This window comes from Cnuella takakiae (assembly GCF_001953305.1).
Lineage (GTDB): Bacteria > Bacteroidota > Bacteroidia > Chitinophagales > Chitinophagaceae > Flavisolibacter > Flavisolibacter takakiae.
The window spans coordinates 3,214,471-3,263,570 of the sequence record NZ_MTFE01000010.1; the positions used below are offsets into that span (position 1 = coordinate 3,214,471).

Here is a 49,100-nt window from a genome sequence, read left to right on the forward strand (position 1 = left end):
CGATGGCAGGCGATTCAGGAGCTACCGGGTTATTGATCACCAACTCAGCTTCCGGTTTGAACGCTCTTTTGGGCATGATGACAACCGGCGCTGCAGGTTTGGACATTTCGGCCGTATCCATTGCCGCATGACCTGAAAAGTCTTCAAGCAGTTCAGCTCCCATAGCTGGTTGGATCACCGAAGTGGTGGGTGCTGCATATTCGGTTTCCTTTTCCACCAGTGCAAATGCGGAAGCTGCCTGCTCCTGCTGGGGCACATTCAGGGTAAGTGGAATATCGCCCTTCAAGGCATTGGCTTTGGGTTCAGGTGTTTGCATTTCAGGCATCACCATGGGCCTGGTTTCAGCCAACACCGCTTTGGGTGCTGTACCTGATTTTTGCGCAAGCGGTGCGGCGGCCCTGCTGTCCATTTCAGAAAAATGAAGGTCCTGTTCCTCCTCTTCCTCTTCCTCCTCTTCTTCTTCCACAACAACAGGTTTAGCTTTACGCTCAGGCATTTTAAAGGTGGGATTGAACTGCCAGATCAGGTAGCTGATGGCCACAACAAGCAGGATGACCGCCGTGCCTACACTTCCCATAAAAGCACTCATCCAATTGGAGATCATATCCCCTACCCTGCCGCCAAAAGGAAAGTCGGAACCGCCAAACAAAAAAGAAAAGCATACTGAGGCGATGACCAGGCCAAAAGTTACATAGCGCAGGTTGCGCCACAGTGAGTACACTTTGCGGTTGGTGAGCAGGTTGATGCCCAGTACGAAAAAGAAGGTGCAGAAAAGCAGGGATGCTGCGCCGAAGCCATTGTAAATGAACCCATGGGCGGTCCAGGCACCCAGGCGGCCCAACAGGTTGGCCACATGCAATTCATCGTTGAGGAGGAAAGAGTCCTCGCTCATGAGTTTATCCTGGTCTTCTTTCCAGGTAAAGAAGTATGATATAAAGGCAAGAAATAAAAATATAGCCACCAAAAGCGACACGGTACCCATAATTTTCCAGGTACGTTCATCTTTGGCCAGTTTTTTCAGGTCTACCTGCTCTTCCCGGTCCTGCTTCAGTTTTTCTGTTACAGGCCTGGGATTTTCTTTCTTCACGGGCTTTTCAGCCGGCTTAGGCGGAGCGGGCTTTTTCAGCTTATTTGCCATGTCGGCAAAGATAAGGTTCAGGGATGGTAGCAGGGGCCTTTCAAAGGGTAAAAAAAAGGCATAAGTGTATCGGGAAAGCTATAGCTAAGGAATTGTAACTCAAACACTAATCATGTGTAAGTAAAAAGTATTACCGGTTAAACTTTTTAGTCCTTACCGCCAACCTATTGGGGCCTAATCAGGAGCATGAAATTCAGATTAAAAATCAAAACCCTGGCTTTACCAGGGTTTTGATTGCAAATAGTTCAGGCCCTTTTCATCAGTGCCAGGGCGAGGAACACCCACCCGGCTATAAAGAACAAACCACCAATAGGCGTAATTATACCAATGCCGCCCAACCCAACTTTGTTGGTGGCTTTCAGCATCACCAGTGCATAGAGGGAACCTGAAAACAAGAGAATGCCGATGATAAAACTCCAGCCAGCCCAGCTGAGGCTGGAAGTTGCTGCAAGCCGCTCCCACAAAAGTCCCGCAACCAGCAGTGCAAAAGCATGGTACATCTGGTACTGAACCCCGGTCTGGAAAGTGCCCACTGTTTCAGGCGCTACCAGCTTTTTCAATCCATGTGCGCCAAAAGCACCCAGTACCACGCCCAAACCTGCCAGCAGGCTGCCCAGCACCATCATAAGTTTTCCGTTCATCAGTTCTTGTTTTCTGTATTTAAGATTTTATCCAAAAAATTATCCAGGCTTAACTGGTCCTCGTAAATGACCTCGCGTGCCTGCTGGTAGAAGATCTTCCGGTCGCCTACTTTTTTCACGATATAGGCCTTCAGTTGCTCATCATCCAAGGTGCTGATCAGGGGGCGTTTTTCCTTCTCCCCTTTCAGGCGTTCGGCAAGACACTCGGCCGAGCAGTTGATCCAGATGGTCTTTCCCATCCGGTTCATGTAATCAATATTGTTGAAAAAGCAGGGCGTGCCGCCACCGGTGGACATAACAAAGGCCGGCGTAGATTCAGTGAGGTGCATCAGCATTTCCTTTTCGCGCCTGCGGAAAAACTCCTCGCCATCCACGGCAAAGATTTCAGCTATTTTTTTACCAGCCATGTCCTCGATCTGTTCGTCGAGGTCGAGGAATGGAACCTGAAGTTTCTGGGCCAGTTGCCTGCCCCAATAGGATTTGCCACAACCCATGAAACCAATGAGATAAATGCCACCCCCTGTCCCCTTCAAAGGGGAACTTAGACCGGAATTGTCCTTGTTGTTCGTAATGTTTTCCATGCGATTATTTTATTGGCCAAAGACTTTGGAATATCTAGGGATGTTGTACCTAAGTTCCCCCTCAGGGGTACAGGGAGTTTACTTAAAAGCATTCAAACCCGTAACATCCATACCTGTTATCAGCAGGTGAATGTCGTGGGTGCCTTCGTATGTAATAACGCTTTCGAGGTTCATCATGTGGCGCATGATGGAGTACTCGCCGGTGATGCCCATACCCCCCAGCATCTGTCGGGCCTGCCGAGCAATATTGGCTGCTACCTCGCAGCTGTTGCGCTTGGCCATGGACACCTGCTGCGGGGTTGCCCTGCCTTCGTTCATCAGTACACCCAGGCGCCAGTTAAGCAGTTGTCCTTTGGTGATCTCTGTGATCATTTCAGCCAGCTTTTTCTGCTGTAATTGAAAACCACCTATGGGCCGATCAAACTGGCTGCGCTCCTTGCTGTATCGCAGGGCGGTATCGTAACAATCCATGGCTGCACCCAGTGCGCCCCAGGCAATGCCATATCGGGCCTTACTCAAACAACTCAGTGGTCCCTTTAGACCTTTTACATTGGGCAGGATGTTTTCCTTGGGCACTTTTACATTATCAAATACCAGTTCACCGGTCGCCGATGCGCGGAGGCTCCATTTACCATGGGTGGTGGGGGTACTAAATCCTTCCATACCTCTTTCTACGATGATACCACGTACATCGCCGCTTTCGTCCTTGGCCCAAACCACTGCTACCTGTGCAAAGGGTGCATTGGAAATCCAGAGCTTGGCGCCGTTTAAAATAACATGGTCGCCGGCATCCCGGATATTGGTGATCATCCCCGCCGGGTTGGATCCATGATCCGGCTCGGTGAGGCCAAAACAACCCAACCATTCACCCGAACCCAGCCTGGGCAGGTATTTCTGCTTTTGTTCTTCACTGCCGTATGCATATATCGGGAACATCACCAGGGATCCCTGAACCGAAGCGGTAGAGCGCACCCCACTGTCGCCCCGTTCCAGTTCCTGCATCATCAACCCATAAGCAATATAATCGAGTCCGCCACCGCCATATGCTACAGGTACCGTAGGCCCAAAGCAACCCAACTCACCCAATTGCCGAACAATCTGCGTGGGAAATTCGGCCCGCTGCGCATAGTCCTCTATGATGGGTGAGATTTCCTTTTTTACATAATTACGTACTGTCTCGCGAATCAGTTTTTGTTCGTCGGTAAGTAATTCATCTACCAGAAAATAATCGGGTGACTGAAATTGGTCGGTAGCCATATGGGTGATCGTTTGTGTTTATGTGAACAGGCGGTGCCCTGTTTTGCTAGGTGCCAGCCCGCTGCTACAAATGTAATACGCAATACCATGGAAAGCTGATAAAGGAAACAGAAGCATTGGCGCAATGGAAAGGGGGAAAATTATCGTTTAACGATGGAGATTAAAATGGAGAAGATCAAATAACAAAGAGAAGGGTTTAAAACTTTACTTGATCTATCCCCTGGGTCTTAAGGTCTGTAAAAGGCCACCTGACCTTCGGGGCATTCTGAAATAGCAAATACCCATGATCAGATGTATGGAGGATTACGAAAGAAAAGAAACTGACCTGCTACCAACCGCAACAAGTAAGGTGCAATTATCACATAAGCAAGGGAAGGCTACACGTCCACACGCTTTTTCTCGGAGATATAGAGGGGGACAACCAGTTAAGGAATATTCAATAACCAAATACAGGCTAAATTAAAAACCTGTGAGGTTGGTCCCAATCAGAATGAATCGTGATTTGGGAAATAGCAACAGGATTACTTTTTGCCAAATGTTTGCGTCCAGTACTGCCCGTTGCGGGCAACACCCATTTCCTTGAAGTTGGCATTCATCAGGTTTTTGCAATGGGAAGGACTGCCTTTCCAGGCATTTACCACTTCGGCCTCATCTCGGTACCCCATCCCAATGTTTTCGCCATAAGACATCCATTTGTATCCTGCCTGCTCTATGCGGAACCCCGCATTCTTACCTTCAGGTGAGCGGTGCGCAAAATACTTGCGGGTAAACATATCATCGCTATGGCTTTGCGCAGCAGCTTCCAGTTGGTCGTTCCAAAGCAGGGGCGCTGCAGGCCCATACCAGGTATCGCCGCACTGGCAGCCTTTGCTCCTGATCTCATTCACCAGGCGCAGCACGCCGGTTTTGTTAAGTGGTTCCGGACCTGAAGTTTTCGGTCCCGGACCAGGACCCGCAATTGTTTGCATGAATAAACTGGCTGCAAGTAAAACCTGTATCATAGGAGTAATAATAGAAGTATAACAAAAGAGCAGCTGTAAAATTGTGATCCGCTTTCTTAAAAAAATGTTGCTGCCACCAATAAGGATGGTCTTAGTAACCGTTTTAACAATTGCTGATTAGGGAACACCGTTTCATATAGGTGTTGCTGCCGGATTTTTTTCATAAGCAATAGGTGGATGAATCAGTAACACTTTGCACCTGCACCTAACTGACTTTCCTCATAATGTAAGGTTTGCAAAAACCTTCTATTTGCGCTCAAACCAATTGCTCGGCATGATTGCTCCTCACCAATTTCATATTCCCGTTATGGGATTGGCGTATACTGTTGATACGCCCCTAAAGGTTGCCCGCTATGGCATAGATTCCGTCCTGTCTATTGTAGAGGACCGGCTGATCGAACTGATGCGCCGCCATTATTATCCACAAAGTGGCCGCGAATACATTCCCATCAACAGCAATGAACCCGACTACCGGGCACGCCGCATCACCGATTACCTCAACCTGGTGCAAACACTGGTGCACGAACAGGTGGCTGCAATCAAAGCACAGGATTTTGCTCCCGGCTCCGAGCTCACCAAGTACTTTGAATTGTTGCCTTCCAGTAGTCCTTTACGCAAGGCCTACCTGGATATGCTTGCAGCAACAGATGCGGATAAAAAAGGAGCACAGGCACAGTGGCTCCGCCAACAGGTTGTACCAGGCTCCATTGATGTCAACATCATGACCAAGGTGGACAAAAACAATTTTGATGCGGCAGGGCAATTGATTGAAAATGGCTCAGATGCTCTGGCTTCGCTGCGCGGATATGTTGCCAGCAATCTTACCCATTCTTCCATAGTTTTTTCTGCCGGTCTCAACCCAAGGTTGTACAACTACCTGGAAAGCTTCCGCGAGCTGGATGCACAGGGATGGGGACAGTTTAATAAGAAAATAGTAATCAAGGTGAGCGACTACCGCTCAGCCCTCATTCAAGGCAAGTACTTGGCAAAAAAAGGCGTTTGGGTGAGTGAGTTCCGCATTGAATCGGGGCTTAACTGCGGTGGTCATGCTTTTGCTACCGATGGTTTCCTGCTGGGTCCCATTCTCCAGGACTTTGCTGCTAAAAAAGAGGAACTGGCATCGGCCCTTTGGTCCCTGTACCAACCCGCTGTACAGGCACGTGGCGGTATAGTTTACGACAAGCCCCATCCCATTCGGTATACCGTACAGGGTGGTATTGGCACTGCATCGGAGGCGGAATTCCTGCTTGCCCATTATGGCATGGAAAGCACCGGCTGGGGTACGCCCTTCCTGCTTTGCCCTGAGGCCACTACCGTAGATGCAGAAACCCTCGGTCAATTGTGCCAAGCCAAAGAAGAGGACGTAGTACTGAGTAACAACTCCCCTTTGGGTGTACGTTTCCATTACCTTAAGGGCACAAGTGGAGAACAGGAAAAGCAGGCCCGTGTGTTTACCGGTAAACCCGGCAGCCCTTGTACCGAAAAGCACCTTGTTTCCAACACGGAGTTTACCACCGAACCCATTTGCAGTGCCTCCCTAAAATACCAGCAGTTGAAACTGAAACAACTGGATGCAGCAGATATTGCAGCAGCAGAAAAAGAACAACAAAAAGAGGCTTTGTTCAGTAAGGAGTGCTTGTGTGTTGGCCTGATCAATGCAGCCATCAAATCGTACCAACTACCGGCACTCAAACGACAGGAAGGTGTTACGGTTTGTCCCGGACCAAACATCGCCTATTTCAACAGGAAGGTAACGCTACTGGAGATGGCTGACCATATCTATGGTCGCACCAATATTCTTCCTGATGGTAACAGGCCTCATATGTTTATTAAAGAGCTGCAACTATACCTTGCATTTCTCCGGGAACAACTGAATGGCAGCCCGCTTACCAAACAGCAACAAGCTTTTGTGCGCAACCTGCAGGAAGGCATTGCCTACTACAAAAACATACTTCCACAAATGAAGTTCTCCGAACAAGAATTTGAAGCTTTCAACAATGGTTTGAGCGAGGGCATCAATGAGATTGAAGAAATGGTGGGTTACAAAGAAGCCATAGCAACAACAGCCTAGTCCCCTCTTCCCGAAAGTTTGGTTTAGCACTATACATCAGAAAGGCGCAAGTACCACTTGCGCCTTTCTGATGTATAACTATGTTGAAGTTTATGCTTGATGGTTCCCAATACCACCAATTAGCAGGTCAAAATTTTGAACTATCAACTTCCAACTACTTTTTCCTTTCTACTTCCCTGTCCATTTCTTCAATGTTTACAGCAAATTCTTTTTTGCCCAACAGGTGTTCGCTGAAATAATCTGCCATCCGCCAGAAAAAATACTCGGTCATATCGCCATAACCATGACGCTGGCCGGGCAAAAGCACAAGGTCAAAACGCTTATTTGCTTTGATCAGTGCATTGGCAACACGGATGGTATTGGCCGGGTGTACATTGTTGTCAATGTCGCCGTGGGTAAGCATCAGGTGCCCTTTCAGGTTTTTAGCCAGTTCGGGGTTTTTGTCGATGGCATAAACAAAGGAAGTATCGCCCTTTTCGCCTACAACTTCTTTCACCCCATGGTGCTTTTCACTCCACCAACGGTTGTAGATGCTGTTGTCGTGGTTGCCGGCATTGGAAACCGCCACTTTAAAGAAATCGGGGTACACCAGCATGGCTGCGGTACTCATAAATCCTCCCCCTGAGTGGCCATGAATACCTACCCGGTCAATGTCGATGTACTTATAGCGGTCGGCCAGTTGCTCAACGGCCGCTTTCTTATCTGCCAGGCCGTAATCGCGCAGGTTGCCATAACCAAAGTTGTGGTACCATTTGCTGCGGCTGGGGTGTCCGCCGCGGTTGCCTACCGTCACCACAATAAAGCCTACCTGCGCCAAGCGGTCGATGCGGTCCATGCTGCGGCCAAAGGCTTTGTTCACCGACTCTGTTTGCGGGCCGGGATATACATACTCGATGATGGGGTATTTCTTGGTGCTATCAAAATCATAAGGCTTGTACAGTACTCCATAAAGGTCGGTGGTGCCATCATCAGCTTTAACCGAAAACACCTCGGGAAACTTGTAACCGGCAGCCAACAGCAGGCTCAGGTCGGCAGTCTCCAGGTCCATGATTTTACGGCCCTCGCTGTTGTACAACACAGAGCGGGGAACGGTATTTACCCTTGAAAAGTTGTCTACGAAAAAGCTGCGGCTGTCGTTCATGTTCATGTCGTGCTCAAACTCACCGGGGTTCAGCAAACGCAAGCCACTGCCATCAAAATTTACCCGGTATAAGTGCAGGTAATAAGGGTCTTCCTTTGGCTCGCGGCCATTGGCAGAGAAATAAAGCACCCTTGCTTTTTCATCTACACCCACGATGTCCTCACAATGGAAAGATCCGCTGGTGATCTGGTTCTTCAGTTTACCATTACCATCGTACAGGTAAAAATGCGCCCAGCCATCACGTTCGCTCCACTCGATGACTTCAGCACCTGCATTTACCAATGCAGGACGACGGGTTTCCACGTAGGTGTTCATATCCTCGCGCAACACCTGCTGTACCGCACCGGTATTGATGTCAACGGCACAAAGGTCCACACGCTTCAGGTCGCGGCTGGTACGGGTAAAGTAAAATTTGCTGGCAGTACCCATCCAGATATTGGGACGGAAATCATCATCCCGGCTGCTTGCTTTGGCAGGTGCATTCCAGATATTGATGGCCTGGTCCTTAAACTGTTTGATGTCCAGTTCGCGGCGTTGCTTTGTATCGCGGTTAAACAGCAACACCTGTGGAATGGGTGCATCCTTTTCGCCGGGCATGTGGTATTTGTAGGTTTCCAGGGTGGGGCGCGGATCGGCTACCGAGTTGATCACCCACAAATCTTTCACCTTGCGGCTATCGGTGCGGATAAGAGTAAATTGTTTTGAATCCGGGCTCCAGTATACAAAAACAGGTTTTCTTTTATCCTTGTTCTTTTCCCTTTCCACATTGGTTTCACTATAGCTTTCACCAAAGCCATTAAACTCCACGCCATCGTTTGTGAGCTGGGTTTCTGCAATGGTGCTATCGTCTTCGTTGCGCAAGGCCTTCTCGTAGTTGGCCTTGTCCATCATGTACAGGTTGTAGCGACGGGCAAACAGGATGGTTTGTCCGTCAGGAGAAATGGATGCCCAGGATGGTTTGCGTTTAGGCTTTTTGAACTCGGTCAGCTGTACCAACTGCCCGTTATTGATATTGTATTCAAAGAAGAAGGTCTTCTTGTCTTTTTTGCCATCTTTTTTTGCGGTGCTGTCTTTTTTCTCTTCTTCCAGCGAGCTCTTGATTTCAAACTGTACCCAGTTTTCATCTTTTACAAAACGCAGGCTATCGATGTTGAGGTGCTGTGCATCAAAAGGATCTTTTACAATAGCAGTAATGGCTGCTGCCAGTTTTTCAGTATCAAACAAGGGCCGCTTGGTAGCGGTCCTTGGATCAACAAGGTACCAGTTTTTGCCTTTGGAGGTGCTGTACTCATACCAGAACCGGTCAGACTGCTTCAGCCAATGTGGATCAACGTTGGTGGAGAAAATCAATTTCTCCAATTTTTTGGGCGAAAAGCGGGCTGCCTGGCGATAGTTTGGTGTTGGACTTTGTTGTGCAAGACCAAGCTGGAAAAGGGTTGCCAGCAGCAGGGAAAAAACAATTCTCATGTGAAGGATCAGAATAAATAAAAACCGCCGGACCATTCCGGCGGCGTCAAGTTAAGTGATTTGAAGCTTTCGCAATAAATGTAAAATGCACGTTTGTGGAAAAATATGGGTCCACAAAAATTATCAGTTGATGTACCTGGCGCTAAGCTTTTGCAGGCAAATAGCTGCGCATTTCTGCGGCATAGGTTTGGGCCGCTGCCCCTGCTTGCACTGCAAAGTCTTCTGCTGTGGATGCATAAATGACCGCACGGCTGGCATTCACCAGCAACCCGCAATCGCTGATCATTGCTTCCCGTGAAATATCTGCGAGGCTACCACCCTGGGCACCTACACCCGGCACCAGGTAAAAGTTTTGCGGCGCCAGCTTGCGGATATTTGCAAAAGCATCGGCCTGGGTGGCGCCAACCACAAACATCAGGTTATCGGGGTTACCCCAACTGCCCACCGTGGTCAGCACTTTTTCATACAAAAAGCCTTCACCAGCCTGCTGCAATTCAAAGTCCTTAGCCCCTGCGTTAGAAGTCAGGCCCAACACGATGGTCCATTTGTGCGCATATTCCAAAAAGGGCCGCACGCTGTCTTCACCCATATATGGCGCAACGGTGATGGCATCAAAATCCATGGCTTCAAAAAAGGCACGGGCATATTGTGTGGAGGTATTGCCAATATCTCCGCGCTTGGCATCGGCAATGGTAAAATGGGTTTTGGGAATATAGGCTACGGTACGTTCCATCGCTTCCCAACCCTTTACGCCATAGGCTTCGTAAAATGCCGTATTGATCTTATAGCTTACGCAATAGTTTTTTGTCGCATCGATGATCTGGCGGTTGAATTCAAACAGCGCATCCGGATGCTGGCGCAGGTGCACCGGTATTTTTGTGAGGTCGGTATCAAGACCAACACAGAGATAAGTACCCTTGGAAAAAATCTGCTCGGTGAGTTGCTGGCGGGTCATGTATTTAGTACTGAACGGTGAGGATAATGCGGGCAAATATCGGGGTTTGGGAAAAAAGGAATCACGGAACTAAGGTTTTCCTATTTTCCACCAAGCCATTATACCGATAAGGCTTCTTTGAGCACCTGGCAAAAATGCCATACTTCGGAATAGGTATTGTACAGGGGCACGGGTGCCACCCTGATCACATCAGGCTCACGCCAATCGGCAAAGATCCCGGCATCGGTAAGCTGCTGGAATACCGCCTTCCCGGTTGAAGGTATCAACAAGGAAACCTGGCAGCCTTTAGCATCCATGGGCGTTAGTACCTGTAGTTTTCCTGAAGCCAGTACACCAGTTACTTCCAGCAGGTACAACAAATAGTCGCTGAGCGATTTACCTTTTTCCAAGATGGCCTCCATACCCGCTTCCGCAAATAGGTCCAAAGCGGCCTGGTGGGCTGCATACAAAATGGGTGAAGGCGTACTCAGTTGCCAGCCCTCTGCAGCAGTAATGGGAACAAACCCTTTTTGCATGAGGAAGCGGGTTTCTTTCTGATAGCCCCACCAACCTGCAAAGCGTTGCAGGTTGGGATCATGGTGGTACCGTTCATGTACATAGGCACCGCCTATGGCACCGGGACCCGAGTTGAGGTATTTATACGAACACCAGGAAGCAAAGTCTACATTCCAGCGGTGCAGTTCGAGGGGCACGTTGCCGGCAGCATGTGCCAAATCAAAACCAACTAAGGAACCTGCAGCCTTTCCAGCCGCTGTTATAGCCCGCATGTCGAACAGCTGCCCGGTGTAATAGTTTACGCCACCCCAGAACACCAGGGCCAGTTCATCGCGGTGATTGTTTATTGCAGCAAGGATATCTGCGGTGCGGATATGGGTTTCACCGTTGCGGGGTTGCACTTCTATGATAATGTCTTCAGGGTTCAGCCCTCTTTGCCGCACATGGGTTTCCAGGAGGTATTGATCGGAAGGAAAGGCTTTGGCTTCGCAAAGAATCTTATTGCGTTTTCCTTTTGGCTGGTAAAAGCTAACAAGCAGGAGATGCAGGTTTACCGTCAGGCTGTTCATCACCACCAACTCCTGGGGCAATGCGCCAACAACGGCTGCCAACGGCTGTACCAGTTGATCGTGGTATTGCAACCAGGGCTCCGCTCCCATAAAAAAGCCTTCAACACCCCAGTGCTGCCATTGGTCCAGTACTTTTTGCATGGCCGCTTTGGTACGCCTTGGCTGCAGGCCAAGGGAGTTGCCCAGAAAGTACACCTGTTCCTTGCCTGCCCGTTCCGGAATCAGGAACTCCCTGCGGAACCTGTTCAAAGGATCACTTGCATCGAGGTGTTGTGCAAAATGGGCGTCGGCTTTTAATTGCATCCGGCAAAGAAAGAGCACTGGCTGCAAACTGGAAAAACATTCCCGTATTGGCGGCATACAAAAAGGTATCCCGATTGGAATACCTTTTTGCCTTTTCAGGAAAGGATGTGCTAAATGTTCCCGTTATCCATGCGTTCGTTCCGGTTGGGATGGTTGGTGCGGATCTTCTCCTTTACATCATTGTCATCCTCGGTGTACTTTTCTGTCATTTCCTCGTTCTGTTTCATATCCTCGGGGCCCAACTTGGTGGGTTTGCCCGTGTTGTGTTGCTCCTTATGTGCATCTCCTGGTGCGCCTACATGGTCTCTTGACATAGTTAAAGGTTTATAACCAGGCTGCAAGCAGGATGCCAAAGGAGGATTGAGGGTTGGGGGTTTAGGGTTTTTGGTTTTTTGTTTAGGGTGGCTTGAAAGCTAAAAGGTTATTGCATGAATGTTTAGTTTCAAGCTATTTTTCACACCTAAAGGCAACATCATCCCTACCCTGAACACCAAACTCCAAACCGCCAACTCAAATACTTCCCGTTCGGCCACCATCCACTGGGATGCTGGTGCCGTTTACATAGGCTGCAGCCGGGCTGGCAAGAAAGGCAGCCACCGCAGCAATTTCTGAGGCTTCCCCAAAACGTTGGGCGGGAACGCTGTCCTGCATGCCTTTACGCACCTCGGCCTCGCTCCTGCCCTGCATTTTTGCCGTATGAGCAATAAGGCTTTGCAGGCGTGCGGTATCAGTAAAGCCAGGGAGCACGTTATTTACTGTGATGCCAAACTGGCCCAGTTCGTTGGCCATGGTTTTGGCCCAGCCCGCAACAGCCGCACGGATGGTATTGGAAACACCCAGGTTGGGGAGGGGAATCTTTACTGAGGTAGATACAATATTGATGATCCGGCCAAACCCTTCCTGTTTCATCCCCGGCAAAACTGCCTGGGTGAGCAGTTGGTTTACCAAAATATGCTGCCGGAATGCCTGTTCAAAGGCAGTGGCTTCCGCATCAACGATAGCTCCCGCAGCAGGTCCGCCGGTATTGTTGACAAGAATATGAATAAGGCCATTGGAAATAAACGGCTGGATGGCGGACACCACAGCTTCTGGTTGGCTGAAGTCGGCCAGCGCATACTGGTGTTGCTGCCCCTGGGATGCATCCAGTGAAGCCATTGCCGACTGCAAAGCCGCTTCGTTGCGGGCAAGCAAAATACAATTGGCGCCAAGCAATGCCAGTTCCTGGGCTGTGGCCAGGCCAATGCCCTGCGTACTGCCGCAAACAAGGGCTGTTTTACCGGTTAAAGAAAGGTGCATATCAATCTGTGTTGAGCCACAAAGATGAAAGGTTTGCAACAATTACAAGGTGCTGTACCATGCCATTGCGTTTTTTAAACATTATAAATTCTTGAGCGTGCATGTTTAACGGTTCTGCATTACATGGTTTTGTAACTTTCGCACTTTAAGTTTCATATGCTGAAAAACATCATCGCTTCTGCCCTGCTGGCAACAGGTTTATCCTTTGCTGCCCAGGCCCAAACCGAACCTTCATGGATGCGCTATCCATCCATTTCTCCCGATGGCAGTACTGTTGTTTTTACCTACAAAGGCGACCTCTACAAGGTGGCAGCTACGGGGGGCACTGCGGTGCCGCTGACCCTCCACGAAGCCCATGATTTTATGCCGGTGTGGAGCCCCGATGGTAAAAGCATTGTATTTGCCTCCGATCGTTACGGCAATTTTGACCTCTACCGCATTCCTGCCACCGGTGGTGAAGCGGTAAGGCTTACTTTTCACAGTGCTAACGAGTATCCTTATTCCTTCTCGCCCGACAGCAAGCAGGTTTATTTTGGGGGTGCCCGGCAGGATGCTGCTGAAAACAGGCTTTACCCAGCGGGTTACCTTACCGAGTTGTACACCGTAAATGCCAATGGTGGTCAGGTGCAACAGGTGCTAACTACTCCTGCCGAAGACGTTAAGTGGAGCAAGGATGGCCGCTACATGCTTTATACCGATAAAAAGGGTGGCGAAAACAGCTGGCGCAAACACCATGTGTCGGCCGTGGCACGCGACATCTGGCAGTGGGACAGCCAAACCGGCAAGCACACGCAGCTTTCGGGTTTTGCCGGTGAAGACCGCAACCCTGTATTTGCCGATGGGGAAAAAACAATTTATTACCTCAGCGAAGCAAACGGCACTTTCAACGTACACAAGATGCCTGCCGGTGGCGGCAAAGGTGAAGCTGTGACCCAATTTAAAAAGCACCCCGTTCGCTTTTTAAGTGCCGCCAGCAATGGAACGCTTAGTTTTTCTTACGATGGGCATTTGTACACCCAAAAGCCGGGAGCACAGCCGCAAAAGCTGGCCGTACAGATACCATATGATGTTAAGTCAAACAACGAACGCATTCTTGCTATCAGCCGGGGCATTCGCGACCTTTCCGTTTCGCCCAGCGGCAAGGAACTGGCCTTTATCTACCGGGGTGAAGTGTTCGCCACTTCGGTAAATGGTGGTTCGGCAAAACGCATTACCAGCACATCCGAGCAGGAACGCGGGGTAAGCTTTGCACCCGATGGCAAGAGCCTGGTATATGCCTCCGAAAGAGGCCGAGGCTGGAAGATCATTCGTGCCACGCTGGAGCGTAAGGAAGACCCTTATTTCTTTGCTGCCGCCCTGGTGAAGGAAGAAACCCTCATCGATAATGGCAAGGAAGCTTACCAGCCCCAGTTTTCCCCCGACGGCAAGGAAATAGCATTTGTGGAGGACCGGATGACCCTGAAGGTGTACAACCTGGCATCGAAGCAAACACGTACCCTGCTCACCACCAACGAGTGGTTTTCCATGCGCGACAACGACCAGTATTTTACCTGGAGCCCCGATGGTAAATACATTTTGTTTGAATATACCGAGCCCGGCAGCGCGGTAAGCGAGGTGGGTGTAATTGCATCCGACGGTTCCGGTAAGAAAATCAACCTTACGGAAAGCGGCTTCCAGGACTATGCACCAAAATGGGTAGCCGGTGGCAAGATGATGATCTGGCAGTCTACCCGTGATGGCCTCCGTGCACAGGCAGCCAGCGGCGGAGCGCAGAGTGATGTGTATGGTATGTTCTTTACCCAGGCTGCCTACGATAAGTTTAAGCTGGACAAGGAAGAATATGCACTGGTGAAAGAACAGGAAGAAAAGGCCGCCAAGGCAGACAGCGCCAAAAAGGAAAAGAAGGAAGTGGCTGTCCCCATCGACTGGGAAGGACTGAAAACAAGAAAAGCCCGGCTGACCATCAACTCTGCCAACACTTCGGATATGGAAATATCTAAAGATGGCGAAACCTTGTACTACCTGGCGAAATTTGAAAAAGGCTTCAACTTGTGGAGCACCAACCTGCGCACCCGCGAAACCAAGATGCTGGTACCCATGGATGCGCAAAGCGCGGAAATGCATTGGGATAAAGACCAAAAACAACTGTTCATCCTTGCCGACAGCAAGATCATGAAGCTGGATCCTTCGGGTAGCAGTCCCAAGCCGGAAACCGTTGCGCTCAACGGCGACCTGATGCTGGATGTTGCCGCCGAGCGGGCCTTTATGCTGGAACATGTATGGCGCCGTACCCAGAAGACCTTCTACACCGCGGGTTACCACGGCATCAATTGGGAAGGCTTAAGAAAAGACTACGAAGCCTACCTGCCGCATATCAGCAATAACCACGAGTTTGCAGAAATGCTCAGCGAATTGCTGGGCGAGCTGAACGTGTCGCACTCAGGTGCTTCTTTTGTAAACACGGTAGCCAATGCCGATGCCACTGCATCGCTGGGGGCATTTTTCGATTACAACTATAAAGGCAAAGGGCTGAAGATCGCCGAAGTGCTGGCCGAGGGTCCCTTGAAAAAGGCCGGAATGAATATCCAGGCTGGTACCACCATTGAGGCCATCGACGGGGAGGCCATTCCTTCGGATAAGGACTGGGCTTACCTGCTAAACCGCAAAGCGGGCAAGAACATATTGCTTTCCCTCGTGGATGCCAATGGCAGCAAAAGAGAACTGATTGTAAAACCGATAACTCCAGCAGAAGAAAACCTGCTGTTGTACAAGCGTTGGGTGCGCCGCAATGCTGAAGAAGTGGATCGCCTGAGTAATGGACAACTGGGTTATGTGCACATTCCGGGTATGAATGATGGCGCTTACCGCAACTTTTATGAAGAGGTGATGGGTAAATACAGCGGCCGCAAAGCCCTAGTTGTTGACACCCGCAACAATGGGGGTGGCGACCTTGTTGCCGACCTGGCCATGTTTCTGAGTGGAAAGAAATTCCTGGATTATACTACCGACAGTCGCTCTGCTGGTTTTGAACCCAATTTCCGCTGGACCAAACCATCGATTGCGCTGGCGAACGAAAGCAACTACAGCGACGGGCACTGTTTTGCTTTTTCGTACCAGGATCTGAAGTTGGGTAAACTGGTAGGTATGCCTGTACCGGGCACCTGCACTTTTGCCGGTTGGGAAACCCTGCAGGATGAAAGCATCCGCTGGGGTGTGCCACCGCTCGGCGTTAAAGATGTACAGGGACGCTACCTGGAAAACCTGCAAACGGAACCTGATATCAAGGTGGCAAATGATAAGGAAGGGGTTGGAAAAGGCAAGGACCAGCAACTGGAAGTTGCCATCAAAGCCTTGCTGCAGGATTTGAAAGTACTCTGATTTAAAAGTCCCGGCACATAGCCGGGACTTTTCTTTGCAGCCTTTACTAACTTACAAGAGCAAGCAGCTTTTATGCGTAGATACAAATACATCTGGGTCCAGGTTTGTCTATCCGCTCTGATGGCTTTGTTGTGTACAACCAATTGCTCGCGGGAATATAGCCTTGAAGGAAGCGATACAACCCTCATCCTGCAGCCACCAGCACCGCTTCCTGATTCAGGTATTGGGGGGCCATTTTCAAACTTGGTAACCTGCACCGGTTGCGCAGCTGAACTGGAAACGAACCAATGGTCCTTTCAGCTAAGCAACACTTTGCTTTGCGGCATTATTGATACTGCTATCCTGTCGTCCACACGTGAAGCATTTACTTTTTTTGGTCCCTCCCTATGTTCGCTCGATTCAGGGCTGGTGATCACGGCAAGCCTGGCACCTGATAAATTAGACCGTAATATTACAGGCTATAACATACCTAAGGCTGGTATGTACTACTATGATCATGTGGGCAACCAGCATATGCTGGAAAGCCGGTCCTCACAACCTTTCCGTATGCATATCATCAGCTACAACCACCAAACAAAGGAGATTAGCGGCAGCTTCTCTGGCGTTGTTTACACGGCAGATGGGAAGGAAGTAATAATAAAAGGAGGGCTTTGGAAAACGCACTTGTACTGACGCATCGTATTACAGTAGCCGTACAAGAGGCACCGGCTCTTTTTAAAACTTATAAAATCGAAACAATCAAAGCTTAATGGATTAAGGTTTGCTTTTGGGTCATTATAAGAAATGATGGTTCAGGTTTACGATTGATTTGATGCTGTGTTGAAATAGCATGTTGACCAAATGAAAATGGCTCCCCTGCAGGAGCCATATCAAATTTTCTATGTAAACCTTTATGTTACCGGTTAAGTTTTACTCCACCACTTCAGCAATTTCCTCTCCACGCATCCTTGCATTGCGCATGGAAACGCTTCGGGCAACATTGCCAGCGAAGTCGTAGAAAGCCTGTTTGGTAAGCTCCTCGCTGGTCATGAGGATGGGTACCCCCTGGTCGCCACCTTCGCGAATGCTTTGCACCAGCGGAATCTGGCCCAGGAAAGGCAGGTCATATTCTTCTGCCAGTCGTTTGCCACCTTCTTTGCCAAAGATGTAGTACTTGTTATTGGGCAGTTCAGCAGGTGTGAAGTAACTCATGTTCTCCACCAATCCAATGATGGGGACATTCATTTGCGCCTGTCCAAACATAGCGATGCCCTTCTTTGCATCGGCAAGGGCCACATCCTGTGGCGTGGTTACCACTACTACACCCGTTACCGGCACAGTTTGCATCAGGGTCAGGTGGATATCTCCGGTGCCCGGAGGCATGTCCACCACCAGGTAATCGAGTTCGCCCCAATCCACATCGGTAACAAACTGACGGATGGCACTGCTGGCCATGGGGCCACGCCACACAACGGCGTTCTTTTCATCCACCAGCAAACCAATGCTCATCAGCTTCATGCCAAAACGTTCCAGCGGAACGATCACGCCTTTTCCTCCCATGTCTTTCATCATGGGGCGTTCGCCCCGAACACCAAACATAATGGGCACCGAAGGGCCGTAAATATCAGCATCCATCAAACCAACACGGGCACCACCTTGTGCAAGGGCCAGGGCCAGGTTGGCAGATACGGTGCTTTTGCCGACCCCACCTTTACCGCTCACTACGGCAATGATGTTGCGTACGCCGGGAAGGGCGCCGCTTCTATCGGCACGCAAAGTGGTTGTCTGCGAGGTAAAGTTGACCGTAACCTTTGCTTCCTTGTTCACCAGTATTTTGATGGCGTTTTCGGAAGCATTTTTCATGTGGTCTTTCATCGGACAGGCAGGGGTGGTAAGCACAATGGTAAAGCTTACGTTGTTGCCATCAATTTTCAGATCGCGTACCATGTTCAACGTAACGAGGTCCTTACCAAGGTCGGGCTCCTGTACGTTGCTGAGTGCTTTGAGAATATCTTGTTCGGTCATGTGCGTACTGTTAATGAAGTGGCAAAGTTAGCTGCAAACAATCAACGCCGGAGTTTGTATTTATGGGTGTTGGTTATTTTTGAGGAAACCTTAAAGACCGCATTCCCGGTGTAAGGTGCTATTTTGCAAAGGGATAAAATCCCTTTTCCAAAAACAATTGCGCATGAACAAACGGTTACTTTCTGTGCTCTTTTTTGTTTGCCTGTTTGCCGCCAAAGCACAGGCACAGTTTGAAACCGTTCGCGACTCGGTAGTGCAACTGTATGGTATTGTAATGACTGCTGATAGCCTGATGGGCATACCTGCAGTAAGTGTTACCGTAAAAGGATCCAACCGTGGTACCATGACCAATGGACAGGGTGTATTTTCGATTGTTGTTTTGAAAGGCGACCAGGTAGAATTTACCCACGTCAGCTATAAACCAAAGACAATTACCATTCCCACGACCCTTGATGGCAACCGGCAGAGCATCGTACAATTAATGGTGCAGGATACGGTTTATCTGCCTGCCACCATCATCAGGCCCAGGCCAACGCCGCAGCAATTTGAACGGGATTTTGTCAATACCGATATACAGGATGACGATCTTGAAATTGCCCGCCAGAACAACAGTGCAGCCAAAAGGCGTGCGTTGATGCAAACCCTTCCGGGTGATGGCGGTGGTGCTACGGCCATACAGTTCCGCAATATGGCCAACAGGGCCACTTATGCCGGACAGGTGCCTCCCATGAACATTTTTAATCCTGCCGCCTGGAGCGAATTCATAAAAAGTTGGAAGCGGGGCGATTATAAAAGAAAAAATTAATACTTTGCTGCCTGCACGCTAAAAACGTTCTCCCTACGTTTGATAATTGTTCTTGCCAATAAGGCTTCCTAAACCTCCTTGCTTGTTGCTGTTGGCAACTACCTGATTCTACCCTATATTAACCGTTATTGTTTTGCCTAACTTCTCGTGTAAAGTCATAAGGTCTATGAAAAACGATCCCCTGTTTTTTCGTCCGTAAACAGGGGATTCTTTTTTCCAAAAATTTGAAAATTGTTTGCGGATTGCAATTTTAATAGACAATGCTTTACTCCTAAAGAGATCTGCATAGGTTTGGGTTTACCTCAGCGCAACATGTACTGAAAAGAAAAGCTCCTTCATTGCGCCACTTCCTTTCTTTAAAAATTTCGAATCGGGCAATTAGCTACCTTTTCCCAAAAAAGATATGGCAACAATAAACTGGGGCATTATTGGATGTGGTGAGGTTTGCGAAGTAAAAAGCGGTCCTGCTTTCCAAAAGGTTCCCGGTTCACAGTTGGCAGCGGTTATGCGCCGCAACGGCGAAAAGGCAGCCGATTTTGCACGCCGGCATGGCGTACCCCGCTCCTACAATCAGGCCGATCAACTGATCAACGACCCGGAGGTCAATGCCGTTTATATTGCCACCCCGCCCGACACACATGAAGCTTATACCCTTGCGGCACTACACGCAGGCAAACCGGTTTACGTTGAAAAGCCCATGGCATTGTCTGCCGCTGCTGCCTTTCGAATGCAGGAAGCCTCCCGGGTTTTACAAGTGCCGCTCTGCGTGGCCCACTACCGCAGGCAACAGCCCCAGTATTTAAAAGTGCTGGAATTGCTCCGAACTGGCGCCATCGGACAGGTGCGCAATGTTGAACTGAAATTTGTGGCCCCAGCCAGCGCTTATGATACCACGGAAGCAAGAATCAGTTGGCGGGTAAACCCGGAGATTAGCGGCGGCGGTATTTTCCATGACCTGGCACCCCACCAGCTGGACCTGATGAATTATTTTTTTGGCCAACCCAAACTAGTAAAAGGTATGGCCACCAATACTGCCGGCCAATATGACCCACCAGACACCCTCGCTGCCATCCTGCAGTTTGAGGAAAATATACTGTTGGCAGCCAATTGGTTTTTTGCGGCCCCAGAGGGGGTGAAAGAAGATTATTGCCGGATCAATGGCTCAAATGGTTACCTGCAATTTTCCATATTCGGTGCGCCTGGAATTACATGGTTGCACGATGGAGCCGTGGAGCAAATTCCTTTTTACCCGCTGATGCATGTGCAGGAGCCGATGATTGCAGCAGTAACCCAGTTTTTCCTGGGAAATGGTGCAAATCCCTGTCCCCCGGCGGCGGGTGTGGTGGTAATGGAATGCATGGAAAAAATTGCAGGGGCAGGGGAATAAACCTGTAAAAGGCGCAAAAAGATCAACCCCTTTTTTACTGCTGAAAGCTGTTCAAAACACGGAAATTCCACCCGAACATCACCTAATTGATCAACTTGGCCCAGTGTTTGGATTTATGCTGAAAAATGCGTTTATGTTTCCTGTGTGGTTTTTTATGATAATGATTGGGATAATAGGTTACCTCTTGTACCTCACCCGGCCAAATGAAGACAGTTTTGTTGTGATCAGCCGCAATGGACTGCGCAAAATGCAAGGCTGGTTCAGGGGGCGTGTAAGTGGCCGTGGCTAATAGTACGGAGATGCTAATTCCAGTTAATCTTTCTTTTTGTTGTTATTACGGGTTTTTACAACCAGCAACAGCAAAGCCAGCGCCGATGCTATGATCCATACAATGGGCATATTGTACCACTGTTCCGTTATACTTTCCCCGGCCTCCTGACTGTGTACTACCAATGCGGTAAGCACCAGGATCAGCACCAAAAATCTTTTGCTTTTCATATCATCCTTATTGTCCGCGTTCAACCTGCGGTGGTACCATAATTACGCGCACCAAACAATAGGCTGCCAATGCGTACCATATTGCTGCCCTGCTCCAGCGCCAGGGGGTAATCGTTACTCATACCCATCGAACGAATCTCCATTTCCAACGCCGGCAAACCTGCATTTTGATATTGTTGAAATAAGTCTTGCACAACACCAAACTCCTGAATCACCTGTTCCTTATTTTCGGTAAAAGAAGCCATTCCCATCATCCCCCTGATGCGTACATGAGTAAGTTCGGATAAAACTTCTGGCTTACATAGCTGCTCCAGCTCCGCTGCATCAAAACCAAACTTTGTTTCCTCGCTGGCTATATGTACCTGCAACAGTACATCAATGACCCGGTTAATTTTCGCTCCCTGTTTGTTGATTTCCCGCAGCAGTTTGTAGCTGTCTACACCATGAATAAGGTACACAAAAGGAGCAATGTATTTTACCTTGTTTGTTTGCAGGTGACCAATGAAGTGCCACCGGATATCTCCAGGCAGCAGCGGCTGTTTTTCTACAAGTTCCTGCACATAGTTTTCACCGAAATCCCTTTGGCCCAATGCGTATAAGGCTTCAATGTCCGAAACAGGTTTTGTTTTGCTTACTGCAACCAGTGTGGCATTGAATTTTTCCAGTTCTTTCCGGATCGTTTCAAAATTTGTAGTGTTGATGGCCATGATGTCTATCTTGCTGCAAATGTAGGAGCGCTTTTTCAAACACATCTAAGATCACATGAAGCGTTATAGATTAGTTTTCGGATTGTTGGCTAGTACTGTTTTCCTTTCCTGTAAAACGCCGGCGCAAACAGTCAGTCCCAATTCATTGAAGGCGGTGGAAGGCCAACTCTTCCTGGATAATGGTGATACCGTCACGGGTAAAATTTCTATGAACCAGGAAGTGCTCATTGCGCCGGACATACAAGTTGCAGGCGAAAATGGCAGCCAGCAATTTCACCTGATGGATGTAAAAGGCTATGCTGCAAATGGCGAGGTGTATGAACTAAAGCATACCGAAAATCATATACACCCGCGCAGTGGTTTTTACTTTATGAAAAGGTTGACCCCTGATGGGGCGGCCATGCACCTGTACGAGCATCTTGAGCGCAAACAGAAAAGCAAATCACCTATGGATGTGGCATATCAGCCTGTTTATTATGTGCAGTTGCCGGGAGAAAAGCTGGACCGGGTTTATGCTTCGTTCAGTAAGGCCCTCGTCCCACATTTTCACCAGAAGATGGCCGGTTATATAAAGGATTGCCCTGCCTTGCAGCAACAGGTAAAGCAAAAGCAGAAAGGATTTTTTTACAGCAGGATGGACGCTACGGAGGCACAGAGAAAAGAAGTATTGCTTCGGATCATAGAATCGTACAATAATTGTAAATAAAAAAGGCTCCCTGTGGAGCCCTTTTTTATTTTAAGATCGTTCTGCTGATCACAATTCTTTGCACTTCACTTGTGCCTTCATATATCTGCGTGATCTTGGCATCGCGCATCAGGCGTTCTACGTGGTACTCTTTTACGTATCCATATCCTCCGTGTATTTGAACGGCCTCCGTGCTGGTCCACATAGCCGTTTCAGATGCAAACACTTTAGCCATGGAAGATGATAGGGTATAATCCTGGTGGTTGTCTTTATCCCAGGCTGCCTTAAGACACAACATCCTGGAAGCTTCTACACGGGTAGCCATATCCGCCAGTTTAAAGGCAATTGCCTGGTGGTTCATGATCTCCGTACCAAAAGCTTTTCTTGTCTTTGCATATTCTTTCGCCAGTTCATAGGCGCCGGAAGCAATCCCCAAAGCCTGAGAGGCAATACCAATGCGCCCACCGGCAAGTGTTTTCATGGCGAAGGTGAATCCAAAACCATGTGCACCGATCCGGTTTTCCTTGGGCACTTTTACATCGTTGAACAAGATGGTATGTGTGTCGGAAGCACGGATGCCCATTTTGTTTTCCTTGCCGCTAACCACCACGCCGGGCCATGATTTTTCTACAATAAAAACATCAATCCCTTTCGATCCCACGGCTGCATCGGTTTGCGCCATTACCAGGTATACAGAAGCGGAATTGCCATTGGTGATCCAGTTCTTGGTACCATTCAGCAGGTAGTAGTCGCCCACATCTTCGGCGATAGTGCGTTGGGAGGTGGCATCTGATCCTGCTTCGGGTTCGCTCAGCAGGAAGGCACCGATGTACAGTTCGCCGTCTTTTTTGCCTTGTGCTAGTGGAGTAAGGTATTTTCGCTTTTGCTCCTCGGTTCCATAAGCTTCTATACCATAGCAAACCAGGCTATTGTTTACACTCATACAAACGCTTACCGAGGCATCGATCTTGCTTATCTCTTCCATCGCCAAAACGTATGATGCAGTATCCAATCCGGCGCCGCCATATTCGGGGCTTACCATCATACCCATAAAACCCAGTTCGGCAAGCTTTTCAATCTGCTCGCGGGGAAACTGCATTTTTTCGTCGCGTTCAATAACGCCGGGCAGGCATTCGGTACGGGCAAAATCCCTTGCCGCATTCCGAATCATTAGTTGTTCCTCTGTAAATTGAAAATCCATAAACAAGCAATTATCTATCAAATATAAAGCCGTGCTTATTTGTTGCACCCGGATTTGAAGATGTTAACAATAGCGCTGCATAACTGTACAAACATTCGGAAAATGAAGCCTTAGATTGATAAACATGCAAGGACGGCTTGGTTGCAATGGAAAAGGCTGTACGCTGAAATTATTGGATTATTTGATTGCAACTAGCTTCGCTTGCAGGTATTCAGGGCAATCTGGTTTACTAATTGTTCATCCGCTGGCAGCGCCTTACCCGGCAGAAGGTGCAGTAAAGTATAAGCTTTACCGCCGGCTACTTTCTGGATGATGCTTTCGGCTGTCCATGATTGTTGGCCCATAGCAATACTTTTGCAGAAAAATAAGAGCCTCCCCATGATCTTCAAAACAATTGCGCACCTTTCTGATGCTTACAACGAAATGCTTGAACTAAGGGTGCGTGTATTGCTCTCCCCTATCGGCATTCCTGCATCGTATATAATTCCGGAAAAAGAAGCCAGGGATTTTCTTCTGGGTGCTTATGACAACGATAAACTGGTAGGTTGCTGCATCTTAACCGACCGGGGCAATGCACAGGTGCAACTGCGGCAGATGGCCGTTGATACTTCCGTGCAGGGAACAGGTGTTGGTGCCGAACTTATCCGCTATGCCGAAAAGGTGGCCAAGGAAAACGGATTCAGGACCTTGTTCATGCATGCCCGTAACCCAGTAATAGGATTTTATGAGAAGTGCGGGTACAAAATCGTTGGTGCGGAATTCTTCGAAGTAGACCTGGGACACCACAGGATGGAAAAAGAGATTGGAGCTTAGGGCTCATTGAAAAATGATCAGTGGATTGTAAGCATTTGAATTCCTGTTTGAATTCTATCTCTTTCTTTTAAGTTCTAACACATCTTCATTTGCGGCAGCAAGATCATAAATACCTATCTTTTTGCCATGCAACCATATGTTCTTGGAATTGATATAGGCACGGGCAGCACCAAAGCGGTGGCGGTGGATGAAGAGGGAAAGGTATTGCTGGCAAAACAGGCTTACTACCCAGCGGGATTCAGCCATACGGAACAAGATCCGCAGGTGATCTGGAAAGCCTTCCTCCAGGTGGTCCGGGAAGTATGCCAGGTACTGCCACCACCTAGGGCCCTTTCGTTTAGCAGTGCCATGCACAGTATCATGGCACTGGACCAACAGATGCAACCCATCACGTCCCTGCTTACCTGGGCAGACGACCGGGCTGCGGCCATTGCCACAGACCTGTTGCGGCAAACTTTTGGAGCAGACTTATATCGGGCTACAGGAACGCCCATACATGCTTTATCACCTTTAACCAAGATCAAATGGTGGCAGCAAAATGATCCTGCTTTATACGAAAGAGCCCACTTTTTTGTCGGCATCAAAGAGTATATCTGGTACCGCCTTTTTGGTGTTCTGGAAACAGATTACTCGCTGGCTTCAGCTACGGGCTTGATGAATATTCAAACTTTGGAATGGCATGAAAGTTCTTTAGATTTCGCAGGCATTAAAATAGAACAACTGCCAAAACTGGTACCCACCACTCACCTTCGAAACCAGCTTACTCATGAAGCAGCACAAGTTACCGGTTTGCCAGCTGCTACCATTGGGATTATTGGTGCTTCCGACGGATGCCTGGCCAACCTGGGCACATCAGCCCTCCAACCCGGCACAGCGGCTATTACCATTGGTACCAGCGGTGCTGTAAGAACGGCTGGTACCAAACCTACTCCAGTTTTCCCGGCACAATTGTTCAACTACTACCTCGATGAAGGTTGTTGGATTACTGGAGGTGCCATCAATAATGGCGGTGCGGCTATACAATGGTTAGCAAAAACGCTTGGTTACGACAGCATACCCGAGGCTCTTATTCAGGACGCAGGCGCATTAGCACCCGGCGCAGATGGTTTGTTGTTTCTTCCATTTTTGTTGGGCGAACGCGCACCCATATGGGACAGCCATAGTAGTGCAGCATTTATAGGATTGCAACAGAAGCATGGACCTGCACACCTGATGCGTGCTGTGCTAGAAGGCATCTGTTTTGCTTTACTATCCGTATTAGAACCTTTGGAACGGTCTGCTGGAAAAGTGGATACCCTGCACCTGAGTGGCGGCTTCACCCGTTCAGCGGCTGCGCTGCAAATATTGTCCGATTGTTTGGGTAAAAAGGTTGTGTTGTTGCAAACAGAAGATGCATCCGCTATCGGTGCTGCCATGCTGGGTTGGAAAGCACTTGGTGAAGTAAAAGGTTTTGCAACCATGCCCAAGCCAGAGCAGGTAAAAACATTTTATCCTTGTGCAACTTCCATTGAACGCTATCAACAGCTTTATGCTTTGTATCAGCCTTTATACAACCAGTTGAAAACAACCATGCACCGGTTACAGGACCTAGCTTAGTAAAAGATTGTTTTGAAGCTACATACTATGAGTACTCCTTAAAAGCAGTAGCTTTTCCACCCGATCAAGGTCAATCTTTTATCTGCAACACCGCTTTTGCTAGCGCTATGTATTCCGCACTGCCGGTATACTTACCTCTTTCATCAGACAATTTTACAACAGGAATCCAGCCCTCTCCTTCCGGGCAGGCTTCTGTCATTTTGATTACGATGTTCATGGGTTTGAGGCCTACATCATTGGTAAGGTTGGTGCCAATACCAAAGGACATTCCAATCCTGCCTTTGCAATGTGCCACAATGCGGGACACTTTCTCGGTATTCAGGCTGTCGGAGAAAATGATGGTTTTTGTTTTGGCATCAATGCCCAACTTTTCATAATGAGCGATGGTGCTATCAGCAAATTCCAGCGGATCACCGCTATCATGGCGAACGCCATCAAACAGCTTAGCAAACTTTTTATCAAATATTTCGAAGAACTCCGCTGTGGTATACGTATCCGACAGCGCAATACCCAAGTCGCCACGGTATACCTGGACCCAGTTTTCCAAAGCAATGGTATTGGCCATTTTAAATCCAAACTGTGCCCCATGAAACATAAACCACTCGTGGGCATGGGTGCCAATAGGTTTGGTTTGGTATTTCATTGCCAGGTGCACGTTGGAGCTGCCCACAAAAGTTTGACCTGCCTGCGCAGCAAGGGTGCGCACCACCAGGTCCTGCACCCGGTACGAATGCCGCCGCCGGGTGCCGAAATCTGCAATGGTCACACCCAAATGTTCAAAAGCATTGAGTTTTGCTGATGCTTTGGCAGCAATGGCCTCGGCATCTTCCCCTTCTTGTTGCTGAAGGAGGTAAAAGTTTTCAGAGATCAAACAAAGCAGGGGTACTTCCCACAAAATGGTACGGTACCATAGGCCTTCAACGTTTACCGTAAGTTCACCGGCTTCCTGCCTGATTACTACCTCCGATGGGTCGTAACAATAGCCCTGCAAAAAGTCGAAGTATACCGGGTCAAGGTAGGGGCAGGCTTTGGCAAAAAAGGCCTTTTCGGCTGCTGAAAGCCGGAGTTGGGCCATCGCATTTACGGAGGCCCTCAGTGCCTCGGCAAAACCCTCGGGAAAAACATGTTTGCCACGGTTGATGAACTGGTAGCGTGCACGGGCACGCGGAAACAATTTCAACACGCCTTGCTGCATGGTGAACTTGTAAAAATCGTTGTCCAGGATGGAGGGCAGTTGTGCAAACATGTACTGCGAATTTTGATGTTCGCCTTAAATGTAAAAAACTAAGGCCAGCCCTGCCGGGGTTCCCTGCACGCAACAAAAAAGGCCTTCCGAAGAAAGCCTTTTCCTGTTTTGATTCAATCTTATTTTCTGCCCATTTCCCTTAAGAATGCCACATGCGAGGCCACGGCATAACGCATTTTGGGATACTCGATGTAAGGAATGCCAAATTCCTGGCAGGTTTCCTTTACAATACGGCTGATATGCGGGTAGTGTACGTGTGATATCTTGGGAAACAGGTGGTGCTCTACCTGGAAGTTAAGTCCGCCTACCAACCAGCTGATCACGCGGTTGCGGGGAGCGAAATTGGCTGTTGTTTTCAACTGGTGAATGGCCCATTCGTCTTCCATCTTGCCTGTCATTTCGTTAGGCATAGGAAAATGTGTGTGCTCCACTGTATGCGCCAGCTGGAAAACAATGGATATGATAAGACCTGTAAATACACCAAAAACGAGGTAGCCCCCTAACCAGGGAAGGAAGCCAACCATATAGATAGGCAACACCACGAATAAGAACATATACAGCACTTTGAAGCTCCAGAAAACAATATGATCCCATGCTTTCATCTTCTTCAGGGGCATGGCGCCGATCTTGCGGTTGAAGTATTTCTGGAAGTCCATTACAAACACCCACAGGATGTACAGCAGGGCATAAAGAATCCAAAAATAGATATGCTGGTATTTATGCAGGCGGTATCGCGGCTGGGTGCTGCTCATGCGCATCCAGGGTTTAATATCAATATCATCGTCCACACCATCGATATTGGTATAGGCATGGTGAATCACGTTGTGTTTTACGTTCCACATAAAAGAAGATCCACCTACAACGTTGAGCGAAAATGCGGCCACTTCGTTCAACAATTTGCTTTGGCTAAAAGAACCATGGCCACCATCGTGCATGATGTTGAATCCTATGGCAGCAACTACGCCACCCAGCAAAATGCATTCACCAAGCGCCAGGATAGCTGGCGGGGTGAAGAATACAAGGTGGGTATAAATAGCTATAAAGGCTAAAGTGAGAATGATGGCTTTGGAGTACAGAACGGCATTCCCGGTAGGTGCCTTGCCTGTTTCAGCAAAATAGGTGTTGATGCGTTTTTTTAATTCCTGGTGAAAGGATTGCGAGGCAGTAGAAAACTTGGGAGTAGCCATGTACACAAATCTGTTAGGTAAATAAATCCGATGCCTGGGGGTTAGGTTTCCTGCAAAACCAGTGCATCCAGATTACTGATGCCGATGTTCTTCTTTGATAGGAACCCTTCTGCAAACCGCACGCCAATACGCTTACCCAACATGCGGGCACGGGCAGTTATGGCGTCCAGGAACTCGGGACTGGAAATATAGGTCTGTGGTTCGCTGCTGTTGGGGTCATGAAACTGGGTACGGTAAGCCAGTATCGATTGCAGGCGTTCTTCCCACACATCGGAGATGTCCACAATTACATCGGGTTCGTAAAAACGGTCCTGGATATAATGCAGCAGGTATTTGGGCCGCCATTTTTCCTGTTCGTTGCCCGCATCGTCATAGGTTTTCACCTGGCGCAAACCTGATAGAAAACAGGCGTCGTAAATGAGGTGGCCAGCACGGCCATGATCAGGATGGCGGTCTTCCAGGACATTGCCGATCACGATATCGGGTTGGTATTTTCGGAGAGCTGCAATAAGTTTCATCTGGTGCTCTTCGTCGTTGCGGAAAAATCCATCCCGCATCCGCAGGTTTTCCCGGGCCGAAACACCAATGATGCGGCCAGCTTCGGCAGCCTCTGCATAACGGGTTTCAACCGTGCCCCTTGTGCCCAGTTCTCCTTCGGTAAGATCGACAATGCCTACCTTCTTGCCGCGCATCCTTTCTTTGATCAAAACACCCGAACAACCCAGTTCAACATCATCCGGATGTACGCCAATTGCTAATAGGTCCAGTTTCATGCGTCCATTGTGCCCCGGCATATACCGGAAGCTGGTTGTGATTTAAAATAAGGGCTGCAAGATAGCCATTAAGCGCAAGAAGCCAGTGATTTTGGTCAGTACAGCAACCTGGCATTAGCCTTTGCTGCCGTTAATTATTTGCCATTGTTGGTAGCTATGGAGGAAAGTTGATAGGAAATATGGCTTGATGTGATAAGCTGGGAAAGCCTTAGGGATGTTTTGCGTCATTTTGAATAAATACCCGGACAACTATCTCCTGGCAGGTCTCACCGGGTTGTTGTACCAAACGCCATCGATTTCGCGGATAATGTTTTCTATTTGCCGGTCGGTGGCATCGGAAGTAAAATCGTAATCCTGTTTGAGGGAAGAGCCAAAGAAGAAAGCCACCGTTTGGTAGAACCGTGCGTTGAAGCCGCCCCGGTATTCTTTGATGATCTCGTAGCAATTGTTGCCAGTTTGCCGGTTGATCAGTTTCATCAGCACCTTGCCCTGGTAAACAGACAGGTTGGTGAGCGGGTCGGCAAACTGTTTGCGGAGTTCGGATTCCCTGCTTTTGATGATCTCCTTACGTTGACTTTTGCTTTTTACATGCTGGAGCCGGTCGGCCACTTCATTCAGGGTAACCGATGCTACCCGTGCATAAGGATAGGTAACATAAACGGCGTTGCGCAACCTGTTGTACTGCCTTATATATTGCGTCAAAGATTCGGGCGGCAATTTGGAAATATATACCATTCCCAGCTCGCGGTATGGCATGTACTCACCATTGTATTCAATAACATCCACCAGCAGGGTATCATTTGCACCCCAGTGGTTGCGGGCAGAATCGGCGCTTTGTCCATTAGCGCAAAGCCCTCCCAACAGCAGCAGAAATATGTACACGGTGCGGATCATAGCCATTTAAAAATACAAAGGTTCGTGTGCTTAAATGACACACGAACCCTGCAAATTGCTGTATACCCTATAATTATATTTTCTTTAGCTGAATACGATTGGTTTCAATCCGGCGCAGCGCAGCGATAAAGAATCCAATGACCATCAGGATGGTACCCAGCCACAGTACGTTGATAAAAGGAAACTTATATGCCTTCAGGGTTACGTACTGCATGATGCTTTCCGACTCCTTAAATCCAATGGTAGCCTGTTTTCCCTGAACCGATTGCAGTTGCAGCACCAGGTTTTCTGCCACCACGGTATCGGGTTCGGCGAAGGTAGCACCGCCCTTGCTGATGAGGATGGGCTTGGAGGTATACTGCGAACCGGTTTTGGCAAACACCTTAACGGTAGCAACCGATACGCTGTCCTTTTCGGTAAAGCCCGCACCCGGGATATTCCGATGGTTCTCCAGCCCTTCTACAATTACATAACCTTTGGAGTAAAACACCGTGTCGCCGGGGTTTACCGTTTTGGGCTGAAAAGTAGCCGTATCCTTATTTTTATTGGGATCCGGAAGGGACGTAATATAAGTAAACACGTCCTCGTTCCAGTAGTGCTTGGAGTCGGGGTTGGCCATCAGGCCTTCATTGCCCTTGTAGTTTACAAAAGCATTGGGCTGCAGCACAAAGTTTTCCGAACTGTCCTTGCTTTGGAAGCGCACCTGGTAAAACCATAGTGGCTTTTTGGGGTGGGCCGAGTCGCTTTCATAGGTAACAAAATATTTACCCATGTCGTTTCTTACTCCTTTTACCAGGGTCAGGTTTTCCCCGCTCTGCTCTTTGCTGCCTTCACCAAAATTGATAAAGATGCCACTGGTGTTGAGCGAAAGCACTTCTTTTTTAGAAGAAGAAATAAGGATGCCTACCAGCATCAGTGCAAAGCCGAGGTGGGCAATAGCGCCACCACTGCGTTTCATGCTGCCGTTCATGCCAATCCATATATAGGCGGCATTGGCAATAGCGGCATAAATGGCAGCGGCAACAGCCAGCCAAACGGCAGCCATATAACCAGCTCCCTTATCGCTGAAGTTGACCTTGCCCAGCCAGATCACCAGTACGCTCACCACCAGGGCAACAGCAGCAGGTGCCAAAATCTTCCGCATGGCAGCCTTGCCGGTGTTTTTATATTTCAGGTACATGCCAAACCCGGTTAGCAGGCCAATGATAATGGCCACGAAAACCTGGATGCGGTTGTAGGCAAATGCGGAGTCTTCGCCAAAGGCTAGCGGGGTAAATACTTTCGAATCCTTACCCACAAACAGCCCTGCGATTTTATTGATCACCGGCACCGAAGTCATCAGGATGATGCTGAGGGCAGAAAGAAAAAGCACCAGGGAGCCCACAAACATCCAGAACTCGCGGGAAGAAGCTTCCTCTTCTTTCTGGATGAAAGGAATATGCTTATAGCGTTTGAAAAAGATAAAGAAAGAAGGGATGACAAAGGCAAACAGGAAGAACTGCAGGTGTGCCCGGGTAATACCCTCACCGGTAAATGCATGTACGGAAGTATCCTGGAGGTCGCCACTGCGGGTAAGGTAAGTGGAATATAATACCAGCAGGAAAGACAGGATAAAGAACAGGATAGAAGTTCGGAGCGCATTGCCGGTATGACGGAAGATCAGCAAACCATGGATGGCAGCCACCAGGGTAAGCCAGGGAACCAGCGATGCATTTTCTACCGGGTCCCATGCCCAATAGCCACCAAAGGTGAGCGATTCATAGGCCCAGGCGGCACCCATCATAATACCCAATCCCAGCGAACCTGCGGAAAACAGGGCCCAGGGAAGTCCGGGTTTGGTCCATCCGGTATAGTCGCGGGTCCATAATCCCGAAAGGGCAAAAGCAAAAGGAATCAGTACAGAAGCAAAACCCAGGAAGAGCACAGGTGGGTGGATCACCATCCAGTAGTTTTGCAGCAGGGGGTTCAGGTCGTTGCCGTCCTGGATCATACTCAGGTATTCGGCATTCTGGAAGATGGGTGCATCCATGGTATTGCGCAGCAACACAAAAGGATTGGAACCTATTTTCCAGTCAAAGAAGTTAAGCCCCATAACCATGGTGGCCAGGATGATCTGTGCAAAAGAAACCACCGCCATTACAGGTGCTTCCCATTCTTTTTCACGGGCGATTACAACCAGACCCAGCACGCAATGCCAAATACTCCACAACAGGAAGCTACCCTCCTGTCCTTCCCAGATAGCAGCCAGGAGGTACTTGGGTTCCAGGGTGCGGCTGCTGTGCTGCCAGGCGTATTTGTATTCAAAAAGATGGGATTGTACGATATAGTACAGGATGCCGAAGACGGCAAACACCGAAAGGGCCTCGGCAATAAAAAAGTACCGGGCCAGCTTTTTCCAGTTGCGCGATTCATCGGCCAGCCGGTTGCCCTGGAGGCTCTTGATGTATCCAAAAGTGGCGGCAATCGACGCAATAAACGATAGGAGCAAAAAGAAATGCCCGAGCCTGCCGGGTAAGAGGTGTTCGCCTACAAAATCCATTCGTCGTTAGTATTTATATTCGGTGGTGCTTGATGCAGTGGAGGGCAGGGCCTTTTGCTGTGCTTCCATATTGTCCTTGTACTTGGAAGGACATTTCATTTGCAGCTTGGTACATTCAAAATACCCATTGCGCATATAGCCGTTCAGGTCAATGCCTTCGCTTTTTTCGATATCGGTGGGCTTGGCATTCTTATATACTACTTTGGAGCTGCGGCCATCCTGATCGAGGGCGTAAAACTCGGTGTAGTTGGGATCCTTTATCTGGTCGTAATGGATCGGCTTGGTTTTATCCAGTTTCACCTTTACCACTACAAATTGTTCTTTTTTCTCTCCTGCCGAATTGAAGGTTTCGTAGGTCGTCAGGTCTTTAATAAAGAAGGACATTCCGGAAATGCCGGCAACAATGAGAATGAGCAGAACGATGTGGATCTTTTTCATTTCGTTGAAATTCGGTGCGAAGTTATGCCAAAATGGGGAGCATGACGAATAGGTGACATAGGTTTTGGTACCGTTTGCACTCTTTTAGCAAATCCTTGCAGCCTGTACACACAACCAATGCATTTGCAGGTATAAAGCTTTAACAAACAGGCTTGTCTTTATTGCGCACAAGTGGCACAGATAACAAGTACTTTTTCCGTTTCCTTTGAAAATGGATGTTCTATTTCCAGGATTCTTATCTGGTTTTTCCAAGCCATCTGTGCGCAAATTTGCCCATCTATCCTGTTAATCCTTAAATCCGCAACGCCTGTTTCAACATTGAGGTGTAACTTGCACCGCCTTTAAAAAACATTTAAATGGATCTTTCGAAATTCGATCCCGATAGTGCCGGGAACCCCAACAATAATATTTTCGGCCTCCCCTTTACCGAAGAAGAAGCAAGACTGGTGATTATTCCTGTTCCCTGGGAAGTTACCGTAAGCTTTGGCTCGGGTACCGCCCGCTCTTCCGAGCAGATCTTTAAAGCCAGCCTCCAGGTTGATCTTTTTGACCCCGATTATCCCGATAACTGGCGCCAAGGTTTCTTTATGCGCGAGTCGGATAAGAAGATCCTGCTGAAGAGCGACTACCTGCGCAAAGAAGCCGAGCTCTACATAGACTATATTTCCAAAGGCGATGTGGTTGCGGAAAACAAGTTCATGTGCAAAACCCTGAAGGACGTGAACGAGGGTTCGCATTTCCTGAACCAATGGGTGTACCAGCAAACCAAGGCGCTTCTGGACCAGGGCAAACTGGTAGCCATGCTGGGTGGCGACCACAGCACACCACTTGGTTTCTTCAAGGCCATTGCCGACAAGCACGAAGAGTTTGGCATCCTGCAAATTGATGCACACCTCGACTTGCGGGAAGCTTACGAAGGTTTTACCTACTCGCATGCTTCCATCATGTATAATGCCCTCAACGAAATTCCACAGCTGAAAAAGCTGGTACAGGTGGGCATCCGCGACTACTCGGGTGGTGAAGTGGAATACGTTGCCGAGAACAGCGACCGCGTCAATGTGTATTACGACCGCGATATCCGTGTTCGCCAGTATGAAGGCGAAACCTTCCGCCAGATCGTGGAAGAGATCGTAAGCAAGCTGCCCCAAAAGGTCTTTATCTCTTTTGATATTGATGGCCTGGATCCAAAGCTTTGCCCCAATACCGGAACACCGGTGCAGGGTGGTTTTGAGACGGAGCAGGTGTTTTACATCTTTAAAAAACTGGTTGAATCTGGCCGCCAGATCATTGGTTTTGATCTCAACGAGGTAAGCACCAGTGAGAACGGCTGGGATGCAAACGTAGGTGCCCGGGTTTTGTTTAAATTGTGTAACCTCCTGGTTGCCAGCAATCCCCAGTAAGATGTTTGAAATTCCGATTAATATACCGGGACTGGAAAAACGCCGCCGCAGCATCGGGCTCCTGCACATTGTTGCCGGCTTTTTCCTGATTGCCAATGCAGAGAACGTGTTCCGGGCTTTGGCTCTTAGGAGCTATGCACCCCTGTTGCCGCTGTTCGGGGTTGCCCTGATTTCCCTGGTTTATGGATTTATCCGTAAAAAGTTAGACCCGCAATCCCGGTACAATTTCTGGTTGCGCCTTTTACAGGCGGTTACCTTCCTCAGCCTGGCATTTGCCATGGCGCAGGCGGGCAACACGGGTAAGAGCCTGGGGCTTTTTCTTTGGGTTGTCATTGCAGGGGGCCTGGCCTTCACGGAAAGGATTGCCCTGCAACAGCAAAAGCTCGACTTTTCGGAAAAAGGTTTTGCTTATCCCAATGGCTATACCCATAAAGAAGTACCCTGGGCTGCGGTTGCCGATGTAACCGTGCGCCCCGATTTTCTGACCATTCATTATCCTGATAACCGGTTCCTGCAATTTGAACTGAAGCAGCCCATTGATGCTGGTAAAGTAGCCGAAATGCAGGAATTTTGCCGCAGGCAGATAACCTCCGGTAAAGCTTAATACTATGAACGCATTACCTTCACAATCACCCTTCCTGCTCTACTCCGACGGTAAGGGCAATATTTTTGAAGACCACTCCCTCTACGTGGTAGGACGCAGCGGCTGGGATGCTATGCCCATACCGGAAGACGAATGGATTGAACTGCCCCAAGGCGGACAACTGTACGAACTGCCAGGCCGCAGGGGTATCGGTATTGATGTGCGTACCGGGGAAATGCGTTTGTGCGAGAAAGGTTGGGCAGTGGCTGCCTTTGTACCGCCTGCACATACCGGTTTTTATATTGCCGCCTACGAAACGGCACCTGATGCACCTACCCTGCCCCTCTTCTGCTACACGGCTGCGGGATGGATGGACGATAAGTTTTGGGTACCCGCCATCCGTATTGAAGAAGATATCCGGCAGGAATGTGGCGGCTTTGACGACAACAAGGTAAAATACGGCGTAGCGCACCTGATGGAAGCTTACCCGCACAACAGGCTGGTGGCACACCTGGCCAACAATTGTGCCCTCACCTACCAGTGTCCTGCCGCCCGCAACTATTTTATGGGGCGCTGGGAATGCCCGGTGCCTGCATCGCCGGCCTGTAATGCCAATTGTATTGGTTGCATTTCCTTCCAGCCTGAAGAAGAGACCATCATTTCCACACAGGATCGCCTTACTTTTAAACCCACCAAGGAAGAGATCGTCGAGTTTACCGTTCCGCACCTCGAATCGGCACCTTTCCCGCTCATTTCTTTTGGGCAGGGTTGCGAAGGCGAGCCCCTGCTGATGTGGGAAACCATCCGGGAAGCCATTATCGAAATACGCAAGCATACGCCCAAAGGCAGCATCAATATCAACACCAACGGCTCCAAGCCTGCAGCAGTCAAAGCACTGTGCGACGCGGGCCTGAATTCAATCCGGGTAAGTATGAACTCGGCACGGCCCGAAGTTTACCTGCCTTACTATCGCCCCAACAACTACCAGTTTGAAGACCTGATAGAAAGCCTGAAAGTAGTACGCAGCTATGGGGGCTGGACTTCCATCAACTATTTTGTATTCCCCGGCATGACCGATACCGTTGCCGAATACGAAGCACTCCGCCAACTGATCATCGATACTGATCTGTGCATGATCCAATGGCGCAATTTCAATATCGATCCTGATTGGTATTTAGGCAAAATTGGCGTGGTAGAAACAGGCGACATCCTCGGTGTTAAACAACTGATGGAACTGATCCGCGAAGAATTCCCCAACCTGAAGTTTGGCTATTATAACCCACCCATGGAGCGCATCCAGGGCAGTTATGATGTAGACTTTGCCCATTAAGCGAGGTCGGAAAAACCGGAAAGGTCAGTAGCGGCCGGAAAGATGGGTTTTGTGTTTTGAAGTGTTATAACCTTTGGTGGTTTGCATGGAAAAAACCGGACAGCCTTTCCCGTCTTTACTGTCTTTCCCGTTTTTTCAGACTACACTGCCTCCCCTATGCCCCGCCATTCCCTACCCCTTATTGTCTTTGCACAGTTTGCCGGCACCTCGCTCTGGTTTGCAGGAAATGCAGTGCTCGTTGGTCAGCAGGGTTTATCAGCTGCTGCACTGACAGCTTCGGTTCAATTGGGGTTTATAGCGGGCACACTCCTTTTCGCCTTAATGGCACTTGCCGACCGTTGGCCTGCCACCAGGCTTTTTCTTTTGTGTTCCTTATCAGGAGCTTTATCAAATGCCTTGATTCCCTTCTTCCTTTCTGCACCCTGGCTGGTGCTGGCCTTACGGGTGCTTACCGGTTTTTTCCTGGCGGGCATTTACCCGGTCGGGATGAAGATAGCAGCAGACCTGTTTCCGAAAGGTTTGGGTGTAGCCATGGGATGGCTGGTGGGCGCCCTGGTTCTGGGTACGGCATTTCCGCACCTGCTTAAAGGCCAATTGTCGCAATGGCCGGCAGAAACACTGCTGTGGACCATTTCGGGTCTGGCAACTTGTGGTGGTATTTTATTGTACCTGCTGATTCCATCCAACCTGCCTTTTTTAAAATCGAATGGCGGTTTCACTGGTAGCATCCGGAGCATCGTAAAGGAAAAACCATTTTTGAAACCTGCGTTTGGTTACCTGGGGCATATGTGGGAACTCTACACCTTTTGGGCCTTTGTACCCCTGTTGCTGCAAAGCCATCCTTCATTAAAGTCACAAAACGGTTCCATAGCCGTTTATGCTTTTTACATTATTGCCATTGGTGCCCTTGGCTGCATCCTTGGTGGATTGTATGCAAGGCGTACCAGCAGCCGCAAGGTTTCCCAACTGGCACTGGCTATTTCCGGATTTTGTTGTTTGGCCTTACCCTGGGCTGCAGCTTTACCTTTAAATGGGTACCTGTTCTATTTATTGACCTGGGGATTTGCTGTAGTTGCTGACTCCCCCCAGCTTTCGGCGCTGGCAGCCCAAACGGCACCACCGCAACTGAAAGGAACGGCGCTTTCCCTGCTTACCTGTGCCGGCTTTGGACTTACGGTTGTTTCCCTTCTGTTTATCCAATACCTTGCGGCGCGTTTGGCGCAGCCCCACCTGGCCATGGTAGCATTGGCGCCCGGTCCGTTGATGGGCTTGCTGGCTTTGCGCAAAGCCGCCGTTTAACACCAACCTTTGTTTATGAATTCTGTGCAGCAAGCTTCGGAGTACCGGAAAGGCGTACTATTTGCCGTTGCCGCCACGCTCCTGTGGTCGGGGAATTTTATCGTGGCCCGGGGTGTCATTCACCAGGTGCCGCCCATCACCCTTGCATTTTTCAGGTGGGGAACTGCCACCCTGCTGCTTTTACCCATAGCCTGGAACCAGTTGAAAAAAGACACCGGGTTGATCAGGCGGCATTTTCGTTACCTGGCATGGACTGCCCTCAGCGGCATTACCGTTTTCAATACCCTCGTCTATGTTGCCGGCCACCATTCCCCTGCCATCAACCTGGCCCTGATCGGCACCACATCTTCCCCGGTGTTTGCTACACTGATGGCGGCCGTTTTCCTGAAGGAGCGGCTGGGTATTGCCCGCATTGTGGGCATGCTGATCTGTTTTGCAGGGATTCTGTTGTTATTATCAGGAGGCAGCTGGTCTACCCTGCGCCTGTTTCATTTTGGCACCGGTGACCGTTGGGTGTTGGGTGGCGCCTTTTCCTTTGCTGTTTATACCATACAGGTTAGGCGCAAACCAAAAGACTTAGAAACGCTTCCTTTTTTGTGGCTGGTATTTGCCATGGGCACCGCATTCCTGCTGCCAGCCCTTGTTTGGGAACACAGTACCCAACCGCCTGTACAATGGACACCCGGTTTGTTGGGCGTTGTCCTGTACCTGGGACTTGGCACATCCGTTATTGCCTTCCTCATCTGGAACCTTGCTGTTGCTCGATTAGGAGCCGCACGCACCGCTCTTTTCGGCAACCTCATCCCCCTGTTCAGTACCATTGAAGCGGTGCTGATACTGGGCGAACCGGTCCAAACCATTCACCTGCTCAGTGGGGCTTTGATCCTTGCAGGTTTGTTCGTGGCCAACCGCCAACAAAAAACCCGGCAGGCTTCCATTACCGTAGAAGACCAGGCCGGGTCAGAATCATCATCACTTAAGTAATCAGGGCGCTACCACTACCTGCCCGCGGATCTCTCCCGGAGGGTTATTGGGTGTGTGGATATTGAAGTACCATTGGCCCGCCATCAGTTGTTGTTCCTGTGCATCGGTTAGGGTGATGGTTTGTGTGAGGCTAGCCGTAGGGTTTGCCGGAAAGTTGGTAATGCCTACAACGGGTGGCGCCGTTTGGTCGGCAGTAGCAGGTCCATGAAAGTGCATGGCAATAGGTGCAGCCGACAAGCCAACCCAATTTGCCGTAAAGGTTAGCTGGTTGGTGATGTTGAAATAGGTACCGGTAACGGTGCCTGTTGCAGCAGTAGCTACTGGGGTGGGCCTTTCGTTGGCACCCGTAAGTGCGGCGTTTACCTGCATGCTGTTGGTATCAACATCCCGCGTGGTACAGGACTGAATTAAACAGGACAAAAGAAAAACTCCGCTGAAGAAGCGCACGACCTTTCGGGGATAAAATACTTGCATATGGCTGATTTTTGGTTTTTTTATGTAATAGCGGTTTCCGGAATGAGGACAGTAAGTGCAATAGGGATTAAAACAAATATAAGCGCTACAGTATGCTTGGTACAAGCATCCTTGTGAATTCTTATCCTTGTTAAACAAACCATAACCTGTAATTACGCAAGCACAGGTGCATGGGTTGCCTTAACACATGGCTGCACTTTACATTAGACGGAAGCTTTTGCGAGGCTGGAAAAGTTTTAGCAATTTCTACCCAAACTTTGCGTTTAGCAAACGAAGCTTTGGGGCTTACATTTGTGTGCACAAAACCGATGGCATGACGGCAGATTTCGAACAGGTAAAAAACAGGAAAGCGGCAATGATCACGGCAACCGTGGCCCTGGTGCTCACGCTTTTGTTTTTTTGGGTAAAATGGTCGCTGCCCGTGGTGGACCCTCCGGTACTAACGGAAGAACTGGAAGTAAACCTTGGCAGTGGCGATGAAGGCTTTGGCTCCGACCAGCCCCTGTTACCTGGCGAACCCGCTCCGGCTGCCGAGCCAAGCTATACGCCACCCCAGGCAACACAAAAAGCTGCCGCTGAAGCAAAGGATGTAGAAACCGATGACCGTCCTACAAACGATGCCATTGCCCTGCCCAAACCGGCAACACCTACGCCTAAAGCAACGCAGATAGCAGAAAATAATAAGCCTGTTTCCAACCCCAACCCTGCCCCACAGCCGGTAGTAAACAATACGCCGCCCCGGCCAAAAGCCGTGCTGGGCCGCACCGTTGGTGGCAATGGCAATGGCGGCAACGGTGCGGAAACCTACAAACCCGGAGGCTCGGAAGGCATTGCAGGTGGCAATGGCGACCAGGGCCGGCCGGGCGGCGATCCCAACAGCCGCAACTATGACGGTCCCAGGAAAAATTTTGGTGTACGGGTGTTGCAGATCAGCGACCAGAGCTTTGAAGACGATTTCAACGAGAATGCGAAAATTGCCATGGATGTGGAAGCCGACCCCAATGGGAAAGTGACCAATGCTACCTTTCAGCCCCGGGGTTCCACTACCAGCAACCGCGGCATGATTGATATTGCCCGGCGGAGGGCTTTCCAGTTGAAACTGGGTACTTCGGATGGGGGACAAAAAGGAACCGTGATCTTTAATTTCAAAGTAAAAGGATAAACATAACCGATGAAGAGATAAGCCCGTAGTGCTGCAAGCGCCCCGGGCTATTTTGTTCCCCTGCTTCCGTACTTTCGTGTGTGATGAACTACACCGAGACCATCCATTACCTGTATACCCGGCTGCCCATGTTCAGCCGCGTAGGTGCTGCCGCTATGAAGCCGGGACTGGACAATACCATCGCCCTTTGTGCGGCACTTGGCGATCCACACCAACAATTCAAGTCTGTACATATAGCAGGTACCAATGGAAAAGGTTCGGTGAGCCATATGCTGGCGGCAATCCTGCAAACGGCAGGTTATAATACGGGCCTGTACACTTCACCGCACCTGTACGACTTCCGGGAACGGATCCGCATCAATGGCCAAATGATACCGGAGGCTGCTGTTGTTAATTTTGTTCAACGTACCCAAGGCCTGGTGGAAAAACTGGATCCTTCTTTTTTCGAGCTGACCGTGGGTATGGCATTCGATTATTTTGCTGCGGAAAAGGTAGACATCGCCATCATAGAAGTCGGCCTCGGGGGCAGGCTGGATAGTACCAATATCATTACCCCGGAGTTATCTGTTATCACCAATATCGGTTTCGACCACATGAACCTGCTGGGCAATACCCTACCAGAAATTGCAGGTGAAAAGGCGGGTATCATCAAGCCCGAAATACCGGTTGTGGTTGGAGGCCACCAGGAAGCTGTAGACCCGGTGTTTATACAAAAGGCTGAAGGTGCCAATGCCGCCATTTTCTTCGCATCCGACCATTTCAGGGTGCAGGGTTACCAATTGTATCCGCAAAGCCTAGTCATTGAACTGGAAGAAAAAGACCTGGAACAGGTGCAAAAACTGGAGCTGGACCTGCCCGGGATTTACCAGTTGCAAAATGTGCAAACCGCACTGATGGCAGTTGAACTTCTGCAACAGTCTGGCTGGCAAATCAGCGACGACCAGGTTGCGGCAGCACTCAAAGATGTAAAAGGACTTACCGGGCTGATGGGTCGGTGGGACGTGTTGCGTACACAGCCCTTAGTGGTGCTGGAAGTAGCGCACAATGTAGATGGTGTGCAGCAGATGCTCCGGCACCTGCAACAGCAGCAGTTTCACAAACTGCACCTGGTGTTGGGCATGGTAAACGATAAGGACATCAGCAGCGTACTTGCCTTATTGCCGAAGGATGCACATTACTATTTTACACAAGCCCATATTCCCCGTGCACTTGAAGCTGCTGCCCTGCAGGAGCAGGCTGCGCTTGCGGGTTTGCAAGGAGCGGCTTTCCCGGATGTCAATTCGGCAATTGAAAATGCCCTTCAGGCTGCCGGTACCCAAGACCTGGTTTTGGTTTGCGGATCCATCTTTCTTGCTGGCGAAGTGGACCGGCAACGCTGGAAAAATTCAGCTTACTAGCAACAAAAACAGCAGGTACAATCGACCTGCTGTTTCTATTTAAATTCCTTGTTATCACCTTAACACAACTTGCCCAGGCGGTGCAGGGCATAAAAGATATTATTGGTGTGTAGGCTTTGCAAAAGTTTATGCCCATACACCAGTTCTTTTATCTCCTCAATGGTCAGTTCCATTACCTCCAGTTCTTCTTCTGCGTCCAGATTTTGAGGAGCTACCTTTTTGCCGTTGCGGGCAAGGAACATGTGCATATAATTGTTGGTGGTGCTTGGGTTGGCGCTGATCTTTCCCAGGTACTCCCAATCGGTACAAGCATAACCCGTTTCTTCCATCAGTTCTCTTTTGCAGGCTTCCATCATCTCCTCGCCTTTTTCGGCAACGCCACCCGGCAGTTCAATGCTTTCTGCTCCGGCGCCATGGCGGTATTGCTTTACCATGATGACCTTACCCTCATCTGTAAGCGCAAATACATTTACCCAGTCGGGGTATTCGTTTACGTAAAAAGCTTCCATCACATGGCCATTGGCCATTTCGCATTTGTCTTTCCGTACCGTTAGCCAGGGCTCCCGGAACAGGTATGTTGAATCAAGTACTTTCCACTTCATGGTACAGGTGTTTATTCTTTGATGCAAAAGCTAGCAGCGGCCCTTTGCTGCTAATCATGCAAAGGGATCGTGGTTTGCAAGTCGAGCTTTACTTTTTTTGTTTTGTACTTTGAATTTCAGTACCAATCCATCCGCTCCCTTAAAGCCGTTATGTGTGCCGTATGGTGGCGACCATGCCAGGCGTACATGCCCAGCAGGTGCCAGAGGTTAACTTCTTTTCCCAGCCCTGGATGGAAAATGGTTTTTTCCCAGTCTGCATCAGTAAAGGAAGCGAGGAAAACATGCCAGCGTTCGTGCAGGGCAAAAAGCAAGGTGGTTGAAACATTTACCAGAAGGGAAGTTACATCAGCTGTAGTAGCCCACAATTGTTCTTCATAGGTTTTGATGGCGGGCACCTGCTCGGTATATCCAAGTTTGAACCGGATATAAGCGTTCATATGGCTGTCGGCAATATGGTGTACCAGTTGGTGAACCGTCCAGCCGCCTTCCCGATAGGGGGTATGCAGTTGCGCTTCGTCGAGGTTGCGCAGCGCATGTTCAATGGCATTGGGTAAAAAGCGTATATCCGCCAGCCACTCTTCTTTTTTATCTTTTGAAAAAGGCTTGGGTTCGTAAGCACCGATGGGATAACGAAAATCGGTCATAAGAAGTTTTTGGTTTTTAGTTCCAGTTCAGTTTGCAGGAAAGATATTTAAACCTTTGGTTTCCTATTCAGCAACCCAACAACAAAAACTAAAAACCAAAAACTGCGTATGTAGCGCTTAGCTTAAGATGCGCAGCAATTGCACTTCAAATTCCAGCACGGCTCCACCGGGAATACCGGGAACACCATTGTCGCCATAACCCAGGTCGGAAGGAACCCAGATGATCACACGGCCACCTTCTTTTACCAGGGGCAAAACCAGTTGCCAGCCTATAATCAGTTGGTTGATGCGGGCCTGGAAAGGTTGGTTACGGCGGAACGAAGAATCAAATTCTTTTCCATCCAGCAGGCGGCCTGCATAGTGCGCTTCAATAAGGGTGGAAACAGCAGGTTGCTTACCGGTGCCTTCTTCTACCATTTGGTACTGCACGCCTTCGGGCAGTTCAATCACCCCTTCTTTGGTCTTGTTGGTAGCCAGGAAGGTGGCGCCTTTCTCTTTTTCTTCGTTCAGCTTTTTTGCTTTTTCGCCCTGCAGGCGGTCGAATAAACTCATGATTCAGGTATTTGCGTTTCGCGGAGCGTATTGCCCGTTAAATGAATAAACACGTCTTCTAAGTTGGCCTTCTTCATCTCCTTGGGCCGTTCAAAACCGGTAGCCACCAGTTCGTCAATCAGCTGGTCGGGAGAGGCCATGGCCACAATACGGCCCGAGTCAACAATAGCTACCCGGTCGCACAGGTATTCGGCTTCATCCATGTAATGGGTAGTGATGATCACGGTTGTTCCCTGTTTGCGGATATTGCGAACCAACTCCCAAAGATTGCGCCGGGCCTGCGGATCAAGCCCCGTTGTTGGCTCGTCGAGGAAAACAATCCGGGGTTTGTTGATGAGCGTAGTGGCAATGGAAAACCGTTGCTTTTGGCCACCGCTCAACTGCTTGACTTTGGATTTGGCTTTGTCGCGGAGGTTCACCAGGTCGAGCAGGGCGTAAGGATCCACTTTCTGGTTGTACAGTCCAGAAAAAAGATCGATCAGTTCCAGCAGGTTGAGACCCGGGTAAAATCCACTGGTTTGCAGTTGCACACCAATGATCTTTTTGATCTCGTTGGGTTGGGTGTCGAGGTCAAAGCCATCCACCATGATCTTCCCGCTTGTTTTATCGCGCAGGGTTTCGATGATCTCCAACGTAGTGCTTTTACCCGCACCGTTAGGGCCCAAAAGGCCAAAGATCTCGCCTTCATACACATCGAAGGAAATGCCTTTTACCGCTTCGAAATTGCCGTAATGTTTTACCAGGTTCTGTACCGTGATGATCTTCTTATCCATGTGTTGCGGACAAAGGTAGGAGGCATTGCTCCAATTCCTCCATCATAAGTTTACTTCCCAGGAATAAGGGCGTGCGCTGGTGCAGGCTGGTGGGTTGAATATTGAGGATGCGCTGGATGCCATCGGTAGCACGGCCTCCGGCCACTTCCATGATAAAAGCGAAAGGATTGCATTCGTATTGGAGCCGCAGCTTGCCTTTAGGATTGTCCTGCGTGGAAGGATACATAAATAAACCACCCTTGATCAGGTTGCGGTGCAGGTCGGCTACCATGCTGCCGGTATACCGCTGGCTGTAAGGTCCGCCGGTGGCCTTTGTCTTTGCCTGGCAGCGGTGAATATAATGCTGTACGCCTTTTGGGTACTGGAAAAAATTGCCATGGTTCACCGAGTAGATCTTGCCCTCTTCGGGGCAGCTCATATTGGGATGCGAGAGGCAGAATTCGCCAATGGAGGGATCGAGGGTAAAACCATTCACACCCCTACGGGTGGCATATACCAGCATGGTGCTGGAACCATAGATGATGTAGCCGGCAGCTACCTGTCGTACACCCGGCTGGAGGAAATCGGCTTCCCTTACCAGTTCACCTTTTTCCGTAACCCTGCGGTACACCCCAAAGATGGTACCGATGGATATATTGACATCGATATTGCTGCTGCCATCCAGCGGATCGAAACAGCATACGTACTTGGAAGCACGGCTCAATTCGTCATCGAAGGGCACGAAACTATCCAGTTCCTCGCTGCTGATACCTGCGCAGGAAATGCCATGTCGCAAAACCCCCATCAGCTGCGTATTGGCGTATTCATCCAGCTTTTTCACTTCCTCTCCCTGCACATTGCTATGGCCTGCATCCCCCAGGATGTCTACCAGTCCAGCCTTGTTTACTTCAACATTGATGCGTTTTGCCGCAAGGCCAATGTCACGAAGCAAGGTGCTGAGTTCGCCGGTAGCATTAGGGATTGCTCTAAACTGCTGGATGGTAAATTCGTCGAGGGTGAGTACGCGTCGGTTGATAGGGTTCATGCAGGGTGATTTCAAACAAATGTAATTTGTTTAATCCTGCAACAGGAGCTTAGCGCTCTTGGTACACATTAGGGATCATGGAGTATGGAACACTGGGTGGATAGAAAGCCATTAAGACTTAGCTGTTAATAGAAGCCGACAGACAACGGACGACAGGCTATTCCTGATTTGCAGGTTGTCCGGCGTTTGTTGTCTGTTGTCTGTTGTCTTTCGTCATCCCTACTACAAAAGTGCGACAATCGCTTCCAGGTATTGCTGGTCCGTTTCGTCAAAGGTGTTGAGGTCGGTGCTGTCTACATCCAGTACTCCTATTACTTCGCCACCTTTCAATAAGGGCAGTACAATCTCTGACCGCGACAAACTGCTGCACGCAATATGACCCGGAAACTGCTCCACGTCGGGAACGATCAGTGTGCGGCTTTCGGCCCAGGCGGTGCCACATACACCCCGGCCCTTACGGATACGGGTACAGGCAACAGGTCCCTGGAAAGGTCCCAGCACCAGTTCACCATTCTTTACGAGGTAAAAACCCACCCATAACCATCCAAACTGTTCCTTCAGAGCTGCCGATACATTGGCCATATTGGCAATGGCATCCTCCTCTCCTTCCAGCAAACCTTTGATTTGTGGTAAAAGATTTTGGTATTGTTCTTCTTTATTGCCTTTTATTATTTGCAGGTCTTCCGCCATGATCATTTTGTTTTCCGATGGGGCTGCAAGATCGGAAATAAGCCAAAAGAAGAAATCATAAAATAAGCGGCAAGAAAGTAGGGCACGCAAGCTGTGTTGCGCTATTGCAAATACTTAAGCGGGTAAATAAACCAGGTGTTCCAGTTCTTTGCCCATTAAGGTTTTGGTGCCTTGCCGTTGAAAACCCATACGGAGGTAAAGCTTACGGGCAGGCAGGTTACCGGGCTCAACCAGCAGCCCCAATGGCATTGCTGTTGCCATTACAAAATGATGAATCAAGAACTGCAGGAAGCCGGCACCGATGCCCCTGCCACGCAATTCCGGATCAATAGCAATGGTATCAAGGTATATTTCACCGGGGCCGGTTTCATCTTCAGGCGCAAACCCAGGATTATGATGAGCACGTACCCATTCCACTACCGGTTGCCGCAATGAGCGGACCAATGCGCCATCATACAGGTTGGCAGCGGCCACTACCCTGCCCTCCCATTCTGCTACAAAACAGTTTTGCCAGGAGTATTGGTTGGCTTCGCGGGCACACCAATACTGCATAAAGCCCATCGCAGCTGCAGGATCTTCCCGGTTGAGGAAACGGTAAACAATGGTATCCATTGCCGACAGTAGCATAGGCGCAATACTTGTGGCATCTGCAGCAGTTGCTTTCCGGAACGTGATCATGAATCAAATGAAAAGGAAAATTATGGATGTAATTTAAACTTTAGCAGAAAGTTGTTGGGCAGCATGGCTCATAAAAACAGGAGTTATTTGTTTACTGCCTGGTTGAAGTGGCGGACAGGCATTTGAAAAACGCAATGCGTTTTTTTGGTTCAGGTAATGAATCAGTATTGAGGGAGCGCTATTTTATTCTTTAGTGAGAACAGTTTTATTTGTATAAAACGAATTCGCCTAAAGCGTTTGTGAAGGAGTGGTATTTCATGTTCCATCAGGTTTACTTTTGCAGCAGTGTTGATTAGAATTTTGTGGTTGCATTTAGCACTTCAGCCAATCTTTTACAAACGCCGGGTTAGCGGTAGAGGGTTTAGTTGAACGACTGTCTATATTCCAAAGGTGTGTTCCATAACAAGTCAGGATGGATAAGCAGCAACCATCCTGTATGTTTTAGGTCTTCGTCAGCTTCCACGGAAAAGACCTGCCCGGGTGCAATGAATAAGAGCAGCCCTTCGTCAAAATCATATTCCTGTTGACCGTACTTCAATTTTCCATTGAAGTTTCTTTTCAGAGCAATTGAATAAAAGCTATGAATAAGGCTTTTGGGGCCACCCTCTGGCATTCGTTTGATGTCTTCAAAATTGATGACACTAATCAAGGGATGCTCCGGTTTAGGAAGCAATATTAACTTGTGATACTCGCTGATGGTTTTTATTCTGTGAGGCTGCATGTTTGTCGTGTCAAAAGTCAAATATCTTTTAGGAAGGCCACTGCAAACTCTTTCGCAAAATCTTCCACTTTTATTCTACCCATCACTGTTGGTTTATTCAACTCATAATCTTCGCCCAATGCGCCACTGTGAATACTGGCGTTTAGGTCAACAAGGTCTGCGGCAATGCTCTGTGGAATACCATTTTGCTCCATACCAGCTCTTGCCTGCTCGTCGGTGAAGGTTATCCACTGTAAATCTGGCTTTCCAATGGCAGCACCCAAAATTTTAGCCGTTTCGGAAGCAGTGCGTTCATCGCTTGCTACGTAAAGAGCATTGTTTCCGGGGGGTAGTGTTTTTTGCAATTCGTCCGCAGCGGCATCGGCAATATCTTTGGGATGTGTCCAAACAATTTTATCATCACCGCCGTAATTGGCGCCAATAAAGCCTGCTCCTTTAATCATGCCTACAAAGCCATAAAGATTGTAAAAGAGCGAACCGGCACGCAGATGTGTAAGAGCAACGCCGGGCAGTTCATTAAGAATTATTTCCACCTGATGTGAGCCAAGAATAATGCCTGTGCCCTTGTCCCGGTGGGCTCCCCAACTGCTAAGATGTACCACACGTTTACTTTTGATTTTTGGATGGCTTGTGCATAGGCCCTACCAATTCTTTGGTAGTAGGCAACTTGGTTAAGTTCGCTAAAATTTAGTGGTATCATGCAGTAGACTGCATCAGCACCTGTAAAGGTTGAGGTTAAGAAATCAGCATTTTCCAATGAACCAATGGCTGCTGTTGCGCCTAACCCCTTTATGTGTTTTTGTTTTTCCTCCTTGCTACTGATAACCGTAACTATATGATCTTTCTCGACCAATTCCCTTGTCAATGGCTTGCTAATATGACCTAAAGAACCTGTTACGACAATTTTCATGTTTTCTGTTTTCTGATGTTGCAAAACTCTCTTACAGAAAAGAAACAGGTGTAGTCAAATCTACTTTTGTCGTAGCCAAAAGTCTGGTTGATTGTAAGGCCTAAAAGTTTTTGGGTGTTGCGATTTCATTACCGCTAACGGTTCAGGGGTTGGCGAAGGCAGGGAGTTCATGTTTCTGTCGCCTAAACCCAAATTCTGTTGCTCAATAAAGATAATTAGCTCAGTTCATTTTCTTCAGCCCTGCTTTTGACAACCCCATGTTATGCGCCCAACATAGCAATCTCAATAAGTCTAAGCACCGTATTTTCTAGCTTTCAGAGTAGTCATAACAATTAGCAGTAACAAAAATCCAATAAGTCCAATATTCGTCAAAAGGCCATAAAGTTCTTTATCTGAGCTGTTCAAAGTCGGAACAAATGCATGGACTACTAAGCAGGCAACAGTAATCAATGCTCCAAAGTATAACTTCCTAATAATTGCACCTACGCCTATAACAAAGTAAAAAGAAAGAAATAGCACAAAAGTCAAGTCGAGTTTATGCATAGTTCCTTCGGAATATGCATCGTCCCAATTCCGGTATCGTAGGAAATCAATTAACAAGAAAAAGAAGTGCAGAACTAACAGGCTATATAAGACTTTAAGCAAAGTCAACCACTTGCCCCAGAAAGTCTGTTTTTGCGCAGGATTGCTATTAAGACCGCTATTAACAGGCATAATAAATTTTTAGACCTTGGTTTATGAAGCTGCGCATAACGGTCCAAAGCTTGCTGCAGTAGCGGCATTCTGTGATCCTGCAGCTTAAATTTAGTAC

Annotated in this window: 48 protein-coding genes (1 of these 48 running past the window's edge); 16 read left to right on the forward strand and 32 right to left on the reverse strand. The window is 48.9% G+C overall.

The annotated features are described in order from the left end of the window. The 5 genes from BUE76_RS13965 to BUE76_RS13985 form a co-directional block, all read right to left on the reverse strand. A protein-coding gene (locus BUE76_RS13965) for a DNA translocase FtsK (RefSeq protein ID WP_073047179.1) crosses the window boundary here: on the reverse strand, positions 1-1,138 show its start. The gene continues 1,688 nt to the left of window position 1, outside the view; only the first 1,138 of its 2,826 coding nucleotides appear in the window; its start codon is at positions 1,136-1,138; its stop codon lies beyond the left edge, outside the window. Between the two features lie 245 nt (positions 1,139-1,383). Continuing rightward, the gene (locus tag BUE76_RS13970) at positions 1,384-1,779 is read right to left on the reverse strand and encodes a DUF423 domain-containing protein (protein ID WP_073047182.1); all 396 of its coding nucleotides are present in this window, start codon (positions 1,777-1,779) and stop codon (positions 1,384-1,386) included. After that, positions 1,779-2,360 (reverse strand): shikimate kinase, encoded by a 582-nt coding sequence (locus BUE76_RS13975; RefSeq protein WP_083596676.1) that lies wholly within the window; start codon positions 2,358-2,360, stop codon positions 1,779-1,781. The genes BUE76_RS13970 and BUE76_RS13975 overlap by 1 nt, the downstream gene beginning before the upstream one ends. Positions 2,361-2,438: 78 nt before the next feature. Then, positions 2,439-3,617 carry an acyl-CoA dehydrogenase family protein gene (locus BUE76_RS13980; protein WP_073047185.1) on the reverse strand — a complete coding sequence of 393 codons (1,179 nt, stop codon included), beginning with the start codon at positions 3,615-3,617 and terminating at the stop codon, positions 2,439-2,441. A gap of 521 nt (positions 3,618-4,138) precedes the next feature. Next, the gene (locus tag BUE76_RS13985; protein WP_158069975.1) at positions 4,139-4,585 is read right to left on the reverse strand and encodes a CAP domain-containing protein; all 447 of its coding nucleotides are present in this window, start codon (positions 4,583-4,585) and stop codon (positions 4,139-4,141) included. Positions 4,586-4,892: 307 nt separating this feature from the next. Here BUE76_RS13985 and BUE76_RS13990 point away from each other — a divergent pair, with 307 nt between their 5' ends. Continuing rightward, positions 4,893-6,689 (forward strand): hypothetical protein, encoded by a 1,797-nt coding sequence (locus tag BUE76_RS13990; protein WP_073047191.1) that lies wholly within the window; start codon positions 4,893-4,895, stop codon positions 6,687-6,689. A 154-nt stretch (positions 6,690-6,843) separates the two neighbouring features. Here the strand turns inward: BUE76_RS13990 and BUE76_RS13995 are convergent, their stop codons facing one another. The 5 genes from BUE76_RS13995 to BUE76_RS14015 all read right to left on the reverse strand — a co-directional run bounded on the left by BUE76_RS13995 (position 6,844) and on the right by BUE76_RS14015 (position 12,915). Beyond that, on the reverse strand, positions 6,844-9,297 hold the full coding sequence (locus tag BUE76_RS13995) for a S9 family peptidase (RefSeq protein ID WP_073047323.1): 2,454 nt from the start codon (positions 9,295-9,297) through the stop codon (positions 6,844-6,846). Between the two features lie 142 nt (positions 9,298-9,439). Further along, a complete protein-coding gene (pyrF, locus tag BUE76_RS14000) occupies positions 9,440-10,288 on the reverse strand; it encodes an orotidine-5'-phosphate decarboxylase (RefSeq protein WP_245798418.1) in 849 nt (282 codons plus the stop codon). 62 nt (positions 10,289-10,350) lie between these two features. Beyond that, complete coding sequence (kynU, locus tag BUE76_RS14005) at positions 10,351-11,619, reverse strand: kynureninase (RefSeq protein WP_073047196.1); 1,269 nt, start codon at positions 11,617-11,619, stop codon at positions 10,351-10,353. Positions 11,620-11,729: 110 nt separating this feature from the next. Next, positions 11,730-11,933: a hypothetical protein gene (locus BUE76_RS14010; RefSeq protein WP_073047199.1), complete on the reverse strand. Its 204-nt coding sequence runs from the start codon at positions 11,931-11,933 to the stop codon at positions 11,730-11,732. 196 nt (positions 11,934-12,129) lie between these two features. Then, positions 12,130-12,915 (reverse strand): SDR family oxidoreductase, encoded by a 786-nt coding sequence (locus BUE76_RS14015; RefSeq protein WP_073047201.1) that lies wholly within the window; start codon positions 12,913-12,915, stop codon positions 12,130-12,132. A gap of 156 nt (positions 12,916-13,071) precedes the next feature. Between BUE76_RS14015 and BUE76_RS14020 the strand changes: the two genes are divergently transcribed. Continuing rightward, on the forward strand, positions 13,072-16,293 hold the full coding sequence (locus BUE76_RS14020; RefSeq protein WP_073047203.1) for a S41 family peptidase: 3,222 nt from the start codon (positions 13,072-13,074) through the stop codon (positions 16,291-16,293). Positions 16,294-16,413: 120 nt separating this feature from the next. Beyond that, complete coding sequence (locus BUE76_RS14025; protein WP_073047206.1) at positions 16,414-16,965, forward strand: hypothetical protein; 552 nt, start codon at positions 16,414-16,416, stop codon at positions 16,963-16,965. Between the two features lie 237 nt (positions 16,966-17,202). Here the strand turns inward: BUE76_RS14025 and BUE76_RS14030 are convergent, their stop codons facing one another. Beyond that, a complete protein-coding gene (locus BUE76_RS14030) occupies positions 17,203-18,297 on the reverse strand; it encodes an Mrp/NBP35 family ATP-binding protein (RefSeq protein WP_073047210.1) in 1,095 nt (364 codons plus the stop codon). Between the two features lie 163 nt (positions 18,298-18,460). Here BUE76_RS14030 and BUE76_RS14035 point away from each other — a divergent pair, with 163 nt between their 5' ends. The 3 genes from BUE76_RS14035 (at position 18,461) to BUE76_RS25300 (ending at position 20,778) form a co-directional block, all read left to right on the forward strand. Next, entirely contained in the window at positions 18,461-19,102 is a 642-nt protein-coding gene (locus BUE76_RS14035; RefSeq protein ID WP_073047213.1) for a carboxypeptidase-like regulatory domain-containing protein, read from the forward strand. Between the two features lie 403 nt (positions 19,103-19,505). Continuing rightward, a complete protein-coding gene (locus BUE76_RS14040; RefSeq protein ID WP_073047216.1) occupies positions 19,506-20,489 on the forward strand; it encodes a Gfo/Idh/MocA family protein in 984 nt (327 codons plus the stop codon). A 160-nt stretch (positions 20,490-20,649) separates the two neighbouring features. Further along, positions 20,650-20,778: a hypothetical protein gene (locus BUE76_RS25300; RefSeq protein WP_262485777.1), complete on the forward strand. Its 129-nt coding sequence runs from the start codon at positions 20,650-20,652 to the stop codon at positions 20,776-20,778. A 23-nt stretch (positions 20,779-20,801) separates the two neighbouring features. On the opposite strand, the gene BUE76_RS14050 is transcribed toward BUE76_RS25300, so the two are convergent. Continuing rightward, entirely contained in the window at positions 20,802-20,987 is a 186-nt protein-coding gene (locus BUE76_RS14050; RefSeq protein WP_073047223.1) for a hypothetical protein, read from the reverse strand. Positions 20,988-21,007: 20 nt separating this feature from the next. After that, positions 21,008-21,694 carry a YggS family pyridoxal phosphate-dependent enzyme gene (locus BUE76_RS14055; protein ID WP_073047326.1) on the reverse strand — a complete coding sequence of 229 codons (687 nt, stop codon included), beginning with the start codon at positions 21,692-21,694 and terminating at the stop codon, positions 21,008-21,010. 55 nt (positions 21,695-21,749) lie between these two features. Here BUE76_RS14055 and BUE76_RS14060 point away from each other — a divergent pair, with 55 nt between their 5' ends. Continuing rightward, the gene (locus BUE76_RS14060) at positions 21,750-22,400 is read left to right on the forward strand and encodes a hypothetical protein (protein WP_143157445.1); all 651 of its coding nucleotides are present in this window, start codon (positions 21,750-21,752) and stop codon (positions 22,398-22,400) included. Positions 22,401-22,425: 25 nt separating this feature from the next. Here the strand turns inward: BUE76_RS14060 and BUE76_RS14065 are convergent, their stop codons facing one another. Further along, positions 22,426-23,580: an acyl-CoA dehydrogenase family protein gene (locus BUE76_RS14065; protein WP_073047329.1), complete on the reverse strand. Its 1,155-nt coding sequence runs from the start codon at positions 23,578-23,580 to the stop codon at positions 22,426-22,428. A gap of 191 nt (positions 23,581-23,771) precedes the next feature. Continuing rightward, positions 23,772-23,924, reverse strand: a complete 153-nt coding sequence (locus BUE76_RS24525; RefSeq protein WP_158069976.1) for a hypothetical protein — start codon at positions 23,922-23,924, stop codon at positions 23,772-23,774. A 34-nt stretch (positions 23,925-23,958) separates the two neighbouring features. On the opposite strand from BUE76_RS24525, the gene BUE76_RS14070 reads away from it, so the two are divergent. Together BUE76_RS14070 and BUE76_RS14075 are read left to right on the forward strand one after the other, a co-directional pair. After that, positions 23,959-24,393 carry a GNAT family N-acetyltransferase gene (locus BUE76_RS14070; protein WP_073047229.1) on the forward strand — a complete coding sequence of 145 codons (435 nt, stop codon included), beginning with the start codon at positions 23,959-23,961 and terminating at the stop codon, positions 24,391-24,393. Positions 24,394-24,519: 126 nt separating this feature from the next. Further along, positions 24,520-25,989 (forward strand): gluconokinase, encoded by a 1,470-nt coding sequence (locus BUE76_RS14075; RefSeq protein WP_073047231.1) that lies wholly within the window; start codon positions 24,520-24,522, stop codon positions 25,987-25,989. Between the two features lie 70 nt (positions 25,990-26,059). Here the strand turns inward: BUE76_RS14075 and pncB are convergent, their stop codons facing one another. The 6 genes from pncB to BUE76_RS14105 all read right to left on the reverse strand — a co-directional run bounded on the left by pncB (position 26,060) and on the right by BUE76_RS14105 (position 33,066). Further along, entirely contained in the window at positions 26,060-27,235 is a 1,176-nt protein-coding gene (gene pncB, locus BUE76_RS14080; RefSeq protein ID WP_073047235.1) for a nicotinate phosphoribosyltransferase, read from the reverse strand. 119 nt (positions 27,236-27,354) lie between these two features. Next, positions 27,355-28,422 (reverse strand): fatty acid desaturase family protein, encoded by a 1,068-nt coding sequence (locus tag BUE76_RS14085; protein WP_073047237.1) that lies wholly within the window; start codon positions 28,420-28,422, stop codon positions 27,355-27,357. A gap of 41 nt (positions 28,423-28,463) precedes the next feature. Beyond that, positions 28,464-29,195 (reverse strand): bacillithiol biosynthesis deacetylase BshB1, encoded by a 732-nt coding sequence (bshB1, locus tag BUE76_RS14090; protein WP_073047240.1) that lies wholly within the window; start codon positions 29,193-29,195, stop codon positions 28,464-28,466. Between the two features lie 249 nt (positions 29,196-29,444). Continuing rightward, positions 29,445-30,095, reverse strand: coding sequence for a DUF4294 domain-containing protein (locus tag BUE76_RS14095; protein ID WP_143157446.1), 651 nt, complete (start codon positions 30,093-30,095; stop codon positions 29,445-29,447). A gap of 67 nt (positions 30,096-30,162) precedes the next feature. Next, the gene (gene ccsA, locus BUE76_RS14100) at positions 30,163-32,628 is read right to left on the reverse strand and encodes a cytochrome c biogenesis protein CcsA (RefSeq protein ID WP_073047243.1); all 2,466 of its coding nucleotides are present in this window, start codon (positions 32,626-32,628) and stop codon (positions 30,163-30,165) included. A gap of 6 nt (positions 32,629-32,634) precedes the next feature. Next, entirely contained in the window at positions 32,635-33,066 is a 432-nt protein-coding gene (locus BUE76_RS14105) for a cytochrome c maturation protein CcmE domain-containing protein (RefSeq protein ID WP_073047247.1), read from the reverse strand. Between the two features lie 356 nt (positions 33,067-33,422). Between BUE76_RS14105 and BUE76_RS14110 the strand changes: the two genes are divergently transcribed. The 5 genes from BUE76_RS14110 to BUE76_RS14130 all read left to right on the forward strand — a co-directional run bounded on the left by BUE76_RS14110 (position 33,423) and on the right by BUE76_RS14130 (position 38,662). Continuing rightward, positions 33,423-34,466, forward strand: a complete 1,044-nt coding sequence (locus BUE76_RS14110; protein WP_073047249.1) for an agmatinase family protein — start codon at positions 33,423-33,425, stop codon at positions 34,464-34,466. A gap of 1 nt (position 34,467) precedes the next feature. After that, positions 34,468-35,070 (forward strand): hypothetical protein, encoded by a 603-nt coding sequence (locus tag BUE76_RS14115; protein WP_073047252.1) that lies wholly within the window; start codon positions 34,468-34,470, stop codon positions 35,068-35,070. A gap of 4 nt (positions 35,071-35,074) precedes the next feature. Next, positions 35,075-36,379 (forward strand): radical SAM protein, encoded by a 1,305-nt coding sequence (locus BUE76_RS14120; RefSeq protein WP_073047255.1) that lies wholly within the window; start codon positions 35,075-35,077, stop codon positions 36,377-36,379. Positions 36,380-36,535: 156 nt separating this feature from the next. Further along, the gene (locus tag BUE76_RS14125; RefSeq protein ID WP_073047258.1) at positions 36,536-37,678 is read left to right on the forward strand and encodes an MFS transporter; all 1,143 of its coding nucleotides are present in this window, start codon (positions 36,536-36,538) and stop codon (positions 37,676-37,678) included. Between the two features lie 15 nt (positions 37,679-37,693). After that, a complete protein-coding gene (locus tag BUE76_RS14130; RefSeq protein WP_073047261.1) occupies positions 37,694-38,662 on the forward strand; it encodes a DMT family transporter in 969 nt (322 codons plus the stop codon). Here BUE76_RS14130 and BUE76_RS14135 read toward each other — a convergent pair whose 3' ends face one another. After that, complete coding sequence (locus BUE76_RS14135; RefSeq protein ID WP_073047265.1) at positions 38,663-39,136, reverse strand: CHRD domain-containing protein; 474 nt, start codon at positions 39,134-39,136, stop codon at positions 38,663-38,665. Between the two features lie 313 nt (positions 39,137-39,449). Between BUE76_RS14135 and BUE76_RS14140 the strand changes: the two genes are divergently transcribed. Further along, positions 39,450-40,298, forward strand: a complete 849-nt coding sequence (locus tag BUE76_RS14140; protein WP_143157447.1) for a hypothetical protein — start codon at positions 39,450-39,452, stop codon at positions 40,296-40,298. Positions 40,299-40,381: 83 nt separating this feature from the next. Continuing rightward, the gene (locus BUE76_RS14145; protein WP_073047272.1) at positions 40,382-41,695 is read left to right on the forward strand and encodes a bifunctional folylpolyglutamate synthase/dihydrofolate synthase; all 1,314 of its coding nucleotides are present in this window, start codon (positions 40,382-40,384) and stop codon (positions 41,693-41,695) included. A gap of 59 nt (positions 41,696-41,754) precedes the next feature. Here the strand turns inward: BUE76_RS14145 and BUE76_RS14150 are convergent, their stop codons facing one another. From BUE76_RS14150 to BUE76_RS25155, 10 genes are all read right to left on the reverse strand, one after another. Next, the gene (locus BUE76_RS14150; RefSeq protein WP_073047275.1) at positions 41,755-42,297 is read right to left on the reverse strand and encodes an NUDIX hydrolase; all 543 of its coding nucleotides are present in this window, start codon (positions 42,295-42,297) and stop codon (positions 41,755-41,757) included. A 116-nt stretch (positions 42,298-42,413) separates the two neighbouring features. Next, the gene (locus BUE76_RS14155; RefSeq protein WP_073047279.1) at positions 42,414-42,941 is read right to left on the reverse strand and encodes a YfiT family bacillithiol transferase; all 528 of its coding nucleotides are present in this window, start codon (positions 42,939-42,941) and stop codon (positions 42,414-42,416) included. Positions 42,942-43,058: 117 nt separating this feature from the next. Next, entirely contained in the window at positions 43,059-43,493 is a 435-nt protein-coding gene (locus tag BUE76_RS14160; RefSeq protein WP_073047283.1) for an FKBP-type peptidyl-prolyl cis-trans isomerase, read from the reverse strand. Then, positions 43,490-44,266 (reverse strand): ABC transporter ATP-binding protein, encoded by a 777-nt coding sequence (locus tag BUE76_RS14165; protein WP_073047286.1) that lies wholly within the window; start codon positions 44,264-44,266, stop codon positions 43,490-43,492. Before BUE76_RS14165 ends, BUE76_RS14160 begins: the two co-directional genes overlap by 4 nt. After that, on the reverse strand, positions 44,259-45,290 hold the full coding sequence (gene fbp / locus BUE76_RS14170) for a class 1 fructose-bisphosphatase (protein ID WP_073047289.1): 1,032 nt from the start codon (positions 45,288-45,290) through the stop codon (positions 44,259-44,261). Before fbp ends, BUE76_RS14165 begins: the two co-directional genes overlap by 8 nt. A gap of 222 nt (positions 45,291-45,512) precedes the next feature. Beyond that, positions 45,513-45,980: a GAF domain-containing protein gene (locus BUE76_RS14175; RefSeq protein ID WP_073047337.1), complete on the reverse strand. Its 468-nt coding sequence runs from the start codon at positions 45,978-45,980 to the stop codon at positions 45,513-45,515. Positions 45,981-46,094: 114 nt separating this feature from the next. After that, the gene (locus tag BUE76_RS14180) at positions 46,095-46,658 is read right to left on the reverse strand and encodes a GNAT family N-acetyltransferase (protein WP_073047292.1); all 564 of its coding nucleotides are present in this window, start codon (positions 46,656-46,658) and stop codon (positions 46,095-46,097) included. A 361-nt stretch (positions 46,659-47,019) separates the two neighbouring features. Next, positions 47,020-47,379, reverse strand: coding sequence for a hypothetical protein (locus BUE76_RS14185; RefSeq protein ID WP_076026736.1), 360 nt, complete (start codon positions 47,377-47,379; stop codon positions 47,020-47,022). 17 nt (positions 47,380-47,396) lie between these two features. Beyond that, entirely contained in the window at positions 47,397-47,912 is a 516-nt protein-coding gene (locus BUE76_RS25150) for a Rossmann-fold NAD(P)-binding domain-containing protein (protein ID WP_245798420.1), read from the reverse strand. After that, positions 47,903-48,289, reverse strand: a complete 387-nt coding sequence (locus BUE76_RS25155) for an NAD(P)H-binding protein (protein ID WP_245798421.1) — start codon at positions 48,287-48,289, stop codon at positions 47,903-47,905. Before BUE76_RS25155 ends, BUE76_RS25150 begins: the two co-directional genes overlap by 10 nt. Between the last annotated feature and the right edge of the window lie 811 nt (positions 48,290-49,100).

Excerpts from the sequence above, each read along its gene's own strand:
- BUE76_RS13970 (WP_073047182.1), bottom strand. The coding sequence starts at position 1,779 with ATGAACGGAAAACTTATGATGGTGCTGGGCAGCCTGCTGGCAGGTTTG.
- BUE76_RS13975 (WP_083596676.1), bottom strand. The coding sequence starts at position 2,360 with ATGGAAAACATTACGAACAACAAGGACAATTCCGGTCTAAGTTCCCCT.
- BUE76_RS13980 (WP_073047185.1), bottom strand. The coding sequence starts at position 3,617 with ATGGCTACCGACCAATTTCAGTCACCCGATTATTTTCTGGTAGATGAA.
- BUE76_RS13985 (WP_158069975.1), bottom strand. The coding sequence starts at position 4,585 with ATGCAAACAATTGCGGGTCCTGGTCCGGGACCGAAAACTTCAGGTCCG.
- BUE76_RS13990 (WP_073047191.1), top strand. The coding sequence starts at position 4,893 with ATGATTGCTCCTCACCAATTTCATATTCCCGTTATGGGATTGGCGTAT.
- BUE76_RS13995 (WP_073047323.1), bottom strand. The coding sequence starts at position 9,297 with ATGAGAATTGTTTTTTCCCTGCTGCTGGCAACCCTTTTCCAGCTTGGT.
- kynU (WP_073047196.1), bottom strand. The coding sequence starts at position 11,619 with ATGCAATTAAAAGCCGACGCCCATTTTGCACAACACCTCGATGCAAGT.
- BUE76_RS14010 (WP_073047199.1), bottom strand. The coding sequence starts at position 11,933 with ATGTCAAGAGACCATGTAGGCGCACCAGGAGATGCACATAAGGAGCAA.
- BUE76_RS14015 (WP_073047201.1), bottom strand. The coding sequence starts at position 12,915 with ATGCACCTTTCTTTAACCGGTAAAACAGCCCTTGTTTGCGGCAGTACG.
- BUE76_RS14020 (WP_073047203.1), top strand. The coding sequence starts at position 13,072 with ATGCTGAAAAACATCATCGCTTCTGCCCTGCTGGCAACAGGTTTATCC.
- BUE76_RS14025 (WP_073047206.1), top strand. The coding sequence starts at position 16,414 with ATGGCTTTGTTGTGTACAACCAATTGCTCGCGGGAATATAGCCTTGAA.
- BUE76_RS14030 (WP_073047210.1), bottom strand. The coding sequence starts at position 18,297 with ATGACCGAACAAGATATTCTCAAAGCACTCAGCAACGTACAGGAGCCC.
- BUE76_RS14035 (WP_073047213.1), top strand. The coding sequence starts at position 18,461 with ATGAACAAACGGTTACTTTCTGTGCTCTTTTTTGTTTGCCTGTTTGCC.
- BUE76_RS14040 (WP_073047216.1), top strand. The coding sequence starts at position 19,506 with ATGGCAACAATAAACTGGGGCATTATTGGATGTGGTGAGGTTTGCGAA.
- BUE76_RS25300 (WP_262485777.1), top strand. The coding sequence starts at position 20,650 with ATGATTGGGATAATAGGTTACCTCTTGTACCTCACCCGGCCAAATGAA.
- BUE76_RS14050 (WP_073047223.1), bottom strand. The coding sequence starts at position 20,987 with ATGAAAAGCAAAAGATTTTTGGTGCTGATCCTGGTGCTTACCGCATTG.
- BUE76_RS14055 (WP_073047326.1), bottom strand. The coding sequence starts at position 21,694 with ATGGCCATCAACACTACAAATTTTGAAACGATCCGGAAAGAACTGGAA.
- BUE76_RS14060 (WP_143157445.1), top strand. The coding sequence starts at position 21,750 with ATGAAGCGTTATAGATTAGTTTTCGGATTGTTGGCTAGTACTGTTTTC.
- BUE76_RS14065 (WP_073047329.1), bottom strand. The coding sequence starts at position 23,580 with ATGGATTTTCAATTTACAGAGGAACAACTAATGATTCGGAATGCGGCA.
- BUE76_RS24525 (WP_158069976.1), bottom strand. The coding sequence starts at position 23,924 with ATGGGCCAACAATCATGGACAGCCGAAAGCATCATCCAGAAAGTAGCC.
- BUE76_RS14070 (WP_073047229.1), top strand. The coding sequence starts at position 23,959 with ATGATCTTCAAAACAATTGCGCACCTTTCTGATGCTTACAACGAAATG.
- BUE76_RS14075 (WP_073047231.1), top strand. The coding sequence starts at position 24,520 with ATGCAACCATATGTTCTTGGAATTGATATAGGCACGGGCAGCACCAAA.
- pncB (WP_073047235.1), bottom strand. The coding sequence starts at position 27,235 with ATGTTTGCACAACTGCCCTCCATCCTGGACAACGATTTTTACAAGTTC.
- BUE76_RS14085 (WP_073047237.1), bottom strand. The coding sequence starts at position 28,422 with ATGGCTACTCCCAAGTTTTCTACTGCCTCGCAATCCTTTCACCAGGAA.
- bshB1 (WP_073047240.1), bottom strand. The coding sequence starts at position 29,195 with ATGAAACTGGACCTATTAGCAATTGGCGTACATCCGGATGATGTTGAA.
- BUE76_RS14095 (WP_143157446.1), bottom strand. The coding sequence starts at position 30,095 with ATGGCTATGATCCGCACCGTGTACATATTTCTGCTGCTGTTGGGAGGG.
- ccsA (WP_073047243.1), bottom strand. The coding sequence starts at position 32,628 with ATGGATTTTGTAGGCGAACACCTCTTACCCGGCAGGCTCGGGCATTTC.
- BUE76_RS14105 (WP_073047247.1), bottom strand. The coding sequence starts at position 33,066 with ATGAAAAAGATCCACATCGTTCTGCTCATTCTCATTGTTGCCGGCATT.
- BUE76_RS14110 (WP_073047249.1), top strand. The coding sequence starts at position 33,423 with ATGGATCTTTCGAAATTCGATCCCGATAGTGCCGGGAACCCCAACAAT.
- BUE76_RS14115 (WP_073047252.1), top strand. The coding sequence starts at position 34,468 with ATGTTTGAAATTCCGATTAATATACCGGGACTGGAAAAACGCCGCCGC.
- BUE76_RS14120 (WP_073047255.1), top strand. The coding sequence starts at position 35,075 with ATGAACGCATTACCTTCACAATCACCCTTCCTGCTCTACTCCGACGGT.
- BUE76_RS14125 (WP_073047258.1), top strand. The coding sequence starts at position 36,536 with ATGCCCCGCCATTCCCTACCCCTTATTGTCTTTGCACAGTTTGCCGGC.
- BUE76_RS14130 (WP_073047261.1), top strand. The coding sequence starts at position 37,694 with ATGAATTCTGTGCAGCAAGCTTCGGAGTACCGGAAAGGCGTACTATTT.
- BUE76_RS14135 (WP_073047265.1), bottom strand. The coding sequence starts at position 39,136 with ATGCAAGTATTTTATCCCCGAAAGGTCGTGCGCTTCTTCAGCGGAGTT.
- BUE76_RS14140 (WP_143157447.1), top strand. The coding sequence starts at position 39,450 with ATGACGGCAGATTTCGAACAGGTAAAAAACAGGAAAGCGGCAATGATC.
- BUE76_RS14145 (WP_073047272.1), top strand. The coding sequence starts at position 40,382 with ATGAACTACACCGAGACCATCCATTACCTGTATACCCGGCTGCCCATG.
- BUE76_RS14150 (WP_073047275.1), bottom strand. The coding sequence starts at position 42,297 with ATGAAGTGGAAAGTACTTGATTCAACATACCTGTTCCGGGAGCCCTGG.
- BUE76_RS14155 (WP_073047279.1), bottom strand. The coding sequence starts at position 42,941 with ATGACCGATTTTCGTTATCCCATCGGTGCTTACGAACCCAAGCCTTTT.
- BUE76_RS14160 (WP_073047283.1), bottom strand. The coding sequence starts at position 43,493 with ATGAGTTTATTCGACCGCCTGCAGGGCGAAAAAGCAAAAAAGCTGAAC.
- BUE76_RS14165 (WP_073047286.1), bottom strand. The coding sequence starts at position 44,266 with ATGGATAAGAAGATCATCACGGTACAGAACCTGGTAAAACATTACGGC.
- fbp (WP_073047289.1), bottom strand. The coding sequence starts at position 45,290 with ATGAACCCTATCAACCGACGCGTACTCACCCTCGACGAATTTACCATC.
- BUE76_RS14175 (WP_073047337.1), bottom strand. The coding sequence starts at position 45,980 with ATGGCGGAAGACCTGCAAATAATAAAAGGCAATAAAGAAGAACAATAC.
- BUE76_RS14180 (WP_073047292.1), bottom strand. The coding sequence starts at position 46,658 with ATGATCACGTTCCGGAAAGCAACTGCTGCAGATGCCACAAGTATTGCG.
- BUE76_RS14185 (WP_076026736.1), bottom strand. The coding sequence starts at position 47,379 with ATGCAGCCTCACAGAATAAAAACCATCAGCGAGTATCACAAGTTAATA.
- BUE76_RS25155 (WP_245798421.1), bottom strand. The coding sequence starts at position 48,289 with ATGAAAATTGTCGTAACAGGTTCTTTAGGTCATATTAGCAAGCCATTG.